Genomic DNA, 55,339 nt, shown 5'->3' on the forward strand with positions numbered 1-55,339 from the left:
GATCACCTCGTGGCCGGACTCCAGCAGGGACAGGACCGTATGCGAACCGATATAGCCCGTGCCACCGGTAACAAGAATTCTCATGGTCTCAACGCTAGCCGAACTCCGGAGCGTCCCGTTCCGTGTTTCCTTGGCCACGGCTGTGAATCGGATGGCAAGGCTCCCCGCAGTTGAAGCACGATTGTGCTAAAAAGACATGTGCCAAAAATTGTAGACGCCGGTGCCCGGCGCCAGGACGTTGTCGACGCCGTCTTCAGGATCATCGCCTCCGACGGGCTGGAGCGCGCTTCCCTGCGTGAAGTCGCCGACGAAGCAGGGCTGGCTGTCGGCTCGGTGCGACACTATTTCGCGAGCAGCGACGAACTGCTCGTGCACTCCTTTTCCGTGGTGATCGACCGGATCGCCGGGCGGCTCGAGGCCGCGCTGGAATCCGTGCGGCAGGAAGCGCCGGGAAGCCCGGCGCACCATGAAGCCGTGCTGCTGCTTCTGGGGCAGCTCCTGCCGCTGGACGAGGAAAAAGCCGTCGACGTGTGCGTCTGGCTGGCTTTCCGCACTGCCGCGCGGATTAAACCGGTGTTCGCGCCCGAAGCCGCACGCAGCCACCGGGCGGTGGCCGCCGTCGTCGGGCAATTGGTCATGCAGCTGCTGCCCGACAGCGAGCAGCAGGACATCCTCGTCACGGAAGCCGAACGGCTCCTCGCCACCCTGGACGGGCTGTGCCTGCACGCCCTGCTGCAGTCCGAATGGATGACCGCACGGATGTGCCGGGACGTCCTGGAAGCGCACCTGGCGGGCCTGGGCGGGCTTTTCCAGCGCGGTTAACCTCCGGGGCCAACAGGAATAAACTGGAGGTCTGGACAGGCACCGGCCAAGGGAGGCTTACGGATGCATGACACAGGCGGTCAGGGATGGCGGATAACCATGGACACGTCCTCTCCAATTCTCATTGCCTTGTATCTGAGGGATGTCGCAGGTCTGGACGGCGCGGGAACGCCCGCCCTATCCCACGCGACGCCGAAGGTCAGGCACGCGGACCACAGCCATCTGACGGCGGAGGTCGGGGGAGTCAGTGCCCTCAAGACCGAATGGGAGGCGTGGTGGCACCAGCTGCTCAAGTCCTACCCGGAGGAGGCTCCGAGGCTCACACCCCCGGACTTCAAGGCCTTCTCGAATTCGCCGGCGCTCCAGAAGGTTCTCAAGGCGCATTTCGGGGCCGCCCTGAGCTGGGCGCGCGAGCGGGTCGCCGAGTACCAGGAGATTGAAGCCGAACGTGAGGCCAGCGGCGCAACCCTGATGCTGGGGGACTTGGTCGAGGACCGTTTGCTCGAAGTCGGGCGCAGTTCCCGGGACTTCCGGCTGAGCATCATCGAACTGCCCCTGAACGAGCCCCGGGCCTGGTACCTGGAGCCGGACAAGATGATCATGAGCCACAGGCTGCTGTCCCAGCCGGAGGTCTTCCGCAGCTACGTGCAGCCGGTTGTGGAGATGCTCGCCTGAGCCCACGGGGCTTGAGCGCCCGAGGACCCGCTGCGCCGGTTCAGCCGCGCGGCGCGGAGACGGTGACCGTCAGGGTTCCGGCGGGAGCCTTGGATTCCTGCCAGCCCTCGTGGTTGTCCCTGTTCCAGGTGTGGCTGTCCAGTTCCACCTGCGTGACTGAGAGGGACTTCGCGTTCGCCACGGTCCACTGGGCCAGCGCCCAGGCCGCGGGGCCGTCGGAATAGCGTCCCGTGTCGATCCGCACCGTGCGTCCCTGGCTCGCCGCGGAAACAGGCCCGAACGCTTTGGTCATTGCTGCCACGACGGCGTCGGGGTCTCCGGCGCTGTCCGCGGTCCGCAGGGTGCAGTCCAGCGCGGCGGAGGACTGCCCGGTGAGGGACGACGCGAAGGCGCGGCCCATGGCTTCGTGCTGTGCGTAAGCTTCGGGGAACGCCGAGCGCTGCACAGTCTGGGCTGCCTCGGTGATTTCCATGGCCTGGTAGTCCGGAACCTTCAGCAGGCCGTTGTAGAAGGAGTTGCTGGCGTGGACGGGGTCCATGACCTGCGCTTCGGTGCCCCAGCCCTGCGACGGACGCTGCTGGAAGAGGCCGCGGGAATCCGGGCCGGCCTGGTCGCCGTAGTCGATGTTCCGGAGCCTGGATTCCTGCATGGCCGTGGCCAGGGCGATGGTCGCGGCGCGCGGCGGCAGCCCGCGGCGCACGGCAACGGACGTGATGAGAGCCGCGTTGGCGGTTTGGTCGGTTGCCAGCTCAAAGGAGGCGGTGCCGACGACGGCGGTGCAGCGCTCCGTGACCAGGGTCTCGGAGCGCTGCAGGACCGTGGTGACTGCATAGATGGCGCCCGCTGTCAGGGCCAGCGCCAGCAGCAGTGTGAGGGTGCGTCGGAGACGGCGCATCCGGTCCGGTCAGTTGGCGTGGAGTGCTTCGTTGAGTTCCACGGTCTGGCCCTTGCGGGGAAGCACCTCCACTTCGCCGGTGGTGGAGTTGCGGCGGAACAGCAGGTTCGGCACGCCGGACAGTTCAACGGCCTTGACGATGCTGGAGGTGTCCTCGCCGTTTTCGTCCTTCGGGCCGGGGATGCGTACGCGGGTGCCGGCGGTGACGTAGAGGCCGGCCTCCACCACGGAGTCGTCGCCGATGCTGATGCCCACGCCGGAGTTGGCGCCCAGGAGCACACGTTCGCCCAGGGCGATCCGTTCCTTGCCGCCGCCGGACAGGGTGCCCATGATCGAGGCGCCGCCGCCGACGTCCGTGCCGTTGCCGGCCACGACGCCCGCGGAGATGCGGCCTTCCACCATGGAGGTGCCGAGAGTGCCGGCGTTGAAGTTCACGAAGCCTTCGTGCATCACGGTGGTGCCGTCCGCCAGGTGGGCACCTAGGCGGACGCGGTCGGCGTCGGCGATCCGGACACCGGCGGGGACAACGTAGTCAACCATGCGCGGGAACTTGTCGACGCCGTAGACCGTCACCGGGCCGCGCCTGCGCAGGCGGGCGCGGGTCAGTTCGAAGCCCTCGACGGCGGCGGGACCGAAGTTGGTCCACACCACGTTGGGGAGCTTGCCGAAGATCCCGTCCAGGTTGATGCTGTTCGGCTTCACCAGGCGGTGCGAGAGCAGGTGCAGGCGGAGGTAGGCGTCCACGGTGTCGGCCGGGGCTTCGTCCAGGTTGATCTGGGCGAAGACCACCTTCTGCTGGGTGCCGCGGGCGGCGTCGTCGCCTTCTGCGGCCAGGGCGGTCAAGGACTCGTCGGCGTTCTCGACCGAACGCAGGGACTCGGCTGCCACGCCCAGCGCGGGTGCCGGGAACCAGGCATCCAGCACGGTGGCTTCGCCGGCGGCGTTGGTGGCGATGGTCGCCAGGCCGAAGCCGTAAGCGGCACGATCGGCGGCAGAAGTGTGGTCGGGAGCGGCAGACGCGGCTGTTTCAGTCATGGCCCCAAGTTTAGTCAGGCGGGCTCGCCCGGTTGAAACCGTGAATCCGCCCGGCTGGTTGTATTTCACCGGATAAGGTGGACGGGTGACCGTAGAATCCGTTCCTGTTCTTGACCTGCGACAAGACGTCGCTTTGCTCACCGCCGCGCTCATGGACATCAACAGCGTGTCCGGAAACGAGACTGCCCTGGCTGACGCCGTGGAGAACGGCCTCCGCGCCATCCCGGGGCTGCACGTCGTCCGGGATGGTGACGCCATCGTTGCCCGCACCGAACTCGGACGCCCCGAACGCGTCATCCTCGCCGGCCACCTGGACACCGTTCCGCTGCCCGTCACCGAAGGCGCCCGCGGCACAGTCCCGTCCAGCTGGGACTCCGGCGTCCCCGGTAGCGGCATCCTGTACGGCCGCGGTGCCACCGACATGAAGGGCGGCGTCGCGGTGCAGCTCGCGCTCGCCGCAACCATGTTCGACGGCGGCGCGGAGCCCGCCAAGGATGTCACCTTCGTCTTCTACGACCACGAGGAAGTGGAAGCAGAGAAGAGCGGGCTGGGCCGCCTGGTGCGCAACTACCCTGAGCTGCTGAGGGGCGACTTCGCCATCCTCCTCGAACCCACGGACGGCACGGTCGAAGGAGGCTGCAACGGCACCATGCGCTTCGACGTCACCACGGTGGGGGAGGCCGCGCATTCGGCCCGCGCATGGATGGGCCACAACGCCATCCACGACGCCGCCCCGGTCCTGGCAAGGCTTGCCGCCTACGAACCCCGCACCATCAACGTGGACGGACTGGACTACCGCGAAAGCCTGAACGCGGTGAAGATCCACGGTGGCACTGCAGGCAACGTGATCCCTGACCGCTGCGTGGTGGAGATCAACTACCGCTTTGCCCCGGACAAGAATCCGGACCAGGCCGAGGCCCATGTCCGGGAACTCCTGGAAGGCTTCGACGTCGTGCGCACCGACGCCGCCGCCGGCGCACGGCCCGGGCTCAACCACCCTGCCGCCGCGTCCTTCGTGGCCGCCGTCGGTGCCGAGCCCAAACCGAAGTACGGCTGGACCGACGTCGCGCGCTTCAGCGAACTGGGCGTCCCGGCGGTGAACTTCGGCCCCGGCGATGCACTGCTGGCGCACAAGGACAATGAACACGTCGACGCCGACGCCGTCCGCGAGTGCTTCCGCGCGCTGCGGCTGTGGCTGGCTGACTGACGGTTCTTAAACGGGAAGGTCCGCAGCCTGGTGGCTGCGGACCTTCTCCTTTGTGCTGTTACTTCGCAGTCGGCGCCTCGGCGGGTACAGCCTTGGCAACACCGCCGGCTGCCTTCTTCGAGCCACGGCGCTCGATCCAGACAGCCAGCCTGGACACGCAGATATTGATCGCGATGTAGATGCCGGCGGCCACGAAGAAGACCGGGAACAGGAACGCGTTCCCCAGGAAGTCGGCCATGACCTGGACGGCCCGCAGGAGTTCGCCGTACGCCACAATGTAGCCGAGCGAGGTGTCCTTCAGGAGCACCACCAGCTGGGCAACCAACGAGGGCATCATGCGGCGGATGGCCTGCGGCAATTCGATGAGCAGGCGGGACTGGAAGCTGGTCAGGCCAATGGCAAGGCCCGCTTCGCGTTGTCCCTTCGGCAGCGACTGGATGCCTGCGCGGATGATCTCCGCGAAGATGGCCGCGTTGTACAGCACCAGGCCGGCAACGACGGCGATGAAGGAGTTCGTGCCGAACACCAGCAGGACGAACAGCATCATCAGGACGACCGGCATGCCGCGCAGGAACTCCAGGACCACGCGGGTGGGGATCCTGATCCAGTCGACCAGTGATATCCGCAGCAGGCAGAGCAGCAGGCCCAAGGGGAATGCGATCACCGCTGCGATGGCCGCCGCGCTGAGCGTGGCGATGATGCCGTTTCCGAGCAGCCGCCAGACGTCGGCGCGGATGAAGATCTCCCAGCGGCGCCCTTCGAAGATGCCCTGCTGTGCGAGGGTCATGACAATCCACGCCGCGAGGCCGAGGATCAGCACGGTTCCGATCACGGAACCGATCAGCGAAACGCGGCGCGCCTTGGGGCCGGGAACGTCGTACAGGACTGAAGTCATCGGGCAATCGCCACCTTTCGCTCCACCGTGCTGGCGAGGATACCCAGCGGGACAGTGAGGAGCAGATAGAAGAATGCCACGCCGAGCAGCACGGCCATGACCTGGTCGCCGTTCGCGTTGGCCATCTGGCGGCCGTACCCGAACAGTTCGAGGACAAAGAACGCACCGGCGACCGACGAGTTCTTGACGAGCGCGATCAGGATGTTGATCAGCGGCGGGATCACTGTCCGGAGGGCCTGGGGCAGGATGATCAGGGTGAGCACCTGTCCGAACTTCATGCCGATGCTGCGGGCGGCTTCGGCCTGGCCGAGCGGCACGCTGTTGACGCCAGAGCGGACAGCTTCGGCAACGAACGCCGCCGTGTATGCGCTCAGGGCGATGATGGCCGCGACTTCGAACTGTTCAAACCTCACGCCAAGGCGGGGGAGGACGATGGCAGCGAAGAAGAAGGCAATGGTCAGGGGGGTATTCCGGAGGACCTCGACGTAGACGGTGCTGAAACCACGGAGGGCCGCAACTGGAGAGACGCGGGCCGCCGCCAGCAGCGTTCCGAGGATGAGGGCGATGATGCCGGAGACCGCGGAGAGGAAAAGGGTGCGGAGAAGTCCATCCCAATAGAGGGGGAGGTTTTCGATGATGACTTCCATGGGGTCCTTCGGCTCTGGGCTTGGACAGTCGGAATGCGGGGCGCAGTCGGCGGGGGACCTGCTGTTCGCAGGCCCCCCGGCGACAGTCGCCTGCGCTAGTAGCGGTCGACAGCGGGAAGCTCGGGAGCGGTCTTGATGACCGAGCCTGCGGTGTCTTCCCATGCCTTCTTGTAGCTGCCGTCCTTGGCGAAGGCTTCAAGCTGGTCATTGATCCAGTTGCGGAAGGTGGTGTCGTCCTTCTTCAGGCCAATGCCGTACGGCTCCTTGGTGAAGGTCTGGTCCGAGGCGAGCTTGAAGGCATCCGGTTCCTTGTCGACGAAACCGGCCAGGATCACGTTGTCCGTGGTGACCGCCTCAACCTGCTTGTTGCGCAGGGGTTCCAGGCATGCGGAGTAGGTCGCTGCCGGTACCAGCACAGCGCCGTACTTATCCACGATCGTTCCCGCGGGGGTCGAACCTGTTACGGAGCAGACCTTCTTGCCCTTGACGTCCTCGGGCTTGGTGATGGTGGTGTTGTCCTTGTTGACCATGAGTGCCTGGCCGGCCTCGTAGTACGGTCCGGCGAAGCTGACAACCTGCTTGCGCTTGTCATTGATGGTGTAGGTGGCGATGACGATGTCCACCTTGCCCTGCTCGATGAAGGGTTCGCGGTTCGCGGACACGGTTTCGGACCATTCGATCTTGTCGGCGGGGATGCCGAGCTTGGCGGCGATCAGCTTGCCGATCTCGACGTCGAAGCCCACCGGCTTACCGTCCAGGCCCACCTGGCCGAAGAGCGGCTGGTCGTACTTGGTGCCGATCTTGATGGTGCCGGCCTTGTTCAGCTTTTCCATCGTGGTGCCGGCGGCGAAGCTCGCACTGGCCACCGGTGGGGTCGTGGTGCCGCCGCCACCGCAGGCGCTCAGGGTCAGTGCAACGGCTGCACCCGCAGCGACCAGGAGGGATTTCCTCCGGGTGATAAGAGACTTCATGACATTCCTTTCATTGGGCGGCCTGAGGTGGGGCCAGGGTACGAATGGGAACGGACTAGTGGGTCAGCAGCTTGGAGAGGAAGTCCTTGGCCCGGTTGCTCTGCGGGTTGGTGAAGAATTCCTCTGGCTGGGTGTCCTCGACGATCTGGCCATCGGCCATGAAGACCACGCGGTCAGCTGCCTTGCGGGCGAAGCCCATCTCGTGGGTGACCACGATCATGGTCATGCCTTCCTTGGCGAGCTGGATCATGACATCCAGGACCTCGTTGATCATTTCGGGGTCCAGCGCCGAGGTGGGTTCGTCGAAGAGCATGACCTTCGGCTTCATGGCCAGGGCGCGGGCGATCGCGACGCGCTGCTGCTGGCCGCCGGAGAGCTGGGCAGGCAGCTTGGGTGCCTGATGCCCGACGCCGACGCGTTCGAGCAGCTTCATGGCCTCCTTCTCCGCCTCCGCCTTGCTGACGCCCTTGACCTTGATGGGGCCCAGCGTGACGTTCTCCAGGATGGTCTTGTGCGCGAAGAGGTTGAAGGACTGGAAGACCATCCCGACGTCGGCACGCAGGTTCGCCAGCTGCTTGCCTTCCTCCGGGAGGTGCTTTCCGTCGATTGAGATGTCGCCGTTGTCGATCGTTTCCAGGCGGTTGATGGCGCGGCACAGGGTGGACTTTCCCGACCCCGACGGTCCGATGACCACCACCACCTCGCCCTTGCGGACCTGGAGATTGATGTCCCTGAGGACGTGCAGCTGGCCGTAGTGCTTGTTGACGCCATTCAGTGAGACGAGCGCATCGCCGGACGCTTGAGTAGTCATAGCTTGAATCTAGCGAAGAAATGTCCAAAGTTGATCCAGCTCACAGGAACTTTCCGCAGATCGTGACTGAACAGATACCTCGCTCCCGGCGTGCCGCAACACCCACGTGCCGACGGAACTTGCGGGGACTGAAGACGTAATAGCCTTGGTCAATGAGCACCAGCCAGCCTTCAGGACAGACACCGCCTCCGGCCTCCGACGCCAACGGCAAACAGGGCGCAGTGGTACCCGCGCCGGCCTTCATCGCGGAAGCGCCTGCGAAGCACAAAGGCCCGCTGGAGCTCCGCCGCAAACAGGCAGCGGCACCGATGTCCGACCAGCGGCTGCTGGACACCCGCGGACCCGACCAGTTCATCCACACCGATCCCTGGCGCGTCCTGCGGATCCAGAGCGAGTTCGTCGAAGGATTCGGAGCGCTCGCCGAACTTGGACCGGCTGTCAGCGTCTTCGGTTCCGCACGCACCAAACCGGGCAGTTCCTTCTACGAAATGGGCGTAGAGGTGGGCCGGCACCTGGCCGAGGCCGGGGTCGCCGTGATCACCGGCGGCGGCCCGGGGTCCATGGAAGCGGCCAACAAGGGCGCGGTTGAAGGCAACGGAGTCTCGGTCGGCCTGGGCATTGAACTGCCGTTCGAGCAGGGCCTCAACCGTTGGGTGGACCTGGGCATCAACTTCCGGTACTTCTTCGCACGCAAGACGATGTTCGTGAAGTACGCGCAGGGCTTCATCGTGCTGCCCGGCGGCTTGGGGACCCTCGATGAGCTGTTCGAGGCAATGGTCCTGGTGCAGACCCGCAAGGTCACCTCGTTCCCGATCGTGCTGCTGGGCGTCGATTTCTGGAGCCCGATGATCGAATGGATCCGGGAGACGCTGGTGAAGGAAGGGATGGTGTCCGAAAAGGACCTCGACCTGATCCAGCTGGTGGACGACCCCGCCGACGCCGTCCACCGCGTGCTGCACGGGATTCCGCGCCCGCCGTCGAGCAACGGCGACCAGCGGCCGGAGTAGTCCCGGCCAAGGTCTGGCACGATGGGGATTGTGAGTTTCTTCCTGGTTTTCCTGGCGGTGGTGGTCGTGGGCGCCGCGGCGTTCCTGGCGACCGGCACCATGCGCGGCGGCGGCCGGTCCGCCGTCGGGCTGGATGAAACGGTGCCCAACCTCCCGCCGGTGCTGCTCCCGGAAGACGCAAGCCCCTCTGACGTCGACGCCGTCCGTTTCTCCCTCGCGCTGCGCGGATACCGCATGGACCAGGTGGACCAGGTCCTCGATGATTTGCGCAGGCAGCTCGCCGCGAAGGACGCCGAAATCAGCGGCCTCAAGCAGAGCCTGGAGGCGCGCGGGCCGCGTAACGGGGACGCCGAAGCGTGAGCAGTTCCTTCCGGACGGACCTCCCGGGGAACGGCTTCCTGCCGGGGAGCGGGCTGTTGCGCCGCGCGGCCATCTGGCCCTGGTGGCTTCAGGTGTCCCTGATCTACATCGCCGCCCGGGTCGCCAGCGCCTGCATCTTCATGGCGGCAGCGCTGCACCAGGGCGTCAATCCCTGGTATCCGCCGTCGCCGGGGTACTGGGACTTCATCAGCATCTGGGACGCCCATTGGTACGCCCGGGCTGCCGAAGACGGCTACCCCTCGGTGCTCCCGCTCAACGCCGATGGTTCGGTGGCAGAGAACACCTGGGCGTTCTATGCCTTGTTCCCGGCGTTGGGGCGCGGCTTGTCGATGCTCACCGGACTGGGCATCCTGCCGTCCCTGACGATCATTGCGATGCTGGCCGGGCTCGGTGCCGCGCTGGTGGTGTTCCTGCTTTTCCGGGAATTCGCGGACCGTGGCGCTGCCCTGTGGGGTGTGGCGTTCTTCTCGACCTTTCCCGTTTCGGCGGTGCTGCAGGTTCCCTACGCCGAACCGCTGAACCTGCTGCTTCTGGCGGCCGCACTCCTGCTGGTGGTGCGACGCCGGTACCTGTCTGCCATGCCCGTGGTGGTGCTGATGTGCCTCTCGCGGCCCACGGGTGTGCCTTTCGCGGCGATGGTCGGGCTGCTGCTGGCCCATCAATGCTGGGTGAAGTTTGTCCGTGGCCGCGAAGCCGCGCCGGGCGTTGAGGGCGGGCGGGGATCCATCAGGGTGCCGGAAGCGAAGGAAGTGGCAGCGCTCGGGGCCCTCACCGTTGCCAGCGGTGCTGCGGCACTTGCCTGGCCGGTCCTGGCATGGGCGCGCACCGGTGACATCCGGGCCTATACGCGGACGGAAACCGCCTGGCGCGGCGATGACCTCGTGCCCTTCAAGCCGTGGTTCGACACCGGGCAGACGCTCTTCGGCCCGGTGCTGGGCATCCTTGCCCCGTTCGTTTTCACTGGGGTCTTCGCCCTCGTGCTGATGAGTCCGCCGGTGCGGGCACTGGGCACCGAACTGCGCCTCTGGTGCGCCTGCTACATGGGCTACCTGCTGGTGTTCCTGCATCCGCAGACGAGCACGTTCCGGATGCTTCTTCCGCTGTTCCCGCTGGCCCTCGGGGCCGCACTGCTCTCGCGTTCCCTGGCCTACCGGGCAACTGTGACGGTGATGTTCCTGCTGCTCCAGATTGTGTGGATCGTGTGGCTGTGGGCATGGGCGCAGCTGCCCGGCGGCGGCGACTATCCGCCGTAGGACCCGCGCCGATCCGGGGCGCCACCGGGCCCTGGCGGCGCGCTCAGTAAATCCATTCGATTAGCTACGCACGGGTAATTACGGGATAATGGACACAAGCAAGGTCAGGGGGTGCCTTTGGGCACCCGGCGACGACGGCCCTGGAAGCCGTTGCTGCGGAAGCTGCACTTGCCGCGCGGAGCCAGTCCGGCCGGGCTGGCAGATTTGGGACAACTGGAGGGGATTTTCCTAATGGCGGCTATGAAACCACGTACAGGCGACGGCCCTATGGAAGTAACCAAAGAGGGCCGCAGCCTGATTATGCGTGTGCCGCTCGAAGGCGGAGGACGGCTCGTTGTCGAGCTGAACGCAGCGGAAGCGGCGAACCTCAAGGAATGCCTGGTAGGCGTTACCGAGTAAGTTTCACAGGGCAGGGCCCGGCGGAGAGCCGGAGCCCTGCTTTTTTGTTGGCCTGTGTTCGTCGCTATCGCTTCACGGCCACCAGCAGGCCGTCGCCGGTGGGCAGCATCGCGGAGGCGAGGCGCTCGTCGTCGCGGACGGCCTTGCCGATCTGCCGCAGGACAACCGTGGTGGCATCCCGCGCGGCGGGGTTGGAGACGCGGTCCTTGTCGAGGGCGTCGTTGACCACCAAGGTGCCTCCCCGCTTCAGGAGCCGTACGGCCTGTTCGACGTAGACGGGGAAGTTGGCCTTGTCGGCGTCGATGAAGACCAGGTCGTACGCCGAGTCGGTCAGGCGGGGCAGCACGTCTGCTGCCCGGCCGGAAATGGTCCGGGTACGGTTCGCCGGGCTGCCGGACTCAAGGAAGGCCTCGCGGGCAGCCTTGAGGTGTTCGACGTCGGTGTCAATGGTGGTCAGGACGCCCTGCGGACCGAGGCCGCGAAGCAGGCAGACACCCGAGACGCCGGCCCCCGAGCCGACCTCCACCACCGTCTGGGCCTTCGACGCTGCGGCGAGGACGGTCAGCATCGCTCCGACTCCTGCACTGACGGCTGTCACCCCGAGTTCAAAGGAGCGCTCCCGGGCGCGCAGCAGCACCTCGTCCTCGGCAGGAAAGTCTTCTGCGTAGGACCAGCTGCTTGACTTGTCGGCACTCATGGGATGTCGCTTTCCGGGCAAAGAGGGATTGTCCATCCAAGACTACTTGCTGCAGGGCCGCAGAACCGGTTCCGCCGGGTGCAACGCGGGCTGTGTCCGGTACGTGTCCGTCCGGTGCCAGGGCCGGAAATCAGCCCTGAGGGGAAATCCCGGCGCGGTCAGGAAACTCCCAGCGAATCCTGCGATGATGTTTGTCCGGCCACCCGAGCGGTGGCGGCACCATAGCACCGGGTGACCACAGGGTGCGAGGGGAGCGGACGATGCCGGCATCACTTGCTGCGCAATTCCGTACAACAGCCGCGGAAACCACCGGCGCAGAACAGGCAACCACCGAATGGGTCGCGCCCAGCTGGGAGGAAGTGGTGGAGAACCACTCCGCCAAGGTCTTCCGCCTGGCCTACCGCCTCACGGGGAACAAGTTCGACGCCGAGGACCTCACCCAGGAGGTCTTCGTCCGGGTGTTCCGTTCCCTGGAGAACTTCAAGCCGGGCACCTTGGACGGCTGGCTGCACCGCATCACTACGAACCTCTTCCTGGACCAGGCAAGGCGCAAGAGCCGGATCCGTTTCGACGCGCTGGCAGAGGACGCCGAATCCCGCCTCCCCGGCCATGAACCGGGGCCGGAGCAGAGCTTCGAACTGAACAACCTGGACCTCGACGTGCAGCGCGCCCTGGAGGAACTCCCGCCCGACTTCCGGGCCGCCGTCGTGCTCTGCGACCTTGAAGGCCTTTCTTACGACGAGGTGGCCGAGGCGCTCGGCGTCAAGCTCGGCACTGTCAGGTCGCGGATCCACCGCGGCCGCACCATGCTCCGCGAAAAGCTCGCGCACCGCGACCCCCGACCCGCCAAGGCCCGTGCGCCGCGGCTGAAGATGCCCCGGATCGCCGGACTGCATTGAGGTCGCCATGGGTTTGCTGAACGGGCGGCAGCCTGCCCCCGGGCGTGGCCTGCGGCACAAGCGGACACCGGAACACCTCAAGGAATGCCCGCAATGCCAGGCTGAGGTGCTCCGCGAACGCCAGTACCTGGAGCGGCTGCGGAAGGCGAGCGTGCCCGAAGCCAGCCAGGACCTGACGGCCCGGCTCATCGAGCACACACGCAGGATCGCCGAATCAGGCGAGGCAGGCATGGAACCGGCCCGCGGGATGCGCCGCACCATGCCGCTCCTGAAGACAGCAGGCATCGCGGCCGGCGGGCTGCTGGTCAGCGCCGGGGCCCTGACCGCCGCCGCCTACGTCGTTGGCGGGGACGTCCGGCCCGAGGCCGCCAGCGCCGCGGACCGTGAAGTGCGCAGCCTCGTGGGAGCGTCCCTGGCCGGCGACCTCTCCCTCGATTCAACTGTCCCCGGAAACGTCCCGTCAGGCTCCGCGGTGAAGGACGGCAGCGTGGCCCTGAGCGCCGCGCAACTGGCCGAACTGCGCAGCAAGGGCTGGGCATGCCCGGAACTCTCCGGCATGGGCTTCCGGCTGGTGTCCGCCCGCGCCACCATGCAGGACGGCCATCCCGCCGTCGAGCTGGAACTGACGGACGGCACGCATTACGCAACCCTCGTCGAGCAGCATTTCGAGGGGACCACGACCTCCCGCGCCCGGCTCTCAATCAGCCAAGGGAGCCGCTGGGAGGCGGTCTACCGCACTCCCGTAGCCATGCTGAGCTACGCGTCCGACCTGCCCGCGGAAAAGGCCGACGACGCCGTCCCTGAGCTCGTGCGCGCCGGTGAATCCGTACTTCCTGCGGCGGCCGCATCTCCGGACAACTGGCAGGACAGGGTCCGGCGCGGCCTTCGCACCCTGGCAAATCTCGCTGGTTTCTGAGCAGGGCAACGGACAAGGTAATCTTCGTAGCGTGTTTGGAATCAATGGCCCGGAGTTCCTGCTCCTGCTGATCATCGGTGTGCTTGTGATCGGCCCCAGCCGTTTGCCCGAATACACCCAGAAACTGGCGAACCTGGTCAAGGAAGTGCGCCGCATGGCGTCCGGCGCCCGGGAGCAGATCAAGGAAGAAGTCGGCATCGACATCGATGAGGTCGACTGGAAGAAGTACGATCCCCGCCAGTACGATCCGCGCCGCATCATCAAGGAAGCACTGCTCGACGACGAGACGAAACCGGTCAGCGCGGGCGCACCCGCCGCTGCGGTTGCCGCCGTCGCGAACGACCCCGCCCCGCAGCCGCCCGCCCGGGTAGTGGAGCGGCTCGCCGAGGGCGAAGCAGCACCCTTCGACAGCGAAGCCACCTAGGCCTGACGCCAGGTCAGGGCGGTTAGCCCCGGAATCTCCGCTAGCGGGGCTGGATTCCCAGGGGCATGCCCGCCAGTCCGCGCGGCCGGGCCTGGATCCTGCCGGCGATGTCCTGGAGGGCCTGGGCCGCCGCCGTTTCAGGGGCCGCCAGCACCACGGGACGTCCCGCATCCCCGCCTTCGCGCAGGCGGATGTCCAGCGGGATCTGGCCCAGCAGCGGCACGTCCCTTTCGACGACGGCGCCAAGCCGCTTGGCGAGCAGCTCTCCGCCACCGCTTCCGAACAGTTCCATCCGGCCGCCGTCGGGCATTTCGAGGAACGACATGTTCTCCACGACGCCGGCCACCTTCTGGCCAGTCTGGGCAGCGATGGTGCCCGCACGCTCGGCGACTTCCGCGGCCGCCGCCTGCGGCGTGGTGACCACCAGGATTTCCGCGCCGGGCAGCAGCTGGGCGACCGAGATGGCGATGTCCCCGGTGCCGGGCGGGAGGTCCAGGAACAGCACGTCGAGGTCGCCGAAGTAGACGTCCGTGAGGAACTGCTCGAGGGCGCGGTGCAGCATGGGGCCGCGCCAGGCCACGGGCTTGTTCCCCTCGACGAACATGCCGATGGAAATCACCTTCACTCCGAAGGCGACCGGGGGCAGGATCATGTCGTCGACGCGGGTGGGAGGCTGGGTGATGCCCATGAGGGCCGGCACGGAGAAGCCGTGGACGTCGGCGTCCACGATGCCGACGCGCAGGCCGCGCTCAGCCAGGGCGCAGGCAAGGTTGACTGTCACCGAGGACTTCCCCACGCCGCCCTTGCCGCTCGCGACGGCGTAGACCTTGGTGAGCGAGCCCGGCTGGTTGAACGGGATGCCGCGTTGTCCGCCGGGGCCGCGGAGCCGTTCCTTGAGGGCGTCGCGCTGGGCCTGGTCCATGACCTTCAGTTCCACGTCAACGCCGGTGACACCAGGAACGCGGGAGAGCGCAGCCGTAGCGTCGGCGGTGATGGTGTCCCGCAGCGGGCAGCCGGCGATGGTCAGCAGCACGGTCACGTGGACGGTCCCGGAGGCATCGGCGCTGACGGACTCCAGCATTCCGAGTTCGGTGATGGGCCGGCGGAGTTCGGGGTCGATGACGGTGGCCAGGGCGGCGTCGAGTGCCTCTTGGGAGGGGGAGCTCATGTGATCAGTTGCGGCTTTCGGGCTGGTTCTTGCCGGACGTCTGCCCGGCGGATTGCGTCTGCGGGCGGATCTTGGGGATCTGCTGCGTGCGGGGGTTGCGCTGCTTGTCCCGCTTCTCCTTGAGCTTCTCCCTGACCTTTTCACGTGGGCTTTCGCCGTCGCCGCCCTCCTGGGCGTCGCCGGCGAGAAGGTCTTCCTGCGCTTCGAGCAGGTCCTCAAGCATCGACCGCAGTTCGGCGCGGACGTAGTCGCGGGTGGCGACCTCGCGCAGCGTGATGCGCAGCGACGCCAGTTCCCGGGTGAGGTATTCCGTGTCGGCCAGGTTGCGTGCCGCCTGTTGGCGGTCCTGCTGAAGCGAAACGCGGTCCCGGTCGTCCTGCCGGTTCTGGGCGAGGAGCAGCAGGGGAGCGGCGTAGGAAGCCTGCAAGGAGAGCATGAGGGTGAGCAGGGTGAAGCCGAGTGCCTGGGAGTCGAACTGCCACTCCTCGGGCGCGAAGCTGTTCCAGGCCAGCCAAGCCACACAGAAGATGGTCATGTAGACGAGGAATTGCGGCGTGCCCATGAACCGGGCGAAGCCTTCGGTCGCGTTGCCGAAGGCGTCCGGGTTGGGGGAGAACTTGGGGAAGATCCGCTTGCGGCCGCTCAGCGGGGTGTCGAGGCCGCCGAAGGAGGGCAGCTTGCTGCTGCGGGTGCCGGGCTTGGGCGGTGTGTTGTCAGCCAATCCGGCCTCCAAGCTTCTTTACAGGGGCGTCATCCTCATGGGCGCGCCAGTCATCGGGCAACAGGTGATCCAGCACGTCATCAACAGTCACCGCCCCCACGAGGCGGCCGGCGTCGTCAACGACCGGAAGGGAATTGAGGTCATAGGTGGCCAGGGTCCGGGCAACCTCGCTGATATGGGCGTGGTCCGACAGGGGCTCCAGGTTCTTGTCCACCAGGTTGCCGAGCGGTTCCGGCGGCGGGAAGCGCAGCAGTTGCTGGATGTGCACGACGCCGAGGAAGCGGCCCGTGGGCGTCTCCAGCGGCGGGCGGGTGATGAAGATCGAGGACGCCAGGGCCGGTGAGAGTTCCTCGCGGCGCACATGGGCGAGGGCCTCGGCCACGGTGGCTTCGGGCGGCAGGATCACCGGAACCGGGGTCATGAGGCCGCCGGCGGTGTCCTCGTCGTATTCGAGCAGGCGGCGGACGTCCTCGGCCTCGTCCGGTTCCATGAGCTGCAGCAGCTCCTCAGCCTGGGCCGAGGGGAGCTCGGCGAGGAGGTCGGCGGCGTCGTCGGGGTCCATCTCTTCGAGGACGTCGGCGGCGCGTTCGACGTCGAGCGCGGAAAGGATCTCCACCTGGTCGTCCTCCGGGAGTTCCTGCAGGACATCGGCGAGGCGCTCATCCTGCAGTTCGCTGGCCACTTCGAGTCGGCGCTTGTCGCTCATTTCCTGCAGCGCCTCGGCGAAGTCGGCCGGCTTGAGGTCCTCGTGCGTGGCCACGAACTGGGTGGCGGCCTGCGGCTCGGTGCGGGCGCCCTGCCGCGCGTCGGCCCAGTCGATGATCATGGTCTCGTTGCGGCGCAGCCGGCTGAGCGGGGAAAGTGAGTGGCCGCGGCGGACGAACAGCTTGCTGACGAACCAGTCCCGCGAACGGTGCTGGTCCATGCCGATGTCCTCGATGGTGGCGTCCCCGCTGCCGTCCGCGAGGGTGACCCGGCGGTCGAACATCTCGGCGACCACGAGGGTCTCGGCGCCGCGCTGTTCGAAGCGGCGCAGGTTCACCAGGCCCGTGCAGATGATCTGGGTCTGGTCGATCGAGGTGATGCGGGTCATCGGAACGAAGACCCGCTTCTTCCCGGGAACTTCGACGACGATGCCCACCACGTGCGGTGCGCCGCGGGTGCCGCGGGAGAGCACGACAACATCGCGCAGGCGGCCGAGACGATCGCCCAGGGGGTCGAAAACGTCAAGGCCGAGCAGGCGCGCAACGAAGACGCGGGAAGGTTGTGTGCTCACCTCTACAGGCTACCGAGTCTGCTCTCTTTTAGCTGAATTTCAGCCGACGCACATGTGCATGCGACAGAATGGGGCTATGGCAAACATTTTCGGTGCACCCAAAGCCACGGAGGAGTCCCGGAGCGTCCCCCAAGGCGACACCGTTGGCTCCTACAACTCGTATCTTGATGCCCAGAAGGCAGTGGACTACCTGGCGGACCAGCAGTTCCCGGTCCAGCTTGTCTCGATCGTGGGAAACGACCTGAAAATGGTGGAACGGGTGACCGGCCGGCTGAGCTACCCCCGGGTGGCCCTGTCCGGTGCGTTGAGCGGCATGTGGTTCGGCCTGTTCGTGGGCGTCATGCTCTCCTTCTTCTCGCCGACCGGGGGCGCGTTCTCCATCATCACCTCGGTGCTGATGGGTGCGGCGTTCTTCATGCTGTTCGGGATCGTCACCTACGCCATGCAGCGCGGCAAGCGCGACTTCACCTCCACCAGCCAGGTGGTTGCCAGCAACTATGACGTCATCGTGGCCTACGAAGCCGCGCAGGAGGCCCGCCGCCTGCTCCACCAGCTGCCGATGAATCCGGCGCAGGCTGCCGGTGCGCCGCAGCCCTACAGCCACCACCCCCAGCAGGGTCCGCAGCAGCAGTATCCCCAGCAGCATCAGCCGTACGAGCCGCCCTACCAGCACCCGGGACAGGCGCCCGAGCGCCCCGCCGCCTGGCACGACCCCTACGGCCAGCGCATCCAGGAGGGCAGCGGCCCCGCAGAGGCGGAGACGCCGTCGGAAGCACAGCCCGCCGAACCTGCTCCTGTCTCCTCGCACTACCCGGACCTCCCCGACGGCCGCCCGCAGTACGGCATCCGCGTGGACGCCGGCCAGGCGCCCGCAGCAGCCGCACAGCAGGAAGCCGGCCAGCCGGAAGCCAACCGGCAGGAAGCCAACCGGCAGGAAACCGGCCAGCCGGAAACCGGCCCGGCAGACGCCGGCCATGAGAACGGCAACCGGGCAGCCGAGGGCGAGGACGCGCGCCGGCAGCAGTAGCCGCCGTCGGGCATTCCCACCGCGGGCAAGCGAAAGGGGCGGTCACCGGAAAGATTTCCGGTGACCGCCCCTTTCGCTTGGGAAGGACTACTCGGCGTCCTCGTAGATGCCGGCCATCCAGGCTTCGACGTCCTCGGCCTTGCGCGGCAGGGCTGCGCTCAGGTTGACCGGACCGTCGGCCGTCATGAGGATGTCGTCCTCGATCCGGACGCCGATGCCGCGGTACTCCGCCGGAATGGCGAGGTCCTCGTTCTTGAAGTACAGGCCCGGCTCGATGGTGAACACCATGCCTTCGGTGAGGGTGCCGTCCAGGTACAGTTCGCGCTTGGCCTGTGCGCAGTCGTGGACGTCCAGGCCGAGGTGGTGGCTGGTGCCGTGCGGCATCCAGCGGCGGTGCTGCTGGCCTTCGGTGCTGATGGCTTCCTCCACGGAAACGGGGAGCAGGCCCCATTCGGCCAGGCGCTCGGCCAGGACCTTGGTGGCGGCGGCGTGGATGTCGCGGAACTTCGCGCCGGGCTGGGCGGCGGCGAAGCCGGCGTCGGCGGCGTCCAGCACGGCGTCGTAGACCTTGCGCTGCACGTCCGAGAAGGTGCCGTTGGCCGGGATGGTGCGGGTGATGTCGGCCGTGTAGAGCGACTCAGCCTCCACACCGGCATCCAGCAGCAGCAGTTCGCCGGCGTGGACCTTGCCGTTGTTGCGGGTCCAGTGCAGCACGGTGGCGTTGTTGCCGGCGGCGGCGATGGTGTCGTAGCCGAGTTCGTTGCCTTCTTCCCGGGCGCGGGCGAAGAAGGCGCCTTCGACGACGCGCTCGCCACGCTCGTGGGTGAGGGCACGCGGCAGGGCACGGACGACGTCGGCGAAGCCGGCCACCGTGGCGGCCACGGCGGTCTTCATCTCCCCGATCTCCCACTCGTCCTTGAGCAGGCGCAGCTCGGAGAGGGCTTCGCTGAGGAGCTCGTCCAGCGCGTCCAGCTCGGCGAGGTCCAGGTTCTCGGGGTCCTTGGCCGTGTTGTAGCGGGCGGTGTCCACGAGGGCGTCGATGTTCTCGTCGACCTTGCGGACCAAGCGGATGGCGATCCCGCCGATTTCCGGGGCGCCGACGTTCTTGGTGATGGCCACTTCAAGTTCGTCGATGTGCGCGGTGGGCAGGCCGAGGCGTGCTTCGAATTCGGCGAGGGTGGGGCGGGCGCCGATCCAGAATTCGCCGGAGCGGGCGTCGGCGTAGAACTGTTCGGTGTCGCGGCCGGCCAGCGGACGGAAGTAGAGCGCGGCGCTGTGGTTGCCGCCGTCGTCGCCGGTACCTTCCTCGACGGGTTCCAGGATGAGCACGGCGTCGGGCTCGTGGTCCAGGCCCAGGCCGGTCAGGTGGGCGAAAGCTGAGTGGGGGCGGAAGCGGTAGTCGGTGTCGTTCGAGCGGACCTTCAGCGGGCCGGCCGGGATGACGAGGCGGACGCCCGGGAACTTGCCGGAGATGGCCCGACGGCGGGCGGCGGCATGGTCTGCAACGGCATCGCGCGCTGGGGTCACCTGCGCGGCGGGAGCCCAGTTGCTGGCCATGAAGGCCTTGAAGGCATCGGAGGTGGGCCGCTGGGAACGGTTGTTGACGCGTTCTTCCAGGGGCTGGGCTGCTGAATTCTGGGTGGTTTCTGCATCATTCACGCTCCCATGTTCCCATCTGTTCAGGGCGCGGGCCAACGCGGCGTTCCGGCCGCCGTTCGGGTCCGCCGGGGCCCCTCGCAAGGGGCCACGCCGCCGAGGGGCCCGGGCCGAGCGCAGCGAGGTTTGGGAGGCGGTGGGTGGGCCCACGCCGCCGAGGGACCCGGGCCGAGCGCAGCGAGGTTTGGGAGGCGGTGGGGATTAGGCTGGGAAAGTGAAGATCGACCTGCACGCCCACTCCAACGTTTCTGACGGAACAGAGCCGCCGGGCGAACTGATCCGCTCCGCCGCAGCGGCCGGACTGGACGTGGTGGCCCTGACCGATCACGACTCCACCGACGGCTGGGCGCAGGCCTCCGTGGCAGCCGTGGAGCACGGCGTGGCGCTGGTGCCCGGCATGGAGATTTCCTGCCGCACGGCAGAAGGGATCAGCGTGCACCTGCTGAGCTACCTCCACGACCCCGCGCACCCGGGCTTGCTGGAGGAGATCAGCAAATCCAAGGACGCGCGCCTGACCCGCGCCCAGCGCATGGTTAGCCTGCTGGCGGAGGACTACCCGCTCAGCTGGGACGACGTCATCCACCATGTGGCGCCGGGTGCGACCGTGGGCCGGCCGCACATCGCCGACGCGCTGGTGGCGGCGGGCGCCGTCGCCGACCGCACGGAGGCCTTCACCGCCATCCTGAGCTCCCGTTCGCGCTACTTCGTGCAACATTACGCGCCGGAGCCGGCGTTCGCCGTCGAACTTGTCCGCGCCGCAGGTGGCGTGCCGGTGTTCGCCCACCCGGTGGCGTCCGCGCGCGGCCGGGTGGTGGGCGAACGCACCTATCGGGACATGGTCGACGCCGGCCTGCTGGGACTGGAGGTCGAGCACCGGGACAATCCGGAAGAGGGCAGGGTGTTCCTGCGCCGCTTCGCCGCGGAGAACGGGCTGTTCATGACCGGCTCCTCCGACTACCACGGCAAGGGCAAGGTGAACCTGCTGGGGGAGAACGTCACCAGCCCCGAGGTGCTGGCACGGATCGAGGAACTGGGCACGGGCTGCCGCGTCGTCCGGCCCTGACGAAGGACCAAGCCCCGGCCCCGGTAATGCGGCCCTGACAATGCCTTGACTTGGGGTCGGAGCTGAGTAGTGTTTCCCGTGCTGGGGAGCGGCTGGACGCCGCGCCATTCAAGGTCTCATCGCACATAGTCACACCCGCACTTGTCGATGGAGAAACCATGTTCAGGAAATCCCTGGCCGCAGCTGTTCTTGCCGTGGCCTTTATGTTTGTCCCCGTGGCGGCCAACGCCTTGGACTGTAACAACGTCAGCCGGCCGGCGTACACGGGCACCGAATGGGTGTTCATCCCGGATATCAGCAGCAACGTCCACTTCAACGGAAACTGGGCCTTCGTCGAGGCCTGGGGAGCCTGGGTCTTCCTGCCTCCGGGCACTGTTCCCGGCGTGCCGGGCAGCGGCGGAAACTACCAGAACGGTGAAGGCTTCGCGCTGCTGGTGAACGCGCTCTGTGATTCGGCCGGTGCCGGTTTTGACAACCGCCAAACCGAGCACGGCATCCAGCTGATGCACGGCTGCGGCTAAGCGCACCACGTTCGGGGTCAGCCCGCGGATTCCGCCAAGCCTGCGGATTCGTCCGCGGGCTCTTCCGCGATTGGAAGGAGTTCGACGAACTCGGCCTTGCCGTCGAGCCGCTTGCGCATGATGTCGATCGCGGGGGCGTTCTGGTCCACGCAGACGAACCTGCGGCCAAGCTTCCCCGCGACCGCGCCCAGCGTGCCGGAGCCCGCGAAGAAGTCCAGGCACCAGTCCCCGGGCCGGCTTGAGGCCGAGACGATCCTGCGCACCAGCCCCTCGGGCTTCTGCGTCGGATAGCCGGTCTTCTCCCTGCCCGTGGGCGAGACGATGGTGTGCCACCAGACGTCGGTGGGCAGCTTGCCCTTCTTCCGCTTCGCCTCGGTGACCAGGCCGGGGGCCATGTAGGGCTCCCGGTCCACTTCGTCGTTGTCGAAGTGGTACTTCGCCGGGTTCTTCACGTAGACGAGGATGTTGTCGTGCTTCGTGGGCCAGCGGTTCCTCGCCCGCGCGCCGTAGTCGTAGGCCCAGATGATCTCGTTGAGGAAGCATTCCCGGCCGAAAATCGCGTCGAGCATCACCTTGGCGTAATGCACCTCGCGGTAGTCCAGGTGCAGGTACAGGGTGCCGTCGTCGGACAGCAGGCGCCAGGCTTCCAGCAAGCGGGGTTCCAGGAAGGACCAGTAGTCGCTGAAGGCGTCGTCGTAGCTGTGCAGGGCGCCCTTGATGGTGTCGTAGGAGCGGCCCTTGAAACCGAGCCGGTCGCCTTCGCCGTCGGCGTTGCGGACCATCCGGGTCTCCTGGCGGCGCTGCACCCTGCCCGTGTTGAAGGGCGGGTCGACGTAGATCAGTGTGAAGGCGCCGTCCGGCAGCGTGGGGAGGTATGCGGCGTTGTCCGCATGCACCACCAGGTTGCTGCCGTCCGGCGCCCAAACAGTGTCAGTCATTGAGGTTTTTATGCCTCGGCGTTCTCAGCCGCGGAAGAGACAACCTCGCCGTTGCGGCGGCGGGTGCGGGTACGGCGGGTGCGTGCCGGCTTCTCGACGGCGGCCTCGCCGCCTTCGGAGGCAGCTGCGGAACGGGCTGCGCCTTCCGCCGGTGCCGCCTCGCCTTCGCTGCGGCGCCGACGGGTGCGGGTGCGGCCACCCTCGCCGGCGGACTTGCCCTCGCCCGAGGCGGAGGTGCCGGAACCGCCCTGGCGGCGACCGCCGTCGCGCCGTCCGCCGCGGCCGCCGGAACGGGAGTTCTTCTTGCCGGTCTCGCCGAGGTCCTCCAGGACTTCGGCGTCGACGCCGGCGAGCACGCGCTTGTCACGCGGCAGGCGGCCCTTGGTGCCCTCCGGGATATCCAGGTCCGTGTACAGGTGCGCCGAGGAGGAGTAGGTTTCCACCGGCTCGGGCACGTTCAGGCCCAGGGCCTTGTTGATGAGGGCCCACCGGGGCACGTCGTCCCAGTCGACGAAAGTAACGGCGGTGCCCTTGTTGCCGGCACGGCCGGTGCGGCCCACACGGTGCAGGTAGATCTTCTCGTCTTCCACGCACTGGTAGTTGATGACGTGGGTGACGTCCTCGACGTCGATGCCGCGGGCGGCGACGTCGGTGGCCACGAGCACGTCCACCTTGTTGTTGCGGAAGGCGCGCAGGGCCTGTTCGCGGGCGCCCTGGCCGAGGTCGCCGTGGATGGCGGCGGCCGCGAAGCCGCGGTCCACGAGCTCTTCGGCCACCTTCGCGGCGGTGCGCTTGGTCTTGGTGAAGATGACCGTGCGGCCGCGGCCGCGGGCCTGCAGGATGCGGGAGACCACCTCGGTCTTGTCCATGCTGTGCGCGCGGTAGATGAGTTGGCGGATGTCCCGCTTGGTGAGGCCCTCGTCGTTAGGATCGGCGGCGCGGATGTGGGTGGGCTGCGTCATGTAGCGGCGGGCCATCGCGATGACCGGGCCGGGCATGGTGGCGGAGAACAGCAGGGTCTGGCGCACCGCCGGGGTGCCGGCGATCAGGGTCTCGACGTCGGGCAGGAAGCCGAGGTCCAGCATTTCGTCGGCCTCGTCGAGTACCACGATCCGGACGTTCTTCAGGCTCAGGTGCCGCTGCTTGTAAAGGTCGATCAGGCGGCCCGGGGTGCCGACGACGAGCTCGACGCCCTTCTGCAGGGCCTCGATCTGTGGTTCGTAGGCACGGCCGCCGTAAATGGTGGCGATGCGGGCGTTGCGCTTGCGCGAGGCGGTCTGGAGGTCGTTGGCCACCTGCACTGCGAGCTCGCGGGTGGGGACGATCACCAGGGCCTGCGGGGCGCCCGGGACCGGAAGCTTGTCGTAGCCGGGGTCGTCCTGGCCGATCACGCGCTGCAGGGCAGGAATGCCGAAGCCGAGGGTCTTACCCGTACCGGTCTTGGCCTGGCCGATGATGTCGTGGCCGCCCAGGGCCACCGGGAGGGTCATGGCCTGGATGGGGAAGGGGTGGGTGATGCCGGCGTCGGCCAGCGATTCCACGATGTCGGCACGGACGTTGAAGTCGGCGAAGGACTTTTCTTCGATCTCGTGGGGCGTTTCGTCCGAGGTGATGGTTTCCTCGGGCTCGATCGATTCGACGCCGTCACTCAGGACTTCATGGGTGTGCAATTCACTCACAGGGGAGTTTCCTTATTCATTTGGGCTGCGCTGCATGCTCAACGGTTCCGGCGGAGCCGTTCCGGAGCACGGACGGGCGCAAGCAGGTCCAGTGGAAGCCGATCGCGGGCTATCTGAATACTGGCACTGGTGACCAGCGGGCAAATCTCAAGATCGCGTAGGTGCGGGCTTGTTGAGTCAAAAAGGAAATGAATCAACGACCGGGCATCCATTACTACGGGTCAAGTGTAACGGTTCCTCGGGTTTGCCCGCTTGACGACGCCGGGGTCAGCCGATCAGTTCGAGGGAAATCTGCCTCGTGTGGATATCGGCGCCCAGGAGCCGCACGCGGACTTTCGTGCCGGACTCCATCTCGCCCTCACAGCGTGCGGTGACCGCAGGTTCGGCGATCTGTACGACGCCGGACGGGCGGCCGTTGCCGTTCCCGTTGCCGTTCCCGCCGTTCGGCTTGGTCCCGTTCGGTTTTGATCCGGAAATGACGACGGCGTCGAACTCCTCGCCCACATGGCTCACCAGCAGTGCGGCCTCCACGGTGTCCAGGGCCAGGCGCTCGAGCCTGCCGGCCAGCTGGTCCGATGCCGCCATAATCGCCGGCAAGGCCGGCAGCGCTTCACGGGCCCAGGCCGGGATGGAGTTGCCGTTGCTCAGGGCCTCACAGATGACCAGGACGAAGCGGTCGACGAGGCGCCGCAGGGGTGCGGTGGCGTGGGCGTAGGGAGCGCCGATGGCGGACTGCAGCACATCGTCGGGGACATCGCCGTCGAACGGGGTGTACCCGGCGCCGCGGAACAGCAGGCCCGCCGAATGCAGGATGGCCAACTGCTTCGGGTCGGTGGGGTCCAGGGTCCGGAGGTATTCGCCGTAGCTGATGCCGCCGTCGCCGTTGTTCCATGGCTTGCCGAGTGCCGACGTCTGGCGCTTGAAATGCAGCAGCGAGCGTTCGTCCGGCGACGGCATCGTGCGCAGGATGCCGACTTTGCCGTCCAGCATCAGTTCCGCGGCCGCCATCCCGGTCATGAGGGAAATCTGGGCGTTCCAGTCCTCCACGGGCAGCGACGGAGCGGCGACGATCCGGTAGCCGCCCGTCGGCAAGGGTGCGATCTCCTGCTCGGGCATGTTCAGGCTGGCACCACCGCGGCGGCGTTCCAGGTCGACCCGCTTCAGGCCCACTTCCTTGAGCAACTGCAGAACAGGGGCGGCTGCGCCGGCGTCGATCTCGGCCTGGACATCGCGGTAGTTGAGTTTGGCCCGGCTGCGGACGCTGGCCCGCCGGACCAGCGCCGACTGGACCTCCGCCGCGGCATCCAGCGTGAACTCCCAGACGAACGCGCCGCAGCGCTGCCCGGCCAGCAGGCTGCCGGCGTGTTCGCTGATGACCTCGGGGTGCAGCGGGATCCGGCCGTCCGGCGCGTAGAAGGTCTGCCCCCGGTGGCGCGTCTCGTCATCCAGGGCGCCGCCGGGGGACACGAAGGAAGGTACGTCGGTGATGGCGTAGAAGACCTTGTATCCGGTACCGGCTCGTTCGATGTGCAATGCCTGGTCCAGGTCCGTGGAGCTGGCCGGGTCGATGGTCACAAAGGGAACGTGCTCAAGGTCGAGCGGAGGCAGCGTGTGCGAAGCCACGGCTTCCTTGGCCTCGGCGAGTGCGCCCTGCGGGTAGTCCCCGGGCAGTTCGAGTTCCGTCCTCAGGGCAGCGAGTGCCTCCGCCAGCTGGTTCGACGTCTGGCTGACATTCGGGGTTATCCGATGATGGGGCACAAGAGTCAGGGTAATCGATCCGGATTAGGCTGAAAACGACAGCCGGCCGGGCCCCACTACGCAGTATTGCCTTTCGCGTCACTTGGTAACGAAGACGGTTTCCTCGTGGTGCCCGTGCGTCTAGTGTTGCGGGTGGGGGATAAGAAAGCATTTCCCTCGCCATTTATCGCATCCATTATCCGAGGGAGATCCTTCAATGAGTTACGAGAACACGGCGGGCCAGCCTTACGGGGGCGCGGCACCAGCCCAATACCCGGCTCCGCTGGCATTTGCCCCGCGCGCACAGGTCGGTTTCGTCGAGGCCATCAAGCAGTACTACCGCCGCTATGCCGAATTCAGCGGCCGTTCCAACCGCAGCGAGTACTGGTGGGTCGCGCTCTACCAGGCCATCGTCAGCTTTGTGCTGTGGATTCCGTATTCCGTTGTGCTGGGCGGCTACACCGCTTCAGTTGCCGCTGCCACCACCGTGGCTGAGCAACAAGCGGCAGCCCAGGCCTTTCCGGCCGCAGCGTTGCTCTTCGGCGCGCTGGGCGGCATCTGGGCCCTGGCCCACCTGGTGCCGAACCTCGCCGTGACCGTGCGGCGCCTGCACGACACCGGGCGCAGCGGCTGGTTCATCCTGCTGGGCCTGATCCCGTTCGCCGGCGGAATCATCCTGCTGGTCCTGACGGTCATCGAGTCCAAGCCGGAAGGCGCCCGCTACGGCGCCTGAATTCTTCGGCTGAAACAACCGACGGCGGTCGTCGCCCAGGTGCCCAAGGCACCCGGGGCGGCGGCCGCCGTCGTCATTGAACCGATTGTGACCGAGCCCCGGGACGACGCTTACGGCAAGGCCGCCAGCAGCGACTGGGCGGCCGCCGTCGGGTCGCTTGCTTCGGTGATCGCCCGCACCACCACGATGCGGCTGGCGCCGGCCTGCACCACTTCGTCCACATTGCCGTGATCGATGCCGCCGATGGCGAACCACGGCAGGTTCACGCCGCCCACCCGTTCCTCGTCCGCAGCACGCACCGCGCTTGCAGCGTACATGACCAGGTCGAGGCCGACGGCGTCCCGGCCGGGCTTGGTGGGCGTGGCCCAGACCGGCCCCACACAGAAGTAGTCCAGGCCGCTGCGGCCCGGAGACGCGGCGATTGCGGCGTCAACCTGCTCGGGCGTATGCGTCGACAGGCCGATCACGGTGGGGTCGTGCAGCAGCCTCCGCGCCGAGTGAAGCGGCAGGTCCTTCTGTCCGATGTGGAACACGGGAGCCCCGGACAGGGACGCGATGTCCGCCCGGTCGTTGACGGCCCACAGGCGGCCGTGGCGGTGGGCAACCGCGTGCAGCACCTCCAGCAGTTCCAGTTCCTCGGCCGCTTCGATCGTCTTGTCGCGGAGCTGGATGATGTCCACGCCGCCCTCGAACGCAGCGTCGACGAATTGCTCGAAATCGCCTTGCTGCTTCCGGGCGTCGGTGCACAGGTAGAGACGGGCAGTGGTGTGCAGAACGTGCTGGGTCATGGAAACCAGAGTAGTTCCCCTAAACTGGGCTGGTACTGCGGGAGCCGCGACCGGTCGTAATAAGACCGTCCGGCTGAGAGGGCTTCAGCGCCGACCGCTTGACCTGATCCGGTTAATGCCGGCGTAGGGAAGGACCTATGGAGACACTTCAACCGGCGCCCCGGAATCCCGCCGTCACCGCCGACGTCGCCGTCATCGGCGCCGGCATCATCGGACTCGGCATCGCCCATGAGGCCCGCCGCTCGGGACGCTCCGTGGTGGTCATCGACCCCGCGCCCGCCAGCGGCGCCACCTACGCCGCCGCCGGCATGCTGGCCCCGGTGAGCGAACTGCACTACCAGGAGGAAGACCTCCTCGAACTGATGCTCGCCTCCTCGCAGCTGTGGCCCGGCTTCGTTGACGGCGTGCAGTCCGCGGGGCGTGGCACCGGATACCGCACGACGCCGACCCTCGCCGTGGGCGCCGACGCCGCCGACCGCAGGGCCTTCGGCGACCTCCGGGACGTGCAGCTGCGCCTGGGCCTCGAGATCCAGGCGCTGCCGCTGCGCGAAGCCCGCGACCGCGAACCCCTGCTCAGCCCGCAGATTTCCTGCGCCTTCGACATCCCCGGCGACCACCAGGTGGATCCGCGCAGGCTGGCCGCCGCCATTCTGGAAAGCCTTGGCCGGCACTCAGAAAGGGACCGCAGCTGGGTCACTGGGGCCGAAGACGGCTTCCTGATGAACTCCTCGGCGTCAGGCCTCCTGTGGGAGGACGGCGCCGTGGCCGGGGTGGCCGTCGCTGACGGCACCAGGGTCCTCGCGGCCGAAACCGTAGTGGCCAACGGCCTGGCCGCCGCCGGGCTCGAAGGCCTGCCGGAGGAACTCGCGCTACCCCTGCGGCCGGTGTACGGCGACATCCTGCGCCTCGGCGTGCCACGGCACCTGCAGCCGTTGCTGACGGCCACGGTCCGCGGCCTGGTCCGCGGCGTGCCCGTGTACATCGTGCCCCGGGAGGACGGCACCGTGGTGATCGGGGCTAGCCAGCGCGAAGACGGGCCAAGCTCTGCCAGCGCCGTCTCGGCCGGCGGCGTCTACCAACTGCTCCGCGACGCCCAGGTGCTGCTGCCCGCCGTCGCGGAACTGGAACTGCTCGAATGCACGGCCCGCGCCCGCCCAGGCACCCCGGACAACGCGCCCCTCCTCGGCCGGGTACGCGCAGGCGACTCGGGCACGGGCCCCGACGGCGGTGACGTGCCCGGACTGATCGTCGCCACCGGCTTCTTCCGGCACGGCGTCCTGCTCACCCCCGCGGCCGCCTCGATCACCGTTGGCCTCATGGAGGGCCGGCACGACGAACGCTGGACCAGGTTCCGGCCCGACCGCTTCCCGAACCCCCACCGCAGCGCACCAGCAACCATCAGCGCACCAGCAACCATCAAGGATCACGCATGAACATCAAACTCAACGGGGACCACCGATCAATCGGCGATGGCGCCTCGGTCACCACCCTCGTCACCGAATTGACCGGCCGCGGCCTGGACGCCAGCGGGCAGGCGACGGACGGACGCAAGATCGGCGTCGCCGTCGCCCGTAACGCCGAAGTGGTGCCGCGCAGCCAGTGGGCTGCCACGGCGCTCGCAGAAGGCGACGAACTCGAAATCGTCACCGCGGTACAGGGAGGCTGAACCATGACCACCACAAGCATCCAGACCCAGAACGATCCCCTGGTGATCGACGGCGTCGGGTTCGGCTCCCGGCTCATCATGGGCACCGGCGGGGCACCGAGCCTGGACGGCTTGGGAGCCGCCCTGATCGCCTCGGGCACCGAACTGACCACCGTGGCCATGCGGCGGTACTCGCCAGCGGAAACCGGGTCGCTGTTCCAGCTGCTCCTGGACAACGGCATCCGCGTGCTGCCCAACACGGCCGGCTGTTTCACCGCCAAGGACGCCGTGCTGACCGCCGAACTGGCCCGTGAAGCCCTCGAAACCAACTGGGTGAAGCTGGAAGTCATCGCCGACGAACACACTCTGCTTCCCGACGCCGTCGAACTGGTCGACGCCACCGAACAACTGGTGAACCGCGGCTTCAAGGTCTTTGCCTACACGAACGACGACCCCGTGCTGGCCCTGCGCCTGGAAAACCTCGGCGCCACCGCCGTCATGCCGCTCGGCGCGCCGATCGGCACCGGCCTGGGCATCCTGAACCCGCACAACATCGAGCTCATCGTTTCCCGCGCCTCAGTGCCCGTGGTGCTCGACGCCGGAATCGGCACGGCCTCCGACGCCGCCCTGGCCATGGAGCTCGGCTGCGATGCCGTGCTGCTGGCTACCGCGGTCACCCGGGCCCAGAATCCGGTGCAGATGGGGGAGGCCTTCAAACACGCGGTGGTGGCCGGTAGGCTGGCCAAGCAGGCCGGCCGGATCCCGCGCCGCGAGCATGCTTTGGCGTCCTCGGCAATGGAAGGCCGCGCCGAGTTCCTCTGACGGGTTCTGCACGTAACGGGTTCTGCAAGGAGTGCCATGGGCGAAGCGAAGGACATCCTCAGGCAGTCGGACATCGATGAAGCCCTGCCCGGCCTACCGGACTGGGAGTACCGCTCGGGCGGGCTCGTCACGGTCTACAAATTGCCCACGTCTGCGGCCGCGCTGGAGCTGATTGCCGCCGTCGGACGGATTGCAGAGGAACTGAACCACCACCCGGACCTGGACTGGCGCTACAACCGGGTGTTCCTGCTCTTCACCTCGCACGATGCCGGCTCCCGGCTCACTGCGCGCGATGTCCTGGCCGCGCGGCGCTGCAGCGAAGCCGCCGCGGCGGCCGGGGCCACGGCGCAGCCGGAGCGCTTCCCGGCCGGCTGAGCCGCACGCCGGGCCCTGAACGCAGTGTGGCCACCAACCTTCCGGTTGGTGGCCACACTCGTTTTTTTGCCTTAGAGCCTTGTGCCTTAGAGACTTGTGCCTTTAGAGACGCAGGGCGGCTGTCAGCTTCGCAGTGTCCCGGGCGGTGCGGATCCGCCCCAGGTAGACGACGACGGCGATCGCGGCCGCCGCTCCCAGCACCATAGGCAGCACCCAGGGGATCCAAGTCAGCCCGGGCTGGTAACCGAAGCCGAGCCAGATGAAAATGGTCCAGCTCAGCATGCCGACGGCCAGCGCCACGCCCGCGGGGAGCGCAATGCCGTACTTGCCGTGGCGTTTGTCGTTCGCCCAGACGATCAGGCCCGCGGCAACAGTGACCAAGGCAACGATGACAAGTGAAAGCATGTTTACTCCCGGCTGGCTGGTTCGCGGAAAGGTCTAGAGGGCCCCGAAGCCCACGCGGCGCACTTCCTCGGCGCCGATCTCCACGTAGCCCAGGACGCTGCCGGGAACGATGACCTGGCGGCCCTTTTCATCGCTCAGGCGCAGGTCGCTGCCCTTGGAAATGGCTTCGCTGACGATCTTCGCGACGGCCTCGGCATCGAGCGCAGATTCCAGCACAATCTCACGGCCAACGTTCTGAATGCCGATCTTTACTTCCACAGCAAGGCCTCCCAGCCGGTAAATGGGTTTACTCAGTTCTCTATTTCTAGCCTAGGACTCTTTGGGGAAGCGACTGATTCCGCGCCAAGCTAAACGGTAGATCAACTCGCTGGCCACATCGAGGTCCAGCCCGCCGTCGGTCTCCAGCCAGTACCGGGCGCTGACCTGGGCCATTCCGGCCAGGCCGCGGCCCAGCAGCTGGGCCTCCATGGGCGGCAGCTTGGTGTCTTCGGCAATGACCTTCGCGACGGCGTCGGCGAAGGTGCGGTTGAACGTCTCCAAGCGGGAGCTGACATCGGGGTCGTTGATGAGGTCGGATTCGAACACCAGCCGGTGGGCCTGGTCGTCGGCGGCGATGAACTGGTAATAGGCGCGCATCACGGCCTGCACGCGCTGCTTGTTGTCCGTGGTGGAGTTCAGGGCACCGAGCATCAGCTCCGTGAGCGTGGCCAGGTGGCTGTCCAGCAGGGCCATGTAGAGCTCGCGCTTGGACGGGAAATGCTGGTAGAGGACCGGTTTGCTGACCCGGGCAGTCTCGGCTATTTCGTCCATGGCTGCGCCGTGGAAGCCGTTGGCCACGAACACTTCAAGGGCGGCATTGAGCAGCTGCGCGCGGCGTTCGTCCCGTGGAAGCCTGGCGGAACGCGTCGCCCCGCTCCGCTCCTGCTTGCCGGGTACCGCCTGCTGTGTGCGTGCGCTTTCAGCCACTTGTCTGCCGCCTTTCCTTTGCAGTTATGACCACTTTACGTCCCGGTAATATGACCTGTCGGTAGTGGCGGGCATACATTGAAGTATGGCCACTGCATTTGCTGCCCCCACCACGTCCGCCCCGCTGCCTCCCCTGGTGGAAGCCGCCGCGGAACTGAGCACCGAAGAAGTAGAGCGCTACTCGCGCCATCTCATTATTCCGGAGATCGGTGCGGTGGGTCAGCGCCGCCTCAAGAACGCAAAAGTGCTGGTCATCGGCGCAGGCGGCCTCGGTTCGCCGGCCCTGCTCTACCTGGCCGCCGCCGGGGTGGGCACCATCGGCATCATCGACGACGATGACGTGGACCTGAGCAACCTCCAGCGCCAGATCATCCACGGCGTGTCCGACGTCGGCCGCCCCAAGATCGAGTCAGCCCGGGACGCCATCCGGGAACTGAACCCGCTGGTCACCGTGCAGCTCCACAACGAGCGCCTGGATGCCACGAACGCCCTGGAGCTCTTCGCCGGCTACGACCTCATCCTCGACGGCGCCGACAACTTCGCCACCCGCTACCTCGTCAACGACGCCGCCGAAATCCTCGGCAAGCCCTACGTGTGGGGCTCCATCTTCCGTTTCGACGGGCAGGTCAGCGTCTTCTGGGCCAAGCACGGCCCCAGCTACCGGGACCTGTACCCGGAGGCCCCTCCGGCCGGTTCTGTCCCCTCCTGCGGCGAGGGAGGCGTCTTCGGCATGCTGTGCGCCGCCGTCGGTTCCCTGATGGTGACGGAGGCAATCAAGCTCATCACCGGCGTCGGACGCTCCCTGCTGGGCCGGGTGGCGCTTTTCGACGCGCTCGGCGGCAGCTGGCGCGAGATCAAGGTGGCCAAGGACCCCGAGGCTGAGCCGGTCACCGAACTCACCGACTACGAGGCCTTCTGCGGCATCACCCCCGCGGCGGACGCCGGCAGCGTGCCCACCGTGACCGCCACCGAGCTCGCCGGCATGCTGGAAGCCCGCGGGGCGGGGGAGCGGGACTTCGAACTGGTGGACGTGCGGGAGAGCGGCGAGCACGACATCGTGAACATCGACGGCGCAGTACTGATCCCGCAGGGCCGGATCCTCGCCGGGGAAGCCTGGGCCGAGCTGCCGCAGGACAAGGACATCGTGTTCCACTGCAAGAGCGGGGCACGGTCCGCTGCGGTGATGGCTGCCGCGCGCAAGGCCGGGTATACCCGGATCAAGCATCTCGACGGCGGCATCCTGGCCTGGGTGCACGAAGTGGAACCGCACAAGGCGGTGTACTGAGCCCAGGCCGGGTTTCCCGGCCCGCTTTCGACTACGTTCTGGCGCTTCCGGGCCTAGCGCTTCCGGGCGCCGGGCAGCGAGGTGACAATCCGGTTCCGGCCCAGGTTCTTGGCCTCGTAGAGGGCCCTGTCCGCGTCGCCGATCATCGCGGTGAGATCGCCGGTGAGGGTGGTGGCGATGCCGTAGCTCACGGTGGGGAAGCGCACACCCTTCGGGGCCTCCGCTGCCGTCAGGTTCCGGTTGATGGTCTCGGCGATGACACGCCCGCTTTCGTGGCCGGCGCCCGGGAGCAGGATGATGAATTCCTCCCCGCCGTATCTGCCGGCCAGGTCCGTGTGCCGGATCGAGGCAAGGCACGCGTCCGCGAAGGCCCGGATCGCGGCATCGCCCACGGCGTGGCCGTGAGCGTCGTTGATCGCCTTGAAGTTGTCCAGGTCGGCCAGGATCACGGTTGAGAGCGAGCCCGCGGCGTGGAGCCGCCGGACCTCCTGTGACGCCTGTTCCATGAAGGTGGTGCGGTTGAGCATGCCGGTCAGTCCGTCGCGGCTGGCGCGTTCGTTGAGCCGGTTGATGAGTTGTTCGTTGCTAAGCGCCGTCATGCTGAAAGACACGGTCACCAGCATCACGATGGTGATCATGCTCGTGAACGCCGAGCTGAAATAGGTGGTGAATGCGGGGCCTTCCGGCCCTTCCAGGACGTAGACGCAGGCCCGGACAAGGTAATACCCGGCAAGGATTCCCGCGGCCACGGCCAGTTCCCTGTGCGTCTGGTAGTCCGTGGGCCGCAGCAGCGCCAGTTCCCGGGTCGCAAGGCCCATGCCCGCCGCCATCATCGCCAGGTACACCAGGCCACCGGACCAGGCATTGGCGGCCGGGTTCTCCAGCGCGGACGCGACGGCGGTGATGACGGGGCCGGCGAGGAGCAGCCACCACGGCGTGGGACGCATCCGCAGGGAACGCGATCCGGCCCAGACGCTGAACGCGCCGGCCACGAGCAGTGCGTTCCCGAGCGGGTTTGCCCAGACCTGCTGGGACGTCCCGGTCAGCAAGTACGCGATGTTCCCGGCCATCAGCAAGCCCAGGGCGAGGCACCACCAGCCGCTGTACGGTGAATTGGTGCGGAGGTACGAGCGATAGAACAGGAAGCTCAACGTCAATGCGACGATCCCGAGCGTGATCTTCAGACTGGAAACATCGAGCACCATTGACGCTCCTCCCAGCCTCCGTCAGCGCAAGCGCCCTCGGGACAGTGCTTCACTCCAAGGGAGTCCCATCATAAGACGCTGATCCCGCCGGCGGGCACGCCCGCGCCGTAACAAACGGGCCAGCTGTTACTCAGGAGGTGGGGTTCAGGCGCTCTCGGCGCGGGGGAGCGTGGCGCTGCGGGCCTCGGCGGACTGGTGGTCCACCGGGCACTCAGCCTGGCGGGCCGGCGCGGCGGGCTGTTCGACCTGGATGCCGTACAGGGCTTCGAGGGCCGACACGTAATCGTCCTGCTGGCCGTTGGCGGCAAGTTCCCGCGCCCTGACCGTGGGGATGTGGAGCAGCTGCTTGACCATGCGGCGCAGCGCGAACTCCACCTCTTCGGCGGCGGCCGTGCAGCCGTGGCGGGCCCGGACCTTTTCCATCTCGGAGTCCAGGACGTTCATAGTGTGGCGGCGCAGTGCCACGATCGCGGCGTCGACCGAGCGGGCTTCGCGATCCTGCTCGAAAGCGGCCGCGGCCCCGGACACGATGGTGCTGGCCTGCGCGAGCGACTCGGCCTGCTCCTGCGGTGCGGCGAGACGGACGGATTCGAGCGTGAGCAGCTCCACGCCGTCGAGTTCGCCGACCGCGGGGTCGAAGTCGTGGGTCAGCGCGAGGTCGATCGCGATCAGGGTGTCAGTGGATGACTCGCGGATGCGCGCCAGCTCGGCGGCCTCCACGCGGTTGTCCGAACCGCTGCAGCCGATCATCACATCGGCTTCGGCGACGGCGGCCGGCAGCTTGTCGGCGTCGAGCGCGGTACCGCCGCGGGTGGCCACGAAGGTTTCGGCGCGGCCGGAGGAAGAGTAGACGGAGATGTCCTTGCATCCGCGTTCACGCAGCAGCGACATGGTGGCGCCGGCGTAGGCGCCCGTACCAAAGACGACCACCTTCTTGTTGCTCCAGCTGCTGTCGTCCGAAAGATCGGTGGCAAGGTCCAGCGCGACGGACACGATCGACAGGCCCCGCGAGCCGAGGGCGGTCTGTGCCCCGACGTCCTTCGCGGTCTTCGACGCGGCCTGGAACAGGCGGACGAGGCCAGGGCTGGCGGTGCCTTCGTGCTGGGCGGTGATGAGGGCGCGGCGGACCTGACCGGCGATTTCGCGTTCGCCCACGACGGCGGAATCCAGGCCGGCGCTGACGGCGAAGAGGTGCCGGCTGACGTCCGGGCCGCTGTTGGTGCTGAAAGCCTTCGAGACGAGCTGCTCGTTGAGGCCGCTCAGCCCGCTGATCTTGCCGACCAGCGCGGAACGGGCCGCCTCGAGGTCCTCGGCGTGCGCGGTCTCGCCGTAGATTTCGTAGCGGTTGCAGGTGGCGAGGACAACGGCACCGGAGACAAGGCCGGTCTCGGCCAGGGCGGCGGAGGCCAGCACGGAGGAACCGTTGCTCAACTGAGCAACGGTCTCTAGGTCGATGTCGGCATGGGTTGCCACCAGTGAAAAAAGAACCACAGCAGAGACATCATAGCTTTTTCGGTGCCCCGTAGAACAACGGACACGGGATGGTTCCGGCCACTGTTCGTAATGATCTGCACCACACGAGGGGACGGCGACAGGCTGTCGTTATCTTTTGCCCCCGGTTTTCGGCACAATCGAAGGCATGACTTCCAGCTCTGCCCTGCCGGGTTCCGCGCAGCCTGCCCCTTCCACCACCGGGGACGCCGTGGCCCCCGGGCTCGACGCCGGCCACCCCCTGATGGATGGCCGCACCGCTGATTCGCCGCTCATCCAGGCGTACCGCGGCGGCAAGCCGAGCCGGCGTCCGGTGTGGTTCATGCGCCAGGCCGGCCGCTCCCTTCCGGAGTACCTCAAGGTGCGCCAGGGCGTGGCCATGCTGGACTCCTGCCTGCGCCCCGAACTCGCCGCCGAGATCACCCTGCAGCCGGTCCGCCGCCACGACGTCGACGCCGGGATCTTCTTCTCCGACATCGTCATCCCGCTCAAGCTGGCCGGCGTGGGCGTGGACATCGTGCCCGGCGTGGGCCCGGTGCTGGACCAGCCCGTCCGCACCGCCACGGACGTCGCCGCCCTGCCGCAGCTGAGCTGGGAAGCCCTGGAGCCCATCCGGGAAGCCGTGCGTCTTACCGTGGCCGAACTCGGCAGCACCCCGCTGATCGGCTTCGCCGGCGCCCCGTTCACCCTGGCCGCCTACATGGTGGAAGGCAAGCCTTCCCGCGACCACCTCGGCCCCCGCACCATGATGCACGCCGACTCGGAGACCTGGACCGCCCTGGCCAACTGGGCCGCCGACGCTTCCGGCATGTTCCTGCGCGCGCAGCTGGAAGCCGGGGCCTCCGCAGGGCAGCTTTTCGACTCCTGGGCAGGTTCGCTGGGCCTGGCAGACTACAGCAACTACGTGGCACCCGCTTCGGCCCGCGCCCTGGACCACGTCCGCCACCTGGGTGCCCCGTTGGTGCATTTCGGCACCGGAACCTCGGAGCTGCTCGTGGCCATGCGCGATGTCGGCGTCGACGTGGTGGGCGTGGACTACCGCCTGCCCCTGGACGAAGCCAACCGGCGCCTCGGCTGCACCGTCCCGCTGCAGGGCAACATCGACCCCGCGCTGCTCTCGGCGCCCTGGGACATCCTCGAAGCCCACGTCCGTTCGGTCATCGCCGCCGGCGCCGGGGCTCCGGGCCATGTGCTCAACCTCGGCCACGGCGTGCCGCCCGAAACCGACCCCACCGTGCTGACCCGCGTGGTGGAACTCATCCACTCGATCCCGGCGGAGTAGCCCGTGCGCGGCCGGTCGGCGGCACCGGTGACCCCTGAGGCCAAGGCGACGGCCGTCGTCGTTGGCGGCGGCATCTCCGGCCTGCTCGCGGCCCGCGGCCTCGCAGCGGCGGGGCTGGCCGTCACCGTCCTGGAAGCCCGTGATGAATGGGGCGGCTGCGTCGGCCGGCACGAACTCGGCGGGCTGGGCCTGGACAGTGGAGCGGAGTCGTTTGCCACCCGCTCCACGGCGGTGGCCGACCTGGCCCGCGAGCTCGGGCTCGGGGGCAACATCGTGGCCCCGCAGCCGGGCGGCGCCTGGGTCCAGCTGCCGGACGGCCCGCAGGAACTTCCCAAGACCGGGGTCCTCGGCATCCCCGCCAATCCCTGGGACCCGGAGGTCCGGCGTTCCCTGGGACTGGCAGGCGCCCTCCGCGCTTCGGTTGACCGCTGGCTGCCTGCCTCCTGGGGCGCCGGCGGCGACGTCACCAGTGTCGCCTCCCTCGTCCGGGCCCGGATGGGCCGCCGCGTCCTGGACCGCCTGGTTTCTCCTGTGGTGGGCGGCGTGCATTCGGCGGACCCGGAACTGCTCGACGTCGACATGGTCGCCCCCGGCCTTCGCGCGGCCATGCGCTCCGCCGGTTCCCTCGCGGCCGCCGTAGCGCAGCAGCGCCGGGTGGTCGGCGCACCCGACCCCGCCGGGACCAAGAAGGCGGGCTCCGCCGTCGCCGGACTCGTCGGCGGCATGAATACGCTCGTCTCAGCCCTGGTGTCCGATCTGCGTTCCCGCGGCGTCACCCTGCTGGCCGGAACGCGCGCGGACGCCGTATCGCGGGAGGGCAACGGCTGGCAGGTGCGCGCCGCCAGCCGTGCGGACACGCGGGAGTACGACGCTGGCCTGCTCGTCGTCGCGCTCGACGGCCCTGCCGCCGTCGGGCTGCTGGAGTCCGCCCTCCCGGACCTCGCGGCACTCCGCCCCGCTGCCGGGCCGCTGGTCAGCCTGGTCAGCCTGGTGGTCGACAAGCCCGAACTCGATTCCCGGCCGCGCGGCACCGGGATCCTGGTGGCACCGCAGGCGCCGGGAATCCAGGCCAAGGCACTCACCCACGCCACGGCGAAATGGGACTGGCTCGCAGAGGAGGCCGGCCCCGGCACCCACGTGCTCAGGCTGTCCTACGGGCGGGCGCACGATGGAACGGCCGCGGCGTCCACCGATGATCCCGCGGCCCTGGATGACGCGGCGCTCTTCGCTGCCGCGCTTCGCGATGCGTCCACCTTGCTCGGCGTGCCGCTCGGCACGGACGACGTGCTGGACTGGGACGTGGTCCGCTGGGCCGGCGCCCTGCCGTTTGCCGCCGTCGGGCACAAACAGCGCGTGGCTGAAGTGCGGAAAACGGCAGGCCAGGCCGGAGGCCTGATCCTGGTGGGCGGCTGGCTCGCCGGCAACGGACTCGCCGCGGTTGTCGCCGATACCGCGCGCCAACTCGAGGCCGTCGTTCCCGGTGCCCTGACGACCGAAAAGCCCTGAAATTGTGAGATGACGCACTTCTACGTCTTGTAGAAGTGTTCGGTTTCCACTTAGTGCCCTGCAGGGGGCAAACTTGAACCATGAGCCACACTTCTGCCGAATCTGTCACTAAAACTGCTGAGAACGAAGAACAGTTCTTCACCTTGTGGACTGTTTTCAAGCGTTCGGCAGACCTCCAGCGCAGCGCCGACGCTGTTGCCGAGTTCGAGAAACTGACCGCCAAGCTCGCCGAGGACGGCGTCGTCCTGCGCGGCAGCTACGACGTTTCCGCCATGCGCGCCGACGCCGACGTGATGGTGTGGCTCCACGGCGCCAAGCCCGAAGCCCTGCAGTCGGCTGTCCGGGACATCCGCCGCAGCGCCCTCTTCGAAGGCACCGACATCGTCTGGTCCGCCATGGGCGTGCACCGCGAAGCCGAATTCGCCAAGAGCCACACCCCGGCCTTCTCCCGCGGCGTCGAGCCCAGCACCTGGCTCTGCGTCTACCCCTTCGTCCGCTCCTACGAGTGGTACCTGCTCCCCGCCGACGAGCGCGGCAAGATGCTGCGCGACCATGGACTGCTGGGCCGCGACTTCCCGCAGGTCATCTCCAATACCGTCTCCTCCTTCGCCCTCGGCGACTGGGAATGGATCCTCGGCCTGGAAGCTCCGGAGCTGGTGGACCTGGTGGACCTCATGCGCCACCTGCGCGCCACCGACGCCCGCAACCACGTGCGCGAAGAGATCCCCTTCTACACGGGCCGTCGCATCAGCGCCGCAGAGATCGCCGAGGTCCTCTCGTGAGCCTGGACGTTTCCACGGAACTGAACGACATCACCGAACGCGGGCGCCTGGAGCCGCTGCAGTACGACGCCGTGCTGCTGGCCTCCTTCGGCGGGCCCGAGGGCCAGGAAGACGTCATTCCCTTCCTGCGCAATGTGACCCGCGGCCGCGGCATCCCGGACGAGCGCCTCGAAGAGGTCTCGCACCACTACCGGGCCTTCGGCGGAATCAGCCCGATCAACCAGCAGAACCGCGAGCTGAAGGCCGCCATCGAAGCCGAGCTGGCCGCCCGCGGCATCGAGCTGCCCGTGCTGTGGGGCAACCGCAACTGGGACCCGTACATCGCGCCCGTGCTGCAGGACGCCTACGACGCCGGCCACCGCCGACTGCTGATGCTCACCACCAGCATCTACTCCTGCTACTCCAGCTGCCGCCAGTACCGCGAGGACATCGGCATCGCGCTCACCGAGACCGGCCTGGACGGCAAGCTGCAGGTGGACAAGATCCGCCAGTACTTCGACCACCCCGGCGTCGTGCAGCCGTTCCTCGAAGGGACCGCGGCAGGCCTTGAGGAAATCCGCGGCAAGCTCGCGGCTGCCGGCGAAACTGACCCGGACTCGAAAATCCGCGTGCTCTTCGCAACACACTCCATCCCCACCCGCGATGCCGAGGCCGCCGGCAAGTCCGAGGACGAGCCGCGCGACTTCGCCGAGGGCTCGGCCTACGCCGCGCAGCACCTCGCCAATGCCAAGGCCATCATGGACACCGTGGCCCCTGACGTGGCCTGGGACCTCGTGTACCAGTCCCGCTCCGGCGCCCCGCACATCCCGTGGCTGGAGCCGGACATCAACGACCACCTCGAAGCGATCGCCCCCGAAGGCGTGCGCGGCGTGGTCATCGTGCCGCTCGGCTTCGTCAGCGACCACATGGAAGTCGCCTGGGACCTGGACACCGAAGCCCTCGAAACCTGCGCGAACCTGGGCATGGAAGCCACCCGCGTTCCCACCCCCGGCACCCACGCGGCGTTCGTGGCCGGCCTGGTGGACCTGATCTGCGAACGCAGCGTGAACAACACCATCGCCGACCGCCCGCACGTGACGGACCTGGGCCCCTGGTACGACGTGTGCCGCCCGAACTGCTGCGAGAACTTCCGCGGCGCCAAGCCGGTCATCGCGGAGCTCGGCTCCACCATCGGCACCGGGCACGACGCCTACCCCGCCCCGGAGGCCGCCAAGTGACCGTCCGGATCGGCACCCGGGCCAGCAAGCTCGCGCTGACCCAGACCCAGCAGACGGCGGACCGCCTGGCCGCCGTCGGAGGCTTCGACGTCGAACTGGTGCACATCACCACCGAAGGCGACGTCAAGACCGGCTCGCTGTCCCAAATGGGCGGCACCGGCGTGTTCGTCGCGGCCCTGCGCGAAGCGCTGCTGGACCAGCGGTGCGACGTCGCCGTGCACTCGCTCAAGGACCTGCCGACCGGCGCCGAACCCGGCCTTACCATCGCGGCCACCCCCACGCGCGTTGACGTGCGCGACGTGCTGTGCGCCCGCGACGGACTCACCCTGGCCGGGCTCCCCGCCGGCGCCAAGGTCGGCACCGGGTCCCCGCGCCGTGCCGCCCAGCTCCGGGCGCTGCGCCAGGACATTGAGGTCATCGACATCCGCGGCAACGTGGACACCCGCCTGGGCCGCGTCCCCGGCTTGCCCGGCAATTCCACCGACGCCGTGGTGCCCGGCAAGAGCTGCGACCTGGACGCGGTGGTGCTCGCCGCCGCCGGCCTGGAGCGCATGGGCCGCCTGGACACGGTCAGTGAGTTCTTCGAGAGCGACGCCATGCTTCCGGCCCCGGGACAGGGTTCCCTCGCGATCGAATGCCGCACTGCCGACGCCGCGGCCGGCGGCTCGCAGGAAGCACTCGCCCAGGCCCTGGCGGCGCTTGACGACGAGGACACCCGCCTCGCCGTGACCGCTGAGCGTGCGGTCCTGGCCCGCCTCGAAGCCGGCTGCGCCGCCCCGGTGGGCGCCTTCGCCTACCGCAAGGGCAGCATGCTGTACCTCGAAGCGGTGGTCTGCTCGGTCGACGGCGGCAAGACCGTCCGCGAAAAGAAGGCCACCGACGGCCTGAACGAAGTGGGCGCCACCCTGTTGGGCATCGAAGTGGCTGAACTGCTGCTCGCGGCCGGCGCTGCGGAGATCACCGACCTTGCCGCTTCCTGAGTCCGTGGACGGGGCCGCGGCCGGGGCTTCCGCAAATGGTGCGGCTTCCGCTAATGGTGTGCTGCACGGCCGGAAGGTCCTCATCACGAGGAGCCCCGACCGTGCAGGCTCCTTGGCCCAGGCGCTGTCCGACGCCGGAGCCGAGCCGCTGCTGCTGCCGCTGATCGATTTCGAACGCGCGGCCGACCAGCACGCCCTGGGGGAGGCCCTGGATGCCCTGGCCGGCGGCCGCTACGACTGGCTGGTGGTCAGCAGCATCACCACGGTCCGCGCCCTGAAGGCCAAGGCCGCGGAGCGCGGAGCGGAGCTGTCCGCGCTCCTGCCGCCCGGCGTGCGGGTGGCGACGATCGGTCCGTCCTCGCGCCGGATCCTGGAAGCCGAAGGCATCCGGGTGGACCTGGCGCCGGAAGGCAGCCAATCCGCCGCTGGCCTCCTCGAGGTCTGGCCGGAAGGCCCCCGCCGCGTCCTGCTTCCGCAGGCGGACATCGCCGACACGCTGCTCTCCGGCGGCCTGGCTGCCAAGGGTGCTGAGGTCGACGTCGTGACCGCCTACCGCACCGTCGACTTTCCGGCCCGCCCGGAAGAACGCCTCGACACGGAGCTCGCCAAGGCCGCCGCCTGGTCCGCGACCCGCGAGGACGAGCTGCCCCTGCTGGAGCCCGTACACGCCCGCGGACTGATCGACGACGGCGCCCTGGCCGCCGTCGTCGCCGCCTCACCCAGCGCCGCCCGGCGGATCGCCGCAACCCTGCTGCCCCTGCGGGACTGCCGGTTCATCGCGATCGGACGCTCGACGGCGGCCGAGGCCGAAGCGCTGGGCATTGGCGTTGCCGCTACGGCCAAGGAACCCACTCCGGACGGCATCGTCGCCGCCCTCACCGAACTGTTCGCTACCGAAGGGCTGACATGAGCTTCCCCAACCACCGCCCCCGGCGCCTCCGCACCACCCCGGCCATGCGCCGCCTGACGGCCGAACACCGACTGGCCCCCGCGGAACTGATCCTGCCGGCCTTCATCCGTGAAGGCCTCAGCGAGCCCGCGCCGATCGGCTCGATGCCCGGCGTCGTGCAGCACACCACCGAATCGCTCAAGCGGGCGGCAGCGGAGGCCGTGGAACTGGGCGTCGGCGGCATCATGCTGTTCGGCGTTCCCGCCGAGCGCGACGCCAACGGCTCCGCCTCGCTGGATCCCGAGGGCGTGCTGAACAAGGCCATCCGCGACGTGCGCGCCGAAGTGGGCGACGAACTCGTGGTCATGAGCGACGTGTGCCTGGACGAGTTCACCGACCACGGCCACTGCGGCGTGCTGAACGCCAACGGCTACGTGGACAACGACGCCACCTTGGAAATCTACGGGCAGATGGCCGTGGCCCAGGCCGATGCCGGAGCGCACGTGCTGGGTCCCTCCGGCATGATGGACGGCCAGATCGCCGTTATCCGGCAGGCCCTCGAGGAAGCCGGACACAAGAACACCGCCGTCCTGGCCTACGCCGCCAAGTACGCCTCGGCGTTCTACGGCCCCTTCCGGGAAGCCGTGGACTCCCAGCTCACGGGTGACCGCCGGACCTACCAGATGGACGCCGCCAACCGGCGCGAGGCCATCATCGAGGTGGAGCTGGACCTCGAAGAAGGCGCGGACATGGTCATGGTCAAGCCGGCCATGAGCTACCTGGACATCCTGGCCGACGTCGCCGCCATGAGCCCTGTGCCAGTGGCCGCGTACCAGATCTCCGGCGAGTACGCGATGATCGAAGCCGCTGCCGCCAACGGCTGGATCGACCGCCGCGGGGCCATCACCGAATCCGTGCTCGGCATCAAGCGCGCCGGGGCCAACATGGTCCTGACCTACTGGGCCTCCGAGCTCGCGGGCTGGCTCCGGGAGAAATGACCCGCTCGGCCGGGAATGATTCCGGGAGCCACGCGGTTTGTATGCGTATGCATGAAAATAGCGAAGTTTCCGGAACCGGTCCGTCCCCTGTACCCGTCTTTGACCCAACCGCCCCCGTAGGCGCGGACTCCATGCTGCTCGGCGTCAGCACCTTCGGCGACGTCGACCTTGACGACGCCGGCGAGCCGAAACACCATGCCGTGGTGCTGCGCCAGGTGGTGGAACAGGCCAAGCTGGCCGACGCCGTCGGGCTCCACTCCTTCGGGGTGGGGGAGCACCACCGCCGGGACTTCGCCGTCAGCGCCCCCGAAGTTGTGCTGGCCGCCGTCGCCTCCGCCACGAAACGCATCCGCCTCGGCAGCGCCGTCACCGTGCTCAGCTCGGACGACCCCATCCGCGTCTTCCAGCGCTTCGCCACCCTCGACGCCGTCTCGAATGGCCGCGCCGAAGTGATCCTTGGGCGCGGCTCGTTCACCGAATCTTTCCCGCTGTTCGGCTACGACCTGGCCGACTACGACGTCCTCTTCGAGGAGAAGCTGGAGCTCTACCACCAGGTCCGCACCCAGAAGCCGGTGAACTGGGACGGCCGCACGCGCGCGGGGCTGCACGGCCAAATGGTCTACCCGCACCTCGAGAACCGGCTGCTGCCCACGTGGATCGGCGTCGGCGGCACGCCGCAGTCCGTGGTCCGCACCGCGGCCTACGGCTACCCGATGGTGCTGGCGATCATCGGCGGGCAGCCGGAACGCTTCGCGCCTTTCTCCCAGCTTTACCGCCGCAGCCTGGCCGAAGCAGGACACAGCCCCAAGCAGCTCGCCGTGCACTCGCCCGGCTACGTCGCCGACACCGATGAGCAGGCCCGCGAAGACTACTTCCCGCACTGGCTTGCCACCCGCAACCGGATCGGCGCCGAACGCGGCTGGGGCCCGGCCGGCCGCGGCGAATTCGAAGCCCTCGTGGAGGAGGACGGTGCCTTGTTCGTCGGCTCGCCGGAGACGGTGGCCGCCAAGGTCGCCCGGCTCAAGGGGACCCTCGGCGCCGACCGCTTCGAACTCAAATACAGCAACGGTACCCTGGCCCACGCGAAGATGATGCGCTCCATCGAGCTCTTCGGCTCCGAAGTCGCCCCGCGGGTGGCAGAACTGCTGTCCTTGAGCGCGCAGGTGAAGTGACCCTTTCATCCCGCAGGGGCGCCAATCCCTGCCCCTGCGGGATGAAAGAATAGGGGCATGACTCGTTCGGATGATCTCTTCGCCCATGCCCAGACCCTGATGCCAGGGGGCGTCAACTCGCCTGTTCGCGCCTTCGGTTCCGTGGGCGGCACCCCGCGTTTCATGGTCTCCGCGAAAGGCGCCTACCTCAAGGACGCTGACGGCAAGGACTACGTGGACCTGGTGTGCTCCTGGGGCCCGGCGTTGCTTGGCCACGCCCACCCCGCCGTGCTCGACGCCGTGCACGCCGCCGTGGACCGCGGTCTCTCCTTCGGTGCCTCCACCCCGGACGAGGCCCGCCTGGCCGAACTCGTCAAGGAACGTGTGTCCGCCGTCGAGCGCCTCCGCATGGTCTCCACCGGCACCGAAGCCACCATGACCGCCGTGCGCCTGGCCCGCGGCTTTACGGGCCGCAACCTCATCGTGAAGTTCGCCGGCTGCTACCACGGCCACCTGGACGGCCTGCTGGCCGCCGCGGGTTCCGGCCTGGCCACCATGGCGCTCCCGGGCTCGGCCGGCGTCACCGAAGCCGCCGCCGCCGAAACCCTCGTGCTGCCCTACAACGACCTCGACGCCGTCGAGGCCGCCTTTTCCGCCCACGGCGAGCACATCGCCGCCGTCATCACCGAAGCCGCCCCGGCGAACATGGGCGTCGTTACCCCGGGCGAGGGCTTTAACGCCGCCCTCTCCCGGATCACCCGCGAACACGGCGCCCTGCTCATCCTGGACGAGGTCCTCACCGGCTTCCGTACCGGCTACGCCGGCTACTGGGGACTCACCGGCGCTACCGAGGGCTGGACCCCGGACCTGCTGACCTTCGGCAAGGTGATCGGCGGCGGCATGCCGACGGCGGCACTCGGCGGGCGTGCCGACGTCATGGACTACCTCGCACCGCTCGGCCCCGTGTACCAGGCAGGCACGCTCTCCGGTAACCCGGTGGCCATGGCCGCCGGCGTCGCGACCCTCACGCATGCGACGCCGGAGGTCTACTCCTTCGTGGATGCCCGTTCGCTGGAGCTCTCCGCTGCCCTGTCCTCCGCCCTCGACGCGGCGGGCGTGGACCACTCCATCCAGCGCGCCGGAAACCTGTTCTCCGTGGCCTTCGGCACCTCCGCCAACGGCGTGCACAATTACGCCGACGCGCAGGCCCAGGACGTGTTCCGCTATGCGCCGTTCTTCCACTCCATGTTGGACTCCGGCGTCTACCTGCCGCCGAGCGTCTTCGAGGCCTGGTTCCTGTCCGCAGCGCACGACGACGCCGCGATGAACCGGATCTTCGACGCCCTTCCGGCCGCCGCCCAGGCTGCCGCGCAGGCAGTGCCCGCCTGAGATCGCTTATCCGTGGCCGGCGGCGGGTCCCTCCGTTGCCGGCCACGCCGGGCGTAGGCTGGTTTGGTACGCACGAGGCCTATCAGGCAGCTGATTCCATGCTCCAGAATTCCTCATCAGAAAATTATCCGCGGCGCCGTTGCGTGTTCCGCGGTGCCGGAACGGTGGTGCTTGCGGGAGCCATCGCGGCGCTTTTCACGGCGTGCACGCCGTCCGGCAGTCCTCAGCCGTCCCGCGCTGAATCGACGGCGTCGAGCCCGGCTGCCGCGCCGCCGTCGTCCGCGTCCGCTTCGGTGACGACACCCGCCGAGACCCCGCGTCCCACCGGGACCCCAACGCCGTCCGCCGCTCCGAAGCCCCGGCCGACTGCCAAACCCGTCCCGGCAACTCCCGAACGCCTGCTCGCTGCGTTGAGCTTGGACCAACGGGTGGGCCAGCTGTTCATGGTCGGCGCGAACGCCGGCGGCAGCGATTCCGCTGCCGTGGCGAACCTCCTGGGCCGGAACATCGGCAACTTCTACCTGGCCGGCCGCAGCCAAGCCGGTGTCAACGCAACGGCCTCGCTCGTGGCGTCCCTCCGTTCAGCTGCCGCGAAGTCCGGGAACAAGATCCCGGTCTCGGTGGCCACGGACCAGGAAGGCGGCTACGTGCAGGTGCTGCGCGGACCGGGCTTCTCCGAGATCCCCACCGCCCTGGCCCAGACCGCCTACGCCCCGGCGCAGCTGCGCGCACAGTCCCGCATCTGGGGCGGCGAACTCCTCAGGGCCGGGATCAACGTCGACCTCGGACCGGTCCTGGACACCGTCCCCGGGGCCGCGTTCGCGCCGTCGAACGCGCCGATCGGCTACTTCCAGCGGGAATACGGCTACACACCCGGCGCGGTCTCCGCCTACGGGAACGCGTTCGCCGCGGGACTGCGGGACGCCGGCGTGGCCCCCGTGGTGAAGCACTACCCGGGCCTCGGCAGGGTCACGCTCAACACCGATGTCAGCGCCAACGTCCGCGACACCGCCACCACCCGGAACGACCCGTACCTGGCACCCTTCACGGCGGCGATCCGTGGGGGTGTCCGTTGGGTCATGGTCTCCAACGCCTACTACAACCTCATCGACTCCGCCCGGCCCGCGCCGTTCTCGCCCGTGGTCATGCGCACCATGCTCCGCACCGACGCCCGCTTCACCGGCATCATCGTCTCTGACGATCTCTGCAACGCCGCGCAGCTTGCGCCCTGGAGCGTGGGGGAGCGGGCAGGCAACTTCATTGCCGCCGGCGGCACGATGGTGCTGTGCGCCGATTCCGGCTCTGTTCCGGCGATGTATGCCGAAGTCCTGCGGCGCGCGACGGCGGAACCGGCCTTCCGCAAGGCCGTCGACGCCGCGGCGCTCACCGTCCTCCGGGTCAAGGCGGGCAAGTAGGGCCGGTTAAAGCGAGATCCCCGGCAGCCTGAGGCTGCCGGGGATCTGCGCCGGGTTGGTTGGAGACCAGCCGGCTAGAGAACGTCCGAGAGGAACTTCTGCAGGCGCTCGGTTTTCGGCTCGGTGAAGAGCTGGTCAGGGCTGCCGTTCTCCACCACCACGCCGCCGTCCATGAAGACCACCTGGTTGGACACGTTGCGGGAGAAGCCCATTTCGTGGGTCACCACCACCATGGTCATGCCATCGCTGGCGAGGTCGCTCATGAGGGCCAGGACGCCTTTGACGAGCTCGGGGTCGAGGGCGGAGGTGGCCTCGTCGAAGAACATGACTTCCGGCTTCATGGCCAGGGCCCGGGCGATCGCCACGCGCTGCTGCTGGCCGCCGGAGAGGGTTGCGGGGCGCACGCCGGCCTTGTGCTTGAGCCCGACCTTGTCCAACTGGTCCAGGGCCTCGGCCCAGGCCTGGTCCTTGGGGAGCTTCCGCAGCTTCCGCAGCGCGAACGCTACGTTCTCGCCCACGGACTTGTGCGGGAAGAGGTTGAACTGCTGGAACACCATGCCGATCCGGCGGCGGAGCTCGTCCGGGTTGTCCTTGAGGACCGAGCGGCCGTCCAGCAGGATGTCGCCCTGGTCCGGTTCGATGAGCCGGTTCATGACGCGCAGCAAGGTGGACTTGCCCGAGCCGGAGGGGCCGATCACGGAGGCCGCGGTGCCCTTTTCCACGTGGATGTCGATGCCGCGCAGCACCTTGTTGCTGCCGAAGGCCAGGTGCAGGTTCTTGCCGGTGAGGGATCCGGAGGTGAACTGGCTCATGCGTGGGCTCCCTTCCCGATGACGGCCGCGGCCTCGTCAGGTTCGTGCTTCTGTTCCTTGCCGGTCCGCAGGCGGTTGTCGATGTAGTTGACCAGGTGGGTCAGCGGGATGGTCAGCGCCAGGTAGAAGATGGCCGCCGCGACCAAGGGGGACTGGTTGCCGTTGTTGGCGGCGAAGTCCTGGCCGATCTGGAACAGCTCGCGCTCACGGCTCATCAGGCCGAGGGTGAACACAAGGGAGGATTCCTTGATGAGGGCGATGAACTGGTTCATGAGGGCCGGGAGCACGCGCCGGATGCCCTGCGGGACGACGATCATGCGCATCGAGGGGCCGTAGCCGAATCCCAGCGCGCGGGAGGCTTCGAGCTGGCCCTTGTCCACGCTCTGGATGCCCGAGCGGAAGATCTCGCCGATGTAGGCGGCGGCCATCAGGCTCAGGGCGGCGATGCCGAGGGGGTAGGGGCTGCGGATGCCGGTGAGTTCGTTCAGCAGGGGGCCGAAACCGAGGCCGATCACCAGGATGACCAGCACCGCCGGCAGGCCGCGGAAGATGTCCGTGTAGATGCGGGCGACCCAGCGGGCCACGGGGTTCCTGGAGATACCCATCAATGCCAGCACTATGCCCAGGAAGGTGCCGATGAGCCCGGACGCCAGCGCCAGGACGATCGTGTTCAGCAGGCCGTACGAGAACATCGTGGGCAGCACCTCGGCGATGTAGCCCCAGTTCAGAAAGGTGTCCGCAAGGCGGCTCCATGCGTCCATATGACTCCTCGGTCTTAGCCGCTCAAGCCCGGACCCGATAACGGGCCCAGGCTTGAGCGGTGGTTTTACTGCGGTTCGGCTGGTGGCCGGTCTTTACTTGTCGGCGGGGACCTGGACAGCCTTGCTGCCCGGCTTCCAACCGTCGGGCATGCGCTCGGCGTCGGTCTTGCGCTCGGGGAACCACTTCTTGGCGAGAGTAGTCCAAGTGCCATCCGCGATAACAGCGTCGAGGGCGGAGTTCAGCGCCTCGGCCAGGGCCTTGTTGTCCTTCGCGACGGCATAGGCGGAGAAGTTCTGGGTTGCGACCTTCTTCTCGTGGATCTTGGTGCCGTCGCCTGACTTGATCTGGCCTTCGGCCTGCTGGGACGGGGCCAGCCAGGCGTCGATCTGACCGCTCTTTACGTTGGCGTAGGCGGTGTTGTAGTCCGGGTAGCGGACAGGGTCGAGGCCCAGTTGGTTGGTGACCATGTCGTCCTGGACGGTGCCCTGGACGACGCCCACGCGGACGCCTTCCTTGAGGTCGGCGATGCTCTTGACGTCGCTGTCGGTCTTGGCCACCAAGGCCATGAAGCCGAAGTCGTAGCCGTTGGTGAAGGAAACGGTCTGGCGGCGGGCGTCGGTAGTCGAGATCGAGGAGGATCCGACGTCGAACTGCTGGTTCTTGACCTGGGCCAGGAGGCTCTGGAACTTGGTGGAAGCGAATTCGACCTTCAGGCCGAGCTTCTCGCCCATTGCCTTGAGCAGATCGTTGTCGAAGCCGGTGAAGTTGCCGGACTTGTCGATGAAGATGCTCGGCGGGGCGTCGGAGAGGGTGCCGACCTTGATGGTGCCATCGGTGATGAGGCCCAGCTTGCTCTTGTCGATCTTGTCCAGGGACGTGACGTCTGCAGTGGTGTACTTGTCAGTGTTCTGGGCACCGGCGAGGGCGTCGGTGGGGGAAGCCGAGCCAGCCGGGGACGTTCCACCGCCGCATGCGGCGAGGGACACGACGAGGGCGGCGGCTACGGGGACAGTAGACAGCCACTTCAGAGCTTTGATTTTCATCAAGCGTTCACTTTCATTGGAATTACTGGGATCTCGGTGACGCGGGCGGGGATGCGGCCACAGGTTCATTCGTGGGGCCCTAGCAGAACTCAACCCGCCAAACTTAATTATGTCATCCGGCCCTGCGGCTCAAAGATTCCGAACATAGTTCGCAACAATGGTCAATATTCCGAAGATTTATTACGAAAAGTCACAAACCTTCATTGGAACGCTCGTAAGAAAACGCAACGGATGAATTGTGTCCGCCGCCCGGAGGCGCTGCTCCGGAGGCGGGATCCTGTGACATGCGTCATGTCTGCTGGCGTGCTATATGGGCCTGTGGAAAGGGCTGGAAACCAGCGACTAGAAACCGCCGCGGCTCGCGTCTTCCGGCGGGAGCACCGGCCAGTCGCCCTCGATCACGGCGGTGGGCTTGCTGCGGCGCAGGTAGGACTGGAAGTCGGCGGCCTGCGCTGCGGCCCAGTCGACCTGGAGCTGGTGGAGCTTGGACGCCGGCATGTGCAGCTTGGGGAACTTGCCGGCCATGGCGTCGAGCACCCGCAGCGTTGCCAAGGCGTCGGCAGCCGAGGTGTGGGCGTTCTCGAGGTCCACCCCGTATTCCTCGCACAGCGCCCCGAGGGTGCGCTTGCCCTTGCGGTAGCGGTCCACCTGCTTGTTCATGATGTACGGGTCCAACACCGGGAACCGGCTCAGCTGCGGCACCCCATAACGGGCGGATTCGGCGGCAAGGACGGTGAAGTCGTAGCTGGCGTTGAACGCGATGACGGGAACGCCGTCGTCGAACAGTTCCTGCAAGGTGGCCGCGACCTCGCGGGTGACCTCGGCCGCCGGGCGGCCCTCAGCACGCGCTTTCGCGGTGGTGATGCCGTGGACGTCGCTCGCTTCCTGGGGGATCTCGACGCCGGGATCTGCCAGCCACTCCCGTTCCTTGATCACGTTGCCCTGGCCGTCCACCACGGTGATGGACGCAGTGACGATCCTCGCGGCGCGGGAGTTCCGACCGGTGGTTTCGAGGTCGAACGCGGCGCGGGGGAGGGTGTTCCAGGAGCTCATGCCTTCACGCTACCGGCAGCCCCCGACAAGATTGGAAACCGACACCGTGGGGCAGCCGATACGCTTGAAACATGCGGACGGAGTTTGTGGGGGCGGTGCTGGCCGTTGTGGATCTCGTGCCTCCGGGCGCGGCCCTCGCTTACGGCGACGTTGCTGAACTGCTCGGGCACGGCGGCCCCCGCCAGGTGGGTTCGGTCATGAGCCACTACGGCAGTGCGGTGGCCTGGTGGCGCGTCCTTCGGGCCAGCGGCGAAGCCCCGCCGGGCCACGAAGCCGAGGCCCTACGCCACTACCTCGCCGAAGGAACCCCGCTGCACGGAGACCATGAGGCATTCCTGCGGACCGGCGAAGGCCGCTGGCGGGTCGACATCGCCGCAGCCCGCTGGGCCCCCGGCGAGGAGGATTTCGACCGGATCGATGTGATTTCGGAGGAGCTGGAGCGTCAGCTCCATCAATTGTCAGTGCCCGATGATGAAATGACTGTGTGAGCGTCCCCCTAAGCAGCCAGTCAGCCAGCAAAGCCTCGGCAGGAACCCCGCAAGCCCCCCGCCAAACCCCGCGCCTCCGGCTTGTCCCGCCGCGCGAAAACATCTGCACGGTGCCGCTGCTGTCCGCGGACCAGGCCGCCGTCGTCGGGCTTCCGCACGGTTCCGGGCCGCTCCTGGTGCCCGGCGCGCCCGGCACGGGAAAGACCGCCGTCCTGGTCGAAACGGCTGTCCGGCGGGTGGAACGGGACGGCGTCGACCCCGGCCGCATCCTCATCCTGGCACCGGGGCGGCACGCCGCCTCGGCGCTGCGGGACCGCTTCACCGCCCGCCTGGGGCGGACCCTGAGCACGACGCCGGCCCGCACCTGGGCGTCCTACGCTTTCGACCTGATCCGGCGGGCGAAGGCCGAAGGGGTCATGCCGCTGCCGCGGCCGCCGAAGCTCCTCTCGGGCCCCGAACAGGACCTCATCATCAAGGAACTGCTTGAGGGCCACAGCCGCCCGGGCCTCGAGCTGCCTTGGCCTGACGACTTCTCCGCGGCCCTGCCCACGCGCGGTTTCCGCCAGGAAATCCGCCAGCTTTTCGACCGCATCATCGAATCCGGCCGCACCGCCGAGGACCTCACGGCACTCGCCTATGAATGCGACCGCCCCGATTGGATGGCCGCAGCCCGTCTCTATTCCGAATACCGCGACGTGCTGGACCTGCGCATGCCCGAGGCCTTCGATCCCGCCGGGATCATTACGGCGGCGCGGCAGATTTTCCAGGACGCACCCGGCTTCCTGGAAGCCGAACGCGAACGGCTCCAGCTGATCCTCGTCGATGACATCCAGGAGGCCAATCCGGCCGTCTTCGAACTGCTCGCCGACATCGCTGAGGGCAAGGACGCCGTGATCACGTCCTCCCCGGACACGGTGGTCCAGGGATTCCGGGGTGCCCGTCCGGACCTCGTGGCCGAGCTGCCCCGACTGCTGGGCACCGCAAAGGAGCTCCCGCTGTCGACTGCCCACCGCCAGGTGCCTGGCGTGGCGAAGGCCTGGCTGGGCGTCGCGGACCGGATTTCGCAGCGCCAGGGCGGCCAGCTGGCCCGGCGTCTCGAAACCGCCTCCGGCGCGGCCGGGGATGGCCGCGCAGAGGCGCACCTCCTGCCGTCGCCCGCGCACGAACTCCGGTACGTGGCGCAGCGCATCCTCGAGGCACAGCTGCGGGAAGGGCGCGCTTTCAGCGACATCGCCGTGATCGTGCGCAACGGCGGGCAGCTCGCCCAGCTCCAGCGCTACCTGTCCGGGCAGGGGATCCCGGTGCAGGTGCCCGTGGCAGACGCCGCTGTCCGCGACGAGGTTGCGGTGCGTCCCCTGCTGGAGCTCTACGGCGTGGTGCTCGAGCCCTCGAAGCTCACGCCCGAACTCGCCGTGTCCCTGCTGACCTCCCGGATCGGCGGGGCCACGGCCATCGAACTGCGCCGGCTCCGGCAGTCGCTGCGACGGGAGGAGCTGCTCGGTGGCGGCGGGCGGGCGAGCGATTCCTTGCTGGTCGAAGCGCTGCTCCAGCCCGGCGCCCTGGGTTCCTTGGGGATCGAGGGCAGCTCCGCCCGTCGCATCGCCCGGATGATCAGGGCCGGCGGCGAGGCCTTGGGCCAGGCGGGAGCCAACGCCGAAACCGTTCTCTGGGCGTTGTGGCAGGGCAGCGGCCTGGCGGCCCGGTGGACAGCATTGGCGCTCGACGGCGGCGCGCCTGGCGCCCGCGCGGACCGCGACCTCGACGCGATGATGGCCCTTTTCCACACCGCGGAGCGGTACGTCGACCAGCTCCCGGGTTCGGGTGCGGAGCAGTTCCTGGAGTACCTGATGAACCAGGAACTGCCGATGGACACCCTGGCGGCGCGCGCCCAGTTGGAGGAAGCCGTGGAGCTGATGACCCCGGCCAGCGCGGCAGGCAGGGAATGGCCGGTGGTGATTGTGGCGGGCCTGCAGGAAGGGGTGTGGCCGAACACCCGGCTGCGCGGTGAACTGCTGGGCAGCACCCTGTTCGCGGACGCCGTCGAGCACGGGGTGGAGCACGCGCTGCAGCGCGGCCCGCTCAGCCGGCTCCGCGACATCCGCTACGACGAACTGCGCAGCTTCTCCACCGCCGTTTCGCGTGCCGGGGAACTGCTCATCTGCACCGCTGTGTCGTCGGAAGACGAGCAGCCTTCGGCGTTCCTGGACTACGTGGCTCCCCTCGAAACGGGCCAGTACAGCCGTGGCTACACCTCGGTGGAGCGTCCCATGACACTGCGCGCCCTCGTGGCGGAGCTACGCCAGAAGGTGCAAGTGGATACGAACGCGGTGGAACTCGACAACGCCGCCGAAGCCGCACGGGTCCTCGCGCACCTGGCCTCGGCCGAACCCCCTGTGCCAGGTGCCCATCCGGACAGCTGGTGGGGCCTGGCCCCGCTTAGCAGCGAGGCCCCCGTGGTTCCCGACGGCGGGACCGTCATGGTGTCACCGTCGAAGGTCGAATCAGTGCACAAGTCGCCGCTGGACTGGTTTGTGCAGGCGGCCGGCGGAGAGGCGGCCACGGACTTCGCCCGGAGCCTGGGCACCCTGGTGCACGCCATCGCCCAGGAACTCCCCGACGCCTCCGGCGCCGAGTACCTTGCGGAACTCGCCCGGCGCTGGCCTGCCCTTGGCATGAAGGACAACTGGGAAGGCCGGCTGGATTTCCAGCGTGCCGAGGCCATGGTCCGCAAGCTTGCCCAGTACATCCTGGTGATGCGCAGCGAAGGCCGGCGCCTCGTGGGCGTCGAGCTCGATTTCGATGTCCCGCTACCGCCCGTTGGTGAGCGGGCCGCCATGCTTCGTGGCCAGGTGGACCGCCTGGAAATCGACGCTGAGGGCAGGCTCGTGATCGTGGACCTCAAGACGGGCAGGAGACAGCCCGGCAAGACCGAACTCGCCCGGCACCCGCAGCTTGGCGCCTACCAGGCTGCCGTCCTCGAAGGGGCCTTCGATACCGGCGCAGCCCCCGGCGGTGCCGTGCTGGCCCAGCTCGGTACCAAGACGAAGTCTCCCGGCATCCAGGTCCAGGAGGCACTCGAAGCCGGCGACAACTGGGCCCGGGACATGGTCAACGAAGCCGCCGCGCTCATGTCGGGGGCCACTTTCGAAGCCCGGCACGATCCGTCCAAGGGCGGCCACGGCGGGCACGGGTGCCGCCTGCCCGAGATTTGCCCGCTCTGTGCCCGAGGAAAGCAGGTTACGGAATGACGCTCGACACCCTCGCCCCGGCGCTTGGCGGGACCGCCCCGGAACCGGGTGCAGGCACGCCGCCGGCACGATTCACCCCCGGGGAGCTCGCCGCAATCATGGGCGAAAAGAACCGCCCCACGGATGAACAGGCAGCAATCATCGCCTCGCCCTTGTCGCCCCGGCTTGTCATCGCAGGCGCGGGGTCCGGGAAGACCGCAACCATGGCAGACCGTGTGGTGTGGCTGGTGGCCAACGGCTGGGTCAGGCCCGAGGAGGTCCTTGGCGTCACCTTCACCCGGAAGGCGGCAGGGGAACTGGCCAGCCGCATCCGGGCCAAACTGGCCACGCTGCAGCGGATCGCCGTCGAGGACCCCGGACGGCACGGTTTCCCGGACTGGCTGGCGGGTTCGGACGAGCTCGAGCCAAAGGTGTCCACGTACCACTCCTACGCGAGCGGCATCGTCTCGGACTACGGCCTGCGCCTGGGCATCGAGCGTGACGTGGTGCTGCTCGGCGGAGCCCAGGCGTGGCAGCTGGCCGGCGAGGTCGTGGAAGCCTACGACGGCCCCTACGAACACTTCACCGCGGCGAAATCCACGTTGGTCAACGCCGTGGTGCAGCTGGCGGGCGAATGCGCGGAGCACCTGCGGGAGCCCGCCGAAGTGCAGTCCTGGCTGATGGAGCGGACCACGGAGTTCAGCCAGCTGCCCTACCAGGCAGGGGCCAAGAAGAACCCCACCCAGGCCGCCGCCGACCTGAACGCCATGCTGCTGACCCGTGCCAGCGTGGCGGACATGGTCGGCCGCTACCAGTCGGCAAAGCGCGAACGGGGCGTGCTCGACTTCGGCGACCTCGTAGCCCTGGCGGCCAGGATCGCCCGGGACGTCCCCGTGGCCGCCGCCACCGA

At 68.0% G+C, this 55,339-nt stretch carries 58 protein-coding genes and 1 riboswitch (1 of these 59 cut by a window edge); of the genes, 32 read left to right on the forward strand and 26 right to left on the reverse strand.

Going from position 1 to position 55,339, the window contains the following annotated elements; translation table 11 throughout:
• On the reverse strand, nt 1-84 hold an 84-nt coding region (locus tag D3654_RS02650), incomplete at its 3' end, for an NAD-dependent epimerase/dehydratase family protein (protein ID WP_120519988.1).
• A gap of 114 nt (nt 85-198) precedes the next feature.
• Between D3654_RS02650 and D3654_RS02655 the strand changes: the two genes are divergently transcribed.
• Nucleotides 199-822: a TetR/AcrR family transcriptional regulator gene (locus D3654_RS02655; protein WP_120519989.1), complete on the forward strand. Its 624-nt coding sequence runs from the start codon at nt 199-201 to the stop codon at nt 820-822.
• Between the two features lie 63 nt (nt 823-885).
• Nucleotides 886-1,497 carry a hypothetical protein gene (locus tag D3654_RS02660; protein WP_120519990.1) on the forward strand — a complete coding sequence of 204 codons (612 nt, stop codon included), beginning with the start codon at nt 886-888 and terminating at the stop codon, nt 1,495-1,497.
• Nucleotides 1,498-1,537: 40 nt separating this feature from the next.
• On the opposite strand, the gene D3654_RS02665 is transcribed toward D3654_RS02660, so the two are convergent.
• Complete coding sequence (locus tag D3654_RS02665; RefSeq protein ID WP_120519991.1) at nt 1,538-2,392, reverse strand: hypothetical protein; 855 nt, start codon at nt 2,390-2,392, stop codon at nt 1,538-1,540.
• A gap of 9 nt (nt 2,393-2,401) precedes the next feature.
• Entirely contained in the window at nt 2,402-3,427 is a 1,026-nt protein-coding gene (gene dapD, locus D3654_RS02670; RefSeq protein ID WP_120519992.1) for a 2,3,4,5-tetrahydropyridine-2,6-dicarboxylate N-succinyltransferase, read from the reverse strand.
• Nucleotides 3,428-3,512: 85 nt separating this feature from the next.
• Between dapD and dapE the strand changes: the two genes are divergently transcribed.
• Entirely contained in the window at nt 3,513-4,634 is a 1,122-nt protein-coding gene (gene dapE, locus D3654_RS02675) for a succinyl-diaminopimelate desuccinylase (protein WP_120519993.1), read from the forward strand.
• 58 nt (nt 4,635-4,692) lie between these two features.
• On the opposite strand, the gene D3654_RS02680 is transcribed toward dapE, so the two are convergent.
• The 4 genes from D3654_RS02680 to D3654_RS02695 form a co-directional block, all read right to left on the reverse strand.
• The gene (locus D3654_RS02680) at nt 4,693-5,529 is read right to left on the reverse strand and encodes an amino acid ABC transporter permease (RefSeq protein ID WP_120519994.1); all 837 of its coding nucleotides are present in this window, start codon (nt 5,527-5,529) and stop codon (nt 4,693-4,695) included.
• The gene (locus D3654_RS02685) at nt 5,526-6,176 is read right to left on the reverse strand and encodes an amino acid ABC transporter permease (RefSeq protein ID WP_120519995.1); all 651 of its coding nucleotides are present in this window, start codon (nt 6,174-6,176) and stop codon (nt 5,526-5,528) included. The genes D3654_RS02680 and D3654_RS02685 overlap by 4 nt, the downstream gene beginning before the upstream one ends.
• A 95-nt stretch (nt 6,177-6,271) precedes the next feature.
• Nucleotides 6,272-7,147 carry a glutamate ABC transporter substrate-binding protein gene (locus tag D3654_RS02690; protein ID WP_120519996.1) on the reverse strand — a complete coding sequence of 292 codons (876 nt, stop codon included), beginning with the start codon at nt 7,145-7,147 and terminating at the stop codon, nt 6,272-6,274.
• 55 nt (nt 7,148-7,202) lie between these two features.
• Nucleotides 7,203-7,958, reverse strand: coding sequence for an amino acid ABC transporter ATP-binding protein (locus D3654_RS02695; protein ID WP_120519997.1), 756 nt, complete (start codon nt 7,956-7,958; stop codon nt 7,203-7,205).
• A gap of 152 nt (nt 7,959-8,110) precedes the next feature.
• Between D3654_RS02695 and D3654_RS02700 the strand changes: the two genes are divergently transcribed.
• The 4 genes from D3654_RS02700 (at nt 8,111) to D3654_RS02715 (ending at nt 10,998) form a co-directional block, all read left to right on the forward strand.
• The gene (locus D3654_RS02700) at nt 8,111-8,965 is read left to right on the forward strand and encodes an LOG family protein (protein WP_120519998.1); all 855 of its coding nucleotides are present in this window, start codon (nt 8,111-8,113) and stop codon (nt 8,963-8,965) included.
• A 21-nt stretch (nt 8,966-8,986) separates the two neighbouring features.
• Nucleotides 8,987-9,325, forward strand: coding sequence for a DivIVA domain-containing protein (locus D3654_RS02705; protein WP_120519999.1), 339 nt, complete (start codon nt 8,987-8,989; stop codon nt 9,323-9,325).
• A 38-nt stretch (nt 9,326-9,363) separates the two neighbouring features.
• Nucleotides 9,364-10,599: a hypothetical protein gene (locus D3654_RS02710; RefSeq protein WP_245413050.1), complete on the forward strand. Its 1,236-nt coding sequence runs from the start codon at nt 9,364-9,366 to the stop codon at nt 10,597-10,599.
• 231 nt (nt 10,600-10,830) lie between these two features.
• Nucleotides 10,831-10,998, forward strand: a complete 168-nt coding sequence (locus tag D3654_RS02715; RefSeq protein WP_009357720.1) for a DUF3117 domain-containing protein — start codon at nt 10,831-10,833, stop codon at nt 10,996-10,998.
• 64 nt (nt 10,999-11,062) lie between these two features.
• On the opposite strand, the gene D3654_RS02720 is transcribed toward D3654_RS02715, so the two are convergent.
• Nucleotides 11,063-11,695 (reverse strand): O-methyltransferase, encoded by a 633-nt coding sequence (locus D3654_RS02720; RefSeq protein ID WP_120520000.1) that lies wholly within the window; start codon nt 11,693-11,695, stop codon nt 11,063-11,065.
• A 260-nt stretch (nt 11,696-11,955) separates the two neighbouring features.
• On the opposite strand from D3654_RS02720, the gene sigE reads away from it, so the two are divergent.
• The 3 genes from sigE to D3654_RS02735 are packed head-to-tail and all read left to right on the forward strand — an operon-like array spanning nt 11,956 to nt 13,934.
• On the forward strand, nt 11,956-12,594 hold the full coding sequence (gene sigE / locus D3654_RS02725; protein ID WP_120520001.1) for an RNA polymerase sigma factor SigE: 639 nt from the start codon (nt 11,956-11,958) through the stop codon (nt 12,592-12,594).
• Between the two features lie 7 nt (nt 12,595-12,601).
• Nucleotides 12,602-13,510: a hypothetical protein gene (locus D3654_RS02730; protein WP_120520002.1), complete on the forward strand. Its 909-nt coding sequence runs from the start codon at nt 12,602-12,604 to the stop codon at nt 13,508-13,510.
• A gap of 31 nt (nt 13,511-13,541) precedes the next feature.
• Complete coding sequence (locus D3654_RS02735; RefSeq protein WP_120520003.1) at nt 13,542-13,934, forward strand: twin-arginine translocase TatA/TatE family subunit; 393 nt, start codon at nt 13,542-13,544, stop codon at nt 13,932-13,934.
• Nucleotides 13,935-13,974: 40 nt separating this feature from the next.
• Here D3654_RS02735 and D3654_RS02740 read toward each other — a convergent pair whose 3' ends face one another.
• Genes D3654_RS02740 through D3654_RS02750 form a run of 3 tightly spaced genes read right to left on the reverse strand, consistent with a single transcriptional unit; the run spans nt 13,975 to nt 17,099 of the window.
• Nucleotides 13,975-15,102, reverse strand: coding sequence for an Mrp/NBP35 family ATP-binding protein (locus D3654_RS02740; protein ID WP_120520004.1), 1,128 nt, complete (start codon nt 15,100-15,102; stop codon nt 13,975-13,977).
• 4 nt (nt 15,103-15,106) lie between these two features.
• The gene (locus D3654_RS02745; RefSeq protein ID WP_120520005.1) at nt 15,107-15,835 is read right to left on the reverse strand and encodes a DUF1003 domain-containing protein; all 729 of its coding nucleotides are present in this window, start codon (nt 15,833-15,835) and stop codon (nt 15,107-15,109) included.
• Entirely contained in the window at nt 15,816-17,099 is a 1,284-nt protein-coding gene (locus tag D3654_RS02750) for a magnesium transporter (RefSeq protein ID WP_120520006.1), read from the reverse strand. Before D3654_RS02750 ends, D3654_RS02745 begins: the two co-directional genes overlap by 20 nt.
• Before the next feature lie 76 nt (nt 17,100-17,175).
• Between D3654_RS02750 and D3654_RS02755 the strand changes: the two genes are divergently transcribed.
• Nucleotides 17,176-18,126, forward strand: coding sequence for a YflT domain-containing protein (locus D3654_RS02755; RefSeq protein ID WP_245413041.1), 951 nt, complete (start codon nt 17,176-17,178; stop codon nt 18,124-18,126).
• Nucleotides 18,127-18,213: 87 nt separating this feature from the next.
• Here the strand turns inward: D3654_RS02755 and D3654_RS02760 are convergent, their stop codons facing one another.
• Complete coding sequence (locus D3654_RS02760) at nt 18,214-19,785, reverse strand: aminopeptidase P family protein (protein WP_120520086.1); 1,572 nt, start codon at nt 19,783-19,785, stop codon at nt 18,214-18,216.
• A 211-nt stretch (nt 19,786-19,996) separates the two neighbouring features.
• On the opposite strand from D3654_RS02760, the gene D3654_RS02765 reads away from it, so the two are divergent.
• Both D3654_RS02765 and D3654_RS02770 read left to right on the forward strand, forming a co-directional pair.
• Nucleotides 19,997-20,845 carry a PHP domain-containing protein gene (locus D3654_RS02765; protein ID WP_120520007.1) on the forward strand — a complete coding sequence of 283 codons (849 nt, stop codon included), beginning with the start codon at nt 19,997-19,999 and terminating at the stop codon, nt 20,843-20,845.
• 158 nt (nt 20,846-21,003) lie between these two features.
• Complete coding sequence (locus D3654_RS02770; protein WP_120520008.1) at nt 21,004-21,366, forward strand: hypothetical protein; 363 nt, start codon at nt 21,004-21,006, stop codon at nt 21,364-21,366.
• A 17-nt stretch (nt 21,367-21,383) separates the two neighbouring features.
• On the opposite strand, the gene D3654_RS02775 is transcribed toward D3654_RS02770, so the two are convergent.
• The 3 genes from D3654_RS02775 to D3654_RS02785 all read right to left on the reverse strand — a co-directional run bounded on the left by D3654_RS02775 (nt 21,384) and on the right by D3654_RS02785 (nt 25,741).
• A complete protein-coding gene (locus D3654_RS02775) occupies nt 21,384-22,304 on the reverse strand; it encodes a DNA-methyltransferase (protein WP_120520009.1) in 921 nt (306 codons plus the stop codon).
• 8 nt (nt 22,305-22,312) lie between these two features.
• The gene (locus D3654_RS02780) at nt 22,313-23,983 is read right to left on the reverse strand and encodes a DEAD/DEAH box helicase (protein WP_120520010.1); all 1,671 of its coding nucleotides are present in this window, start codon (nt 23,981-23,983) and stop codon (nt 22,313-22,315) included.
• Nucleotides 23,984-24,250: 267 nt separating this feature from the next.
• A complete protein-coding gene (locus D3654_RS02785; protein WP_120520011.1) occupies nt 24,251-25,741 on the reverse strand; it encodes an RNB domain-containing ribonuclease in 1,491 nt (496 codons plus the stop codon).
• Between the two features lie 196 nt (nt 25,742-25,937).
• Between D3654_RS02785 and D3654_RS02790 the strand changes: the two genes are divergently transcribed.
• Nucleotides 25,938-26,453, forward strand: a complete 516-nt coding sequence (locus D3654_RS02790) for a DUF805 domain-containing protein (RefSeq protein ID WP_120520012.1) — start codon at nt 25,938-25,940, stop codon at nt 26,451-26,453.
• 110 nt (nt 26,454-26,563) lie between these two features.
• Here D3654_RS02790 and thiE read toward each other — a convergent pair whose 3' ends face one another.
• The gene (gene thiE / locus D3654_RS02795) at nt 26,564-27,241 is read right to left on the reverse strand and encodes a thiamine phosphate synthase (protein WP_120520013.1); all 678 of its coding nucleotides are present in this window, start codon (nt 27,239-27,241) and stop codon (nt 26,564-26,566) included.
• 27 nt (nt 27,242-27,268) lie between these two features.
• Nucleotides 27,269-27,388, forward strand: a riboswitch (TPP riboswitch).
• Between thiE and thiO the strand changes: the two genes are divergently transcribed.
• The 4 genes from thiO (at nt 27,379) to D3654_RS02815 (ending at nt 30,083) form a co-directional block, all read left to right on the forward strand.
• Nucleotides 27,379-28,674, forward strand: a complete 1,296-nt coding sequence (gene thiO / locus D3654_RS02800; protein ID WP_120520014.1) for a glycine oxidase ThiO — start codon at nt 27,379-27,381, stop codon at nt 28,672-28,674. It overlaps the preceding riboswitch by 10 nt.
• Nucleotides 28,671-28,907, forward strand: coding sequence for a sulfur carrier protein ThiS (thiS, locus tag D3654_RS02805; protein WP_115787935.1), 237 nt, complete (start codon nt 28,671-28,673; stop codon nt 28,905-28,907). The genes thiO and thiS overlap by 4 nt, the downstream gene beginning before the upstream one ends.
• Nucleotides 28,908-28,910: 3 nt before the next feature.
• Nucleotides 28,911-29,708, forward strand: a complete 798-nt coding sequence (locus tag D3654_RS02810; RefSeq protein WP_120520015.1) for a thiazole synthase — start codon at nt 28,911-28,913, stop codon at nt 29,706-29,708.
• A 36-nt stretch (nt 29,709-29,744) separates the two neighbouring features.
• Nucleotides 29,745-30,083: a 4a-hydroxytetrahydrobiopterin dehydratase gene (locus D3654_RS02815; protein WP_120520016.1), complete on the forward strand. Its 339-nt coding sequence runs from the start codon at nt 29,745-29,747 to the stop codon at nt 30,081-30,083.
• 102 nt (nt 30,084-30,185) lie between these two features.
• Here the strand turns inward: D3654_RS02815 and D3654_RS02820 are convergent, their stop codons facing one another.
• The 3 genes from D3654_RS02820 to D3654_RS02830 are packed head-to-tail and all read right to left on the reverse strand — an operon-like array spanning nt 30,186 to nt 31,454.
• The gene (locus tag D3654_RS02820; RefSeq protein WP_120520017.1) at nt 30,186-30,488 is read right to left on the reverse strand and encodes a hypothetical protein; all 303 of its coding nucleotides are present in this window, start codon (nt 30,486-30,488) and stop codon (nt 30,186-30,188) included.
• A 33-nt stretch (nt 30,489-30,521) separates the two neighbouring features.
• The gene (locus D3654_RS02825; RefSeq protein WP_120520018.1) at nt 30,522-30,746 is read right to left on the reverse strand and encodes a DUF3107 domain-containing protein; all 225 of its coding nucleotides are present in this window, start codon (nt 30,744-30,746) and stop codon (nt 30,522-30,524) included.
• 51 nt (nt 30,747-30,797) lie between these two features.
• Nucleotides 30,798-31,454 carry a TetR/AcrR family transcriptional regulator gene (locus tag D3654_RS02830; protein WP_425359386.1) on the reverse strand — a complete coding sequence of 219 codons (657 nt, stop codon included), beginning with the start codon at nt 31,452-31,454 and terminating at the stop codon, nt 30,798-30,800.
• Between the two features lie 85 nt (nt 31,455-31,539).
• Between D3654_RS02830 and moeB the strand changes: the two genes are divergently transcribed.
• Nucleotides 31,540-32,739, forward strand: coding sequence for a molybdopterin-synthase adenylyltransferase MoeB (gene moeB / locus D3654_RS02835; protein ID WP_120520019.1), 1,200 nt, complete (start codon nt 31,540-31,542; stop codon nt 32,737-32,739).
• A 53-nt stretch (nt 32,740-32,792) separates the two neighbouring features.
• On the opposite strand, the gene D3654_RS02840 is transcribed toward moeB, so the two are convergent.
• Both D3654_RS02840 and D3654_RS02845 read right to left on the reverse strand, forming a co-directional pair.
• Nucleotides 32,793-33,944, reverse strand: a complete 1,152-nt coding sequence (locus D3654_RS02840) for a GGDEF domain-containing protein (protein WP_120520020.1) — start codon at nt 33,942-33,944, stop codon at nt 32,793-32,795.
• 144 nt (nt 33,945-34,088) lie between these two features.
• Nucleotides 34,089-35,435, reverse strand: a complete 1,347-nt coding sequence (locus tag D3654_RS02845; RefSeq protein ID WP_120520021.1) for a glutamyl-tRNA reductase — start codon at nt 35,433-35,435, stop codon at nt 34,089-34,091.
• A gap of 148 nt (nt 35,436-35,583) precedes the next feature.
• Between D3654_RS02845 and hemE the strand changes: the two genes are divergently transcribed.
• From hemE to hemL, 9 genes are all read left to right on the forward strand, one after another.
• Nucleotides 35,584-36,717: a uroporphyrinogen decarboxylase gene (gene hemE / locus D3654_RS02850; RefSeq protein WP_120520087.1), complete on the forward strand. Its 1,134-nt coding sequence runs from the start codon at nt 35,584-35,586 to the stop codon at nt 36,715-36,717.
• Nucleotides 36,718-36,744: 27 nt separating this feature from the next.
• A complete protein-coding gene (gene hemG, locus D3654_RS02855; RefSeq protein WP_120520088.1) occupies nt 36,745-38,223 on the forward strand; it encodes a protoporphyrinogen oxidase in 1,479 nt (492 codons plus the stop codon).
• Between the two features lie 80 nt (nt 38,224-38,303).
• Nucleotides 38,304-39,005 carry a hydrogen peroxide-dependent heme synthase gene (hemQ, locus tag D3654_RS02860; protein ID WP_120520022.1) on the forward strand — a complete coding sequence of 234 codons (702 nt, stop codon included), beginning with the start codon at nt 38,304-38,306 and terminating at the stop codon, nt 39,003-39,005.
• Nucleotides 39,002-40,222, forward strand: a complete 1,221-nt coding sequence (locus tag D3654_RS02865) for a ferrochelatase (protein ID WP_120520023.1) — start codon at nt 39,002-39,004, stop codon at nt 40,220-40,222. The genes hemQ and D3654_RS02865 overlap by 4 nt, the downstream gene beginning before the upstream one ends.
• Nucleotides 40,219-41,202 carry a hydroxymethylbilane synthase gene (gene hemC / locus D3654_RS02870; RefSeq protein WP_120520024.1) on the forward strand — a complete coding sequence of 328 codons (984 nt, stop codon included), beginning with the start codon at nt 40,219-40,221 and terminating at the stop codon, nt 41,200-41,202. The genes D3654_RS02865 and hemC overlap by 4 nt, the downstream gene beginning before the upstream one ends.
• A gap of 58 nt (nt 41,203-41,260) precedes the next feature.
• Nucleotides 41,261-42,112 (forward strand): uroporphyrinogen-III synthase, encoded by an 852-nt coding sequence (locus D3654_RS02875; RefSeq protein WP_120520025.1) that lies wholly within the window; start codon nt 41,261-41,263, stop codon nt 42,110-42,112.
• The gene (gene hemB, locus D3654_RS02880) at nt 42,109-43,089 is read left to right on the forward strand and encodes a porphobilinogen synthase (RefSeq protein WP_120520026.1); all 981 of its coding nucleotides are present in this window, start codon (nt 42,109-42,111) and stop codon (nt 43,087-43,089) included. Before D3654_RS02875 ends, hemB begins: the two co-directional genes overlap by 4 nt.
• A 131-nt stretch (nt 43,090-43,220) precedes the next feature.
• On the forward strand, nt 43,221-44,261 hold the full coding sequence (locus D3654_RS02885) for an LLM class flavin-dependent oxidoreductase (protein ID WP_425359387.1): 1,041 nt from the start codon (nt 43,221-43,223) through the stop codon (nt 44,259-44,261).
• A gap of 57 nt (nt 44,262-44,318) precedes the next feature.
• A complete protein-coding gene (hemL, locus tag D3654_RS02890; RefSeq protein WP_120520028.1) occupies nt 44,319-45,629 on the forward strand; it encodes a glutamate-1-semialdehyde 2,1-aminomutase in 1,311 nt (436 codons plus the stop codon).
• A 223-nt stretch (nt 45,630-45,852) separates the two neighbouring features.
• On the opposite strand, the gene D3654_RS20900 is transcribed toward hemL, so the two are convergent.
• Nucleotides 45,853-46,074 (reverse strand): hypothetical protein, encoded by a 222-nt coding sequence (locus D3654_RS20900; protein ID WP_280960086.1) that lies wholly within the window; start codon nt 46,072-46,074, stop codon nt 45,853-45,855.
• Between D3654_RS20900 and D3654_RS02895 the strand changes: the two genes are divergently transcribed.
• Nucleotides 46,058-47,044 carry a glycoside hydrolase family 3 N-terminal domain-containing protein gene (locus D3654_RS02895; RefSeq protein ID WP_245413052.1) on the forward strand — a complete coding sequence of 329 codons (987 nt, stop codon included), beginning with the start codon at nt 46,058-46,060 and terminating at the stop codon, nt 47,042-47,044. The two genes, D3654_RS20900 and D3654_RS02895, sit on opposite strands and share 17 nt — an antisense overlap.
• A 74-nt stretch (nt 47,045-47,118) precedes the next feature.
• Here the strand turns inward: D3654_RS02895 and D3654_RS02900 are convergent, their stop codons facing one another.
• The 4 genes from D3654_RS02900 to D3654_RS02910 form a co-directional block, all read right to left on the reverse strand.
• Nucleotides 47,119-47,856: an amino acid ABC transporter ATP-binding protein gene (locus tag D3654_RS02900; RefSeq protein ID WP_120520030.1), complete on the reverse strand. Its 738-nt coding sequence runs from the start codon at nt 47,854-47,856 to the stop codon at nt 47,119-47,121.
• Nucleotides 47,853-48,617 carry an amino acid ABC transporter permease gene (locus D3654_RS20615; RefSeq protein ID WP_205571713.1) on the reverse strand — a complete coding sequence of 255 codons (765 nt, stop codon included), beginning with the start codon at nt 48,615-48,617 and terminating at the stop codon, nt 47,853-47,855. Before D3654_RS20615 ends, D3654_RS02900 begins: the two co-directional genes overlap by 4 nt.
• A gap of 93 nt (nt 48,618-48,710) precedes the next feature.
• Nucleotides 48,711-49,661: a substrate-binding periplasmic protein gene (locus tag D3654_RS20620; RefSeq protein ID WP_205571714.1), complete on the reverse strand. Its 951-nt coding sequence runs from the start codon at nt 49,659-49,661 to the stop codon at nt 48,711-48,713.
• Nucleotides 49,662-50,003: 342 nt separating this feature from the next.
• Nucleotides 50,004-50,714, reverse strand: a complete 711-nt coding sequence (locus D3654_RS02910; RefSeq protein ID WP_120520031.1) for a 3'-5' exonuclease — start codon at nt 50,712-50,714, stop codon at nt 50,004-50,006.
• A 71-nt stretch (nt 50,715-50,785) separates the two neighbouring features.
• Between D3654_RS02910 and D3654_RS02915 the strand changes: the two genes are divergently transcribed.
• The 3 genes in view from D3654_RS02915 to D3654_RS02925 are tightly spaced (each overlapping or abutting the next) and all read left to right on the forward strand, a layout consistent with a single transcriptional unit that may run on beyond the window.
• On the forward strand, nt 50,786-51,202 hold the full coding sequence (locus D3654_RS02915; protein WP_120520032.1) for an MGMT family protein: 417 nt from the start codon (nt 50,786-50,788) through the stop codon (nt 51,200-51,202).
• Nucleotides 51,199-54,450, forward strand: coding sequence for an ATP-dependent helicase (locus D3654_RS02920; protein ID WP_120520033.1), 3,252 nt, complete (start codon nt 51,199-51,201; stop codon nt 54,448-54,450). The genes D3654_RS02915 and D3654_RS02920 overlap by 4 nt, the downstream gene beginning before the upstream one ends.
• On the forward strand, nt 54,447-55,339 hold the beginning of the coding sequence (locus D3654_RS02925) for an ATP-dependent helicase (RefSeq protein WP_120520034.1). The gene runs 2,713 nt beyond the window's last position; 893 of the gene's 3,606 nt are visible here — the first part of the coding sequence; the start codon lies at nt 54,447-54,449; the stop codon falls past the right edge of the window. Before D3654_RS02920 ends, D3654_RS02925 begins: the two co-directional genes overlap by 4 nt.

Source organism: Arthrobacter celericrescens (assembly GCF_003614925.1).
Classification (GTDB): domain Bacteria; phylum Actinomycetota; class Actinomycetes; order Actinomycetales; family Micrococcaceae; genus Arthrobacter; species Arthrobacter celericrescens.

Bases quoted from the DNA above. Each gene is read 5' to 3' on its own strand.
- D3654_RS02660 (WP_120519990.1), top strand. From the start codon at position 886: ATGCATGACACAGGCGGTCAGGGATGGCGGATAACCATGGACACGTCC.
- D3654_RS02665 (WP_120519991.1), bottom strand. From the start codon at position 2,392: ATGCGCCGTCTCCGACGCACCCTCACACTGCTGCTGGCGCTGGCCCTG.
- dapD (WP_120519992.1), bottom strand. From the start codon at position 3,427: ATGACTGAAACAGCCGCGTCTGCCGCTCCCGACCACACTTCTGCCGCC.
- D3654_RS02680 (WP_120519994.1), bottom strand. From the start codon at position 5,529: ATGACTTCAGTCCTGTACGACGTTCCCGGCCCCAAGGCGCGCCGCGTT.
- D3654_RS02685 (WP_120519995.1), bottom strand. From the start codon at position 6,176: ATGGAAGTCATCATCGAAAACCTCCCCCTCTATTGGGATGGACTTCTC.
- D3654_RS02690 (WP_120519996.1), bottom strand. From the start codon at position 7,147: ATGAAGTCTCTTATCACCCGGAGGAAATCCCTCCTGGTCGCTGCGGGT.
- D3654_RS02695 (WP_120519997.1), bottom strand. From the start codon at position 7,958: ATGACTACTCAAGCGTCCGGCGATGCGCTCGTCTCACTGAATGGCGTC.
- D3654_RS02700 (WP_120519998.1), top strand. From the start codon at position 8,111: ATGAGCACCAGCCAGCCTTCAGGACAGACACCGCCTCCGGCCTCCGAC.
- D3654_RS02705 (WP_120519999.1), top strand. From the start codon at position 8,987: ATGGGGATTGTGAGTTTCTTCCTGGTTTTCCTGGCGGTGGTGGTCGTG.
- D3654_RS02715 (WP_009357720.1), top strand. From the start codon at position 10,831: ATGGCGGCTATGAAACCACGTACAGGCGACGGCCCTATGGAAGTAACC.
- D3654_RS02720 (WP_120520000.1), bottom strand. From the start codon at position 11,695: ATGAGTGCCGACAAGTCAAGCAGCTGGTCCTACGCAGAAGACTTTCCT.
- sigE (WP_120520001.1), top strand. From the start codon at position 11,956: ATGCCGGCATCACTTGCTGCGCAATTCCGTACAACAGCCGCGGAAACC.
- D3654_RS02730 (WP_120520002.1), top strand. From the start codon at position 12,602: ATGGGTTTGCTGAACGGGCGGCAGCCTGCCCCCGGGCGTGGCCTGCGG.
- D3654_RS02740 (WP_120520004.1), bottom strand. From the start codon at position 15,102: ATGAGCTCCCCCTCCCAAGAGGCACTCGACGCCGCCCTGGCCACCGTC.
- D3654_RS02755 (WP_245413041.1), top strand. From the start codon at position 17,176: ATGGCAAACATTTTCGGTGCACCCAAAGCCACGGAGGAGTCCCGGAGC.
- D3654_RS02770 (WP_120520008.1), top strand. From the start codon at position 21,004: ATGTTCAGGAAATCCCTGGCCGCAGCTGTTCTTGCCGTGGCCTTTATG.
- D3654_RS02775 (WP_120520009.1), bottom strand. From the start codon at position 22,304: ATGACTGACACTGTTTGGGCGCCGGACGGCAGCAACCTGGTGGTGCAT.
- D3654_RS02790 (WP_120520012.1), top strand. From the start codon at position 25,938: ATGAGTTACGAGAACACGGCGGGCCAGCCTTACGGGGGCGCGGCACCA.
- thiE (WP_120520013.1), bottom strand. From the start codon at position 27,241: ATGACCCAGCACGTTCTGCACACCACTGCCCGTCTCTACCTGTGCACC.
- thiO (WP_120520014.1), top strand. From the start codon at position 27,379: ATGGAGACACTTCAACCGGCGCCCCGGAATCCCGCCGTCACCGCCGAC.
- thiS (WP_115787935.1), top strand. From the start codon at position 28,671: ATGAACATCAAACTCAACGGGGACCACCGATCAATCGGCGATGGCGCC.
- D3654_RS02810 (WP_120520015.1), top strand. From the start codon at position 28,911: ATGACCACCACAAGCATCCAGACCCAGAACGATCCCCTGGTGATCGAC.
- D3654_RS02815 (WP_120520016.1), top strand. From the start codon at position 29,745: ATGGGCGAAGCGAAGGACATCCTCAGGCAGTCGGACATCGATGAAGCC.
- D3654_RS02820 (WP_120520017.1), bottom strand. From the start codon at position 30,488: ATGCTTTCACTTGTCATCGTTGCCTTGGTCACTGTTGCCGCGGGCCTG.
- moeB (WP_120520019.1), top strand. From the start codon at position 31,540: ATGGCCACTGCATTTGCTGCCCCCACCACGTCCGCCCCGCTGCCTCCC.
- D3654_RS02840 (WP_120520020.1), bottom strand. From the start codon at position 33,944: ATGGTGCTCGATGTTTCCAGTCTGAAGATCACGCTCGGGATCGTCGCA.
- hemE (WP_120520087.1), top strand. From the start codon at position 35,584: ATGACTTCCAGCTCTGCCCTGCCGGGTTCCGCGCAGCCTGCCCCTTCC.
- hemQ (WP_120520022.1), top strand. From the start codon at position 38,304: ATGAGCCACACTTCTGCCGAATCTGTCACTAAAACTGCTGAGAACGAA.
- hemB (WP_120520026.1), top strand. From the start codon at position 42,109: ATGAGCTTCCCCAACCACCGCCCCCGGCGCCTCCGCACCACCCCGGCC.
- D3654_RS02885 (WP_425359387.1), top strand. From the start codon at position 43,221: ATGCTGCTCGGCGTCAGCACCTTCGGCGACGTCGACCTTGACGACGCC.
- hemL (WP_120520028.1), top strand. From the start codon at position 44,319: ATGACTCGTTCGGATGATCTCTTCGCCCATGCCCAGACCCTGATGCCA.
- D3654_RS20900 (WP_280960086.1), bottom strand. From the start codon at position 46,074: ATGAACAGCTGGCCCACCCGTTGGTCCAAGCTCAACGCAGCGAGCAGG.
- D3654_RS02900 (WP_120520030.1), bottom strand. From the start codon at position 47,856: ATGAGCCAGTTCACCTCCGGATCCCTCACCGGCAAGAACCTGCACCTG.
- D3654_RS20615 (WP_205571713.1), bottom strand. From the start codon at position 48,617: ATGGACGCATGGAGCCGCCTTGCGGACACCTTTCTGAACTGGGGCTAC.
- D3654_RS20620 (WP_205571714.1), bottom strand. From the start codon at position 49,661: ATGAAAATCAAAGCTCTGAAGTGGCTGTCTACTGTCCCCGTAGCCGCC.
- D3654_RS02910 (WP_120520031.1), bottom strand. From the start codon at position 50,714: ATGAGCTCCTGGAACACCCTCCCCCGCGCCGCGTTCGACCTCGAAACC.
- D3654_RS02915 (WP_120520032.1), top strand. From the start codon at position 50,786: ATGCGGACGGAGTTTGTGGGGGCGGTGCTGGCCGTTGTGGATCTCGTG.